General features: G+C 73.0%; 52 protein-coding genes (2 of these 52 running past the window's edge). 22 read left to right on the top strand and 30 right to left on the bottom strand.

From position 1 onward, the window contains the following. The 9 genes from ACZ4E1_RS11795 to ACZ4E1_RS11755 all read left to right on the top strand — a co-directional run. On the top strand, positions 1-525 hold the final stretch of the coding sequence (locus ACZ4E1_RS11795; protein WP_467538212.1) for a heavy metal translocating P-type ATPase. It extends 1,476 nt beyond the left edge of the window; only the last 525 of its 2,001 coding nucleotides appear in the window; its start codon lies beyond the left edge, outside the window; its stop codon occupies positions 523-525. Positions 526-646: 121 nt separating this feature from the next. Beyond that, positions 647-2,242, top strand: a complete 1,596-nt coding sequence (locus ACZ4E1_RS11790; RefSeq protein WP_467538211.1) for an RNA-binding protein — start codon at positions 647-649, stop codon at positions 2,240-2,242. After that, positions 2,239-3,771 (top strand): hypothetical protein, encoded by a 1,533-nt coding sequence (locus tag ACZ4E1_RS11785; RefSeq protein ID WP_467538209.1) that lies wholly within the window; start codon positions 2,239-2,241, stop codon positions 3,769-3,771. Before ACZ4E1_RS11790 ends, ACZ4E1_RS11785 begins: the two co-directional genes overlap by 4 nt. A gap of 264 nt (positions 3,772-4,035) precedes the next feature. Continuing rightward, positions 4,036-4,623, top strand: coding sequence for a TMEM165/GDT1 family protein (locus ACZ4E1_RS11780; protein WP_467538207.1), 588 nt, complete (start codon positions 4,036-4,038; stop codon positions 4,621-4,623). A gap of 101 nt (positions 4,624-4,724) precedes the next feature. After that, a complete protein-coding gene (locus tag ACZ4E1_RS11775; RefSeq protein WP_467538205.1) occupies positions 4,725-5,354 on the top strand; it encodes a TetR/AcrR family transcriptional regulator in 630 nt (209 codons plus the stop codon). After that, a complete protein-coding gene (locus ACZ4E1_RS11770) occupies positions 5,351-7,015 on the top strand; it encodes an FAD-binding dehydrogenase (protein ID WP_467538203.1) in 1,665 nt (554 codons plus the stop codon). Before ACZ4E1_RS11775 ends, ACZ4E1_RS11770 begins: the two co-directional genes overlap by 4 nt. Continuing rightward, positions 7,012-7,821 carry an SDR family oxidoreductase gene (locus tag ACZ4E1_RS11765; protein WP_467538201.1) on the top strand — a complete coding sequence of 270 codons (810 nt, stop codon included), beginning with the start codon at positions 7,012-7,014 and terminating at the stop codon, positions 7,819-7,821. The genes ACZ4E1_RS11770 and ACZ4E1_RS11765 overlap by 4 nt, the downstream gene beginning before the upstream one ends. A 237-nt stretch (positions 7,822-8,058) precedes the next feature. After that, entirely contained in the window at positions 8,059-9,855 is a 1,797-nt protein-coding gene (locus ACZ4E1_RS11760) for a S9 family peptidase (RefSeq protein ID WP_467538199.1), read from the top strand. Between the two features lie 66 nt (positions 9,856-9,921). Continuing rightward, positions 9,922-10,728, top strand: a complete 807-nt coding sequence (locus tag ACZ4E1_RS11755) for an SURF1 family protein (RefSeq protein WP_467538198.1) — start codon at positions 9,922-9,924, stop codon at positions 10,726-10,728. 16 nt (positions 10,729-10,744) lie between these two features. Here the strand turns inward: ACZ4E1_RS11755 and ACZ4E1_RS11750 are convergent, their stop codons facing one another. The 7 genes from ACZ4E1_RS11750 to ACZ4E1_RS11720 all read right to left on the bottom strand — a co-directional run bounded on the left by ACZ4E1_RS11750 (position 10,745) and on the right by ACZ4E1_RS11720 (position 17,296). Then, the gene (locus ACZ4E1_RS11750; protein WP_467538196.1) at positions 10,745-11,839 is read right to left on the bottom strand and encodes a hypothetical protein; all 1,095 of its coding nucleotides are present in this window, start codon (positions 11,837-11,839) and stop codon (positions 10,745-10,747) included. A 131-nt stretch (positions 11,840-11,970) separates the two neighbouring features. Then, entirely contained in the window at positions 11,971-12,648 is a 678-nt protein-coding gene (locus ACZ4E1_RS11745) for a SigE family RNA polymerase sigma factor (protein ID WP_467538195.1), read from the bottom strand. A 400-nt stretch (positions 12,649-13,048) separates the two neighbouring features. Continuing rightward, the gene (locus ACZ4E1_RS11740; RefSeq protein ID WP_467538193.1) at positions 13,049-14,119 is read right to left on the bottom strand and encodes an aspartate-semialdehyde dehydrogenase; all 1,071 of its coding nucleotides are present in this window, start codon (positions 14,117-14,119) and stop codon (positions 13,049-13,051) included. Then, complete coding sequence (locus ACZ4E1_RS11735; RefSeq protein WP_467538191.1) at positions 14,119-15,402, bottom strand: aspartate kinase; 1,284 nt, start codon at positions 15,400-15,402, stop codon at positions 14,119-14,121. Before ACZ4E1_RS11735 ends, ACZ4E1_RS11740 begins: the two co-directional genes overlap by 1 nt. A gap of 211 nt (positions 15,403-15,613) precedes the next feature. After that, positions 15,614-16,279, bottom strand: coding sequence for a DUF5063 domain-containing protein (locus ACZ4E1_RS11730; RefSeq protein WP_467538189.1), 666 nt, complete (start codon positions 16,277-16,279; stop codon positions 15,614-15,616). After that, positions 16,272-16,871 (bottom strand): recombination mediator RecR, encoded by a 600-nt coding sequence (gene recR / locus ACZ4E1_RS11725; protein WP_018529216.1) that lies wholly within the window; start codon positions 16,869-16,871, stop codon positions 16,272-16,274. The genes ACZ4E1_RS11730 and recR overlap by 8 nt, the downstream gene beginning before the upstream one ends. Positions 16,872-16,951: 80 nt before the next feature. Continuing rightward, positions 16,952-17,296 carry a YbaB/EbfC family nucleoid-associated protein gene (locus ACZ4E1_RS11720; RefSeq protein ID WP_188338159.1) on the bottom strand — a complete coding sequence of 115 codons (345 nt, stop codon included), beginning with the start codon at positions 17,294-17,296 and terminating at the stop codon, positions 16,952-16,954. 248 nt (positions 17,297-17,544) lie between these two features. Between ACZ4E1_RS11720 and ACZ4E1_RS11715 the strand changes: the two genes are divergently transcribed. From ACZ4E1_RS11715 to ACZ4E1_RS11705, 3 genes are all read left to right on the top strand, one after another. Beyond that, positions 17,545-18,282: an SLATT domain-containing protein gene (locus ACZ4E1_RS11715; RefSeq protein WP_467538186.1), complete on the top strand. Its 738-nt coding sequence runs from the start codon at positions 17,545-17,547 to the stop codon at positions 18,280-18,282. Between the two features lie 131 nt (positions 18,283-18,413). Next, on the top strand, positions 18,414-19,097 hold the full coding sequence (locus ACZ4E1_RS11710; protein WP_467538184.1) for a GntR family transcriptional regulator: 684 nt from the start codon (positions 18,414-18,416) through the stop codon (positions 19,095-19,097). 125 nt (positions 19,098-19,222) lie between these two features. Next, positions 19,223-19,873 carry a hypothetical protein gene (locus ACZ4E1_RS11705; RefSeq protein WP_467538182.1) on the top strand — a complete coding sequence of 217 codons (651 nt, stop codon included), beginning with the start codon at positions 19,223-19,225 and terminating at the stop codon, positions 19,871-19,873. A gap of 129 nt (positions 19,874-20,002) precedes the next feature. Here ACZ4E1_RS11705 and ACZ4E1_RS11700 read toward each other — a convergent pair whose 3' ends face one another. Then, positions 20,003-21,481, bottom strand: a complete 1,479-nt coding sequence (locus ACZ4E1_RS11700; RefSeq protein WP_467538180.1) for an MFS transporter — start codon at positions 21,479-21,481, stop codon at positions 20,003-20,005. Between the two features lie 177 nt (positions 21,482-21,658). Here ACZ4E1_RS11700 and ACZ4E1_RS11695 point away from each other — a divergent pair, with 177 nt between their 5' ends. Next, entirely contained in the window at positions 21,659-22,102 is a 444-nt protein-coding gene (locus ACZ4E1_RS11695) for a MarR family winged helix-turn-helix transcriptional regulator (RefSeq protein ID WP_467538553.1), read from the top strand. 234 nt (positions 22,103-22,336) lie between these two features. Here ACZ4E1_RS11695 and ACZ4E1_RS11690 read toward each other — a convergent pair whose 3' ends face one another. Beyond that, entirely contained in the window at positions 22,337-23,182 is an 846-nt protein-coding gene (locus tag ACZ4E1_RS11690) for a diacylglycerol kinase (protein WP_467538178.1), read from the bottom strand. Between the two features lie 182 nt (positions 23,183-23,364). Between ACZ4E1_RS11690 and ACZ4E1_RS11685 the strand changes: the two genes are divergently transcribed. After that, a complete protein-coding gene (locus ACZ4E1_RS11685) occupies positions 23,365-24,648 on the top strand; it encodes an adenylosuccinate synthase (protein WP_384619668.1) in 1,284 nt (427 codons plus the stop codon). Positions 24,649-24,718: 70 nt separating this feature from the next. Here the strand turns inward: ACZ4E1_RS11685 and ACZ4E1_RS11680 are convergent, their stop codons facing one another. Continuing rightward, positions 24,719-25,429: a DNA alkylation repair protein gene (locus ACZ4E1_RS11680; protein ID WP_467538176.1), complete on the bottom strand. Its 711-nt coding sequence runs from the start codon at positions 25,427-25,429 to the stop codon at positions 24,719-24,721. Positions 25,430-25,573: 144 nt separating this feature from the next. Between ACZ4E1_RS11680 and ACZ4E1_RS11675 the strand changes: the two genes are divergently transcribed. After that, positions 25,574-28,405 carry a type 1 periplasmic-binding domain-containing protein gene (locus ACZ4E1_RS11675; protein ID WP_467538174.1) on the top strand — a complete coding sequence of 944 codons (2,832 nt, stop codon included), beginning with the start codon at positions 25,574-25,576 and terminating at the stop codon, positions 28,403-28,405. 24 nt (positions 28,406-28,429) lie between these two features. Here ACZ4E1_RS11675 and ACZ4E1_RS11670 read toward each other — a convergent pair whose 3' ends face one another. Next, positions 28,430-30,244 (bottom strand): serine/threonine-protein kinase, encoded by a 1,815-nt coding sequence (locus ACZ4E1_RS11670; RefSeq protein ID WP_467538551.1) that lies wholly within the window; start codon positions 30,242-30,244, stop codon positions 28,430-28,432. A 208-nt stretch (positions 30,245-30,452) separates the two neighbouring features. On the opposite strand from ACZ4E1_RS11670, the gene ACZ4E1_RS11665 reads away from it, so the two are divergent. The 4 genes from ACZ4E1_RS11665 to ACZ4E1_RS11650 all read left to right on the top strand — a co-directional run bounded on the left by ACZ4E1_RS11665 (position 30,453) and on the right by ACZ4E1_RS11650 (position 35,215). Continuing rightward, on the top strand, positions 30,453-31,808 hold the full coding sequence (locus tag ACZ4E1_RS11665; protein ID WP_467538172.1) for an aminotransferase class III-fold pyridoxal phosphate-dependent enzyme: 1,356 nt from the start codon (positions 30,453-30,455) through the stop codon (positions 31,806-31,808). A 165-nt stretch (positions 31,809-31,973) separates the two neighbouring features. Then, positions 31,974-33,290, top strand: a complete 1,317-nt coding sequence (locus tag ACZ4E1_RS11660; RefSeq protein ID WP_467538170.1) for a sensor histidine kinase — start codon at positions 31,974-31,976, stop codon at positions 33,288-33,290. Continuing rightward, complete coding sequence (locus ACZ4E1_RS11655; RefSeq protein ID WP_467538168.1) at positions 33,287-33,940, top strand: response regulator; 654 nt, start codon at positions 33,287-33,289, stop codon at positions 33,938-33,940. The genes ACZ4E1_RS11660 and ACZ4E1_RS11655 overlap by 4 nt, the downstream gene beginning before the upstream one ends. Positions 33,941-34,000: 60 nt before the next feature. Next, positions 34,001-35,215, top strand: a complete 1,215-nt coding sequence (locus tag ACZ4E1_RS11650) for a cytochrome P450 (protein WP_467538166.1) — start codon at positions 34,001-34,003, stop codon at positions 35,213-35,215. A gap of 18 nt (positions 35,216-35,233) precedes the next feature. Here ACZ4E1_RS11650 and ACZ4E1_RS11645 read toward each other — a convergent pair whose 3' ends face one another. Further along, positions 35,234-36,859 carry an ABC transporter permease gene (locus ACZ4E1_RS11645; RefSeq protein WP_467538164.1) on the bottom strand — a complete coding sequence of 542 codons (1,626 nt, stop codon included), beginning with the start codon at positions 36,857-36,859 and terminating at the stop codon, positions 35,234-35,236. Next, positions 36,856-37,779 (bottom strand): ABC transporter ATP-binding protein, encoded by a 924-nt coding sequence (locus tag ACZ4E1_RS11640; RefSeq protein WP_467538163.1) that lies wholly within the window; start codon positions 37,777-37,779, stop codon positions 36,856-36,858. The genes ACZ4E1_RS11645 and ACZ4E1_RS11640 overlap by 4 nt, the downstream gene beginning before the upstream one ends. 102 nt (positions 37,780-37,881) lie before the next feature. On the opposite strand from ACZ4E1_RS11640, the gene ACZ4E1_RS11635 reads away from it, so the two are divergent. Continuing rightward, entirely contained in the window at positions 37,882-38,400 is a 519-nt protein-coding gene (locus tag ACZ4E1_RS11635; RefSeq protein ID WP_467538161.1) for a GbsR/MarR family transcriptional regulator, read from the top strand. Between the two features lie 136 nt (positions 38,401-38,536). Here ACZ4E1_RS11635 and ACZ4E1_RS11630 read toward each other — a convergent pair whose 3' ends face one another. From ACZ4E1_RS11630 to ACZ4E1_RS11555, 16 genes are all read right to left on the bottom strand, one after another. Then, positions 38,537-39,214 carry a response regulator gene (locus ACZ4E1_RS11630; RefSeq protein WP_467538159.1) on the bottom strand — a complete coding sequence of 226 codons (678 nt, stop codon included), beginning with the start codon at positions 39,212-39,214 and terminating at the stop codon, positions 38,537-38,539. Between the two features lies 1 nt (position 39,215). Continuing rightward, a complete protein-coding gene (locus ACZ4E1_RS11625; RefSeq protein WP_467538157.1) occupies positions 39,216-40,640 on the bottom strand; it encodes a sensor histidine kinase in 1,425 nt (474 codons plus the stop codon). Between the two features lie 43 nt (positions 40,641-40,683). Further along, on the bottom strand, positions 40,684-41,865 hold the full coding sequence (locus ACZ4E1_RS11620) for an acyltransferase family protein (RefSeq protein WP_467538155.1): 1,182 nt from the start codon (positions 41,863-41,865) through the stop codon (positions 40,684-40,686). Further along, positions 41,858-42,862 (bottom strand): alpha/beta hydrolase, encoded by a 1,005-nt coding sequence (locus tag ACZ4E1_RS11615; protein ID WP_467538153.1) that lies wholly within the window; start codon positions 42,860-42,862, stop codon positions 41,858-41,860. The genes ACZ4E1_RS11620 and ACZ4E1_RS11615 overlap by 8 nt, the downstream gene beginning before the upstream one ends. Positions 42,863-43,023: 161 nt before the next feature. Beyond that, positions 43,024-43,899, bottom strand: coding sequence for an alpha/beta hydrolase (locus tag ACZ4E1_RS11610; RefSeq protein ID WP_467538151.1), 876 nt, complete (start codon positions 43,897-43,899; stop codon positions 43,024-43,026). A 147-nt stretch (positions 43,900-44,046) separates the two neighbouring features. Further along, positions 44,047-45,246, bottom strand: a complete 1,200-nt coding sequence (gene kynU / locus ACZ4E1_RS11605; protein WP_467538149.1) for a kynureninase — start codon at positions 45,244-45,246, stop codon at positions 44,047-44,049. Next, positions 45,239-46,105, bottom strand: coding sequence for a tryptophan 2,3-dioxygenase family protein (locus ACZ4E1_RS11600; protein WP_467538146.1), 867 nt, complete (start codon positions 46,103-46,105; stop codon positions 45,239-45,241). Before ACZ4E1_RS11600 ends, kynU begins: the two co-directional genes overlap by 8 nt. Positions 46,106-46,249: 144 nt before the next feature. Beyond that, positions 46,250-46,663: a DUF3151 domain-containing protein gene (locus tag ACZ4E1_RS11595; RefSeq protein ID WP_399124618.1), complete on the bottom strand. Its 414-nt coding sequence runs from the start codon at positions 46,661-46,663 to the stop codon at positions 46,250-46,252. Positions 46,664-46,692: 29 nt separating this feature from the next. After that, positions 46,693-47,847, bottom strand: coding sequence for a MalY/PatB family protein (locus ACZ4E1_RS11590; RefSeq protein ID WP_467538144.1), 1,155 nt, complete (start codon positions 47,845-47,847; stop codon positions 46,693-46,695). Between the two features lie 106 nt (positions 47,848-47,953). Then, positions 47,954-48,985: a class II fructose-bisphosphate aldolase gene (gene fbaA / locus ACZ4E1_RS11585; RefSeq protein ID WP_467538142.1), complete on the bottom strand. Its 1,032-nt coding sequence runs from the start codon at positions 48,983-48,985 to the stop codon at positions 47,954-47,956. Between the two features lie 146 nt (positions 48,986-49,131). Then, positions 49,132-49,686, bottom strand: a complete 555-nt coding sequence (pyrE, locus tag ACZ4E1_RS11580) for an orotate phosphoribosyltransferase (protein ID WP_467538140.1) — start codon at positions 49,684-49,686, stop codon at positions 49,132-49,134. A 24-nt stretch (positions 49,687-49,710) separates the two neighbouring features. Continuing rightward, positions 49,711-50,499 carry an aldose epimerase family protein gene (locus ACZ4E1_RS11575; protein WP_467538137.1) on the bottom strand — a complete coding sequence of 263 codons (789 nt, stop codon included), beginning with the start codon at positions 50,497-50,499 and terminating at the stop codon, positions 49,711-49,713. 37 nt (positions 50,500-50,536) lie between these two features. Further along, positions 50,537-51,349: an SRPBCC family protein gene (locus ACZ4E1_RS11570; RefSeq protein WP_467538135.1), complete on the bottom strand. Its 813-nt coding sequence runs from the start codon at positions 51,347-51,349 to the stop codon at positions 50,537-50,539. A 318-nt stretch (positions 51,350-51,667) separates the two neighbouring features. Further along, positions 51,668-53,176, bottom strand: coding sequence for a spermine/spermidine synthase domain-containing protein (locus ACZ4E1_RS11565; RefSeq protein ID WP_467538133.1), 1,509 nt, complete (start codon positions 53,174-53,176; stop codon positions 51,668-51,670). Between the two features lie 92 nt (positions 53,177-53,268). Continuing rightward, a complete protein-coding gene (locus ACZ4E1_RS11560) occupies positions 53,269-53,793 on the bottom strand; it encodes a DUF2617 family protein (protein ID WP_467538131.1) in 525 nt (174 codons plus the stop codon). A 375-nt stretch (positions 53,794-54,168) separates the two neighbouring features. Then, the gene (locus ACZ4E1_RS11555; protein WP_467538129.1) at positions 54,169-54,486 is read right to left on the bottom strand and encodes a hypothetical protein; all 318 of its coding nucleotides are present in this window, start codon (positions 54,484-54,486) and stop codon (positions 54,169-54,171) included. 139 nt (positions 54,487-54,625) lie between these two features. Between ACZ4E1_RS11555 and ACZ4E1_RS11550 the strand changes: the two genes are divergently transcribed. Beyond that, the gene (locus ACZ4E1_RS11550; protein ID WP_467538127.1) at positions 54,626-55,807 is read left to right on the top strand and encodes a pyridoxal phosphate-dependent aminotransferase; all 1,182 of its coding nucleotides are present in this window, start codon (positions 54,626-54,628) and stop codon (positions 55,805-55,807) included. Between the two features lie 139 nt (positions 55,808-55,946). Then, a complete protein-coding gene (locus tag ACZ4E1_RS11545; RefSeq protein ID WP_467538126.1) occupies positions 55,947-57,158 on the top strand; it encodes a hypothetical protein in 1,212 nt (403 codons plus the stop codon). 18 nt (positions 57,159-57,176) lie between these two features. Here the strand turns inward: ACZ4E1_RS11545 and ACZ4E1_RS11540 are convergent, their stop codons facing one another. Further along, positions 57,177-57,509: the 3' portion of a YbjN domain-containing protein gene (locus ACZ4E1_RS11540; protein ID WP_399124606.1), read on the bottom strand. Its footprint extends 204 nt past the window's final position; only the last 333 of its 537 coding nucleotides appear in the window; its start codon lies off the right edge, out of view; it ends in the stop codon at positions 57,177-57,179.

Raw genomic sequence — 57,509 nt, 5'->3', positions numbered from 1 at the left:
ACCGGGAGCGCCCCCGTGCTCCTGACCGGCGACAACCCGCGCGCCGCCGGGCAGTTGGCCGCGGGGCTCGGCATCACGGACGTACGGGCCGGGCTGCTGCCCGAGGACAAGGTGGCGGCCGTGCGGGAGCTGGAGCGGGCCGGGCGGCGGGTGCTCGTCGTGGGCGACGGGGTCAACGACGCCCCGGCCCTGGCCGCCGCGCACACCGGCATCGCCATGGGCCGCGCCGGTTCCGACCTGGCGCTCGACGCCGCCGACGCGGTCGTGGTCCGCGACGAACTCGCCGCCCTCCCCACCGCCGTGGCCCTCTCGCGCCACGCCCGCCGCCTCGTCGTCCAGAACCTGCTGCTCGCGGGGACGTTCATCACGGCGCTGGTCGCCTGGGACCTGTTCGGCACGCTCCCCCTGCCTCTCGGCGTCGCCGGCCACGAGGGCTCCACCGTCCTCGTCGGCCTCAACGGCCTGCGCCTGCTCACCGACCGGGCGTGGCGGCGCGCGGCGGCCCCCGTACGGGCGGCCGACTGAGCGGAGTATCGCGCTCCGTACAACCCTCGGCCGACGCCGCCGGTCTGCGAGTCGTACGCGCGCCCGGCCCGGCCGAGATCCCTTCGGCCGGGCCGGGCCTGTACCTGCCGAAGGAGTGCTCTTGCCCCCGCCCGGATCCGTGCCGGCCTCCGCCCGCGTCCGCCGCCTCGCCGTGTCCTGCGCCGCCCTCGGCCTGCTGAGCGCGAGCCCCGCCGTCGCCGCCGACGACCGGCCGCGGCTGGAGGTCACCCCCGTCGTCGAGGTCGACCCCTTCAAGGCGACGGAAGGGCTCGGCACCTCCGACGAGCAGACGGAAGTGAAGCTGACGGGGGTCGACGCCGGCGACGCCGGACGGTACTCCTTCGTCATCGACGCCTCCGGGGTCGAGAAGCTCATGACCGACAGCGCCTTCCTGCCCTGCGACAAGGACGGCGACTTCGTGGGCGCGTGCACGGGCGACGACGTACGCGGCCCCTTCGGCGGGGGCACGCTGTCCGTGGGGCTGGACCTCAGGACCCCGGCGCGCGCCTCGGCGGCCGGGCGCTCCGGCACCATCGAGGTCACCGCCAAGAAGGACGGCAGGACCGTCGACACGGCGCGGATCACGCTGCGCGTCACCGCGCCGGGCCCCCGCTTCGACCGGGCGCTCCCCGGCATCACCGACGCGCGGCCCGGCTCGAGCGTCGCGCTGCCGAGCGGATTCACCAACTTCAGCCGCCGCACGTACCGTTCGCTCGTCCTGGGCGTGTCGTTCTCCGACGGCCTGGTGCCGGTCGAGCGGTTCCGCAACTGTCGGTACGAGCCGGTCCCCGCCTCCGGGTCGGGCACCACCCCGGGGCACTCGCCCGGGATGCTCTGCACGGTCACCGGCACCGTGAAGCCCGGCGGCTCCTACAACCTGGACCTCGGCGCCGTACGGCTCGGCCCCAACGCGGCGTGGGACACGGTGTACTACGCGAGCGAGATCCACGAGCCGGGGAAGTCGAACGTCCCCCCGGTGCCCGGCAGCCGCGCCGGCACCGGACGCACCCTCACCTTCACCGAGCGGCCCGCGGACGACACCACGTACCTGCGCGACGAGCTGCTCCACCTCCGCACCCGCATCGCTTCGACCAACAAGCCCGACTTCTCCGTCAACCCGGTCACGCTCAAGGGCACGGTCGGCGACGTCGTGAAGGCCGAGTTCTTCTTCACCAACAACGGGCCGGGCACGGCGAGCGCGGTCTTCGACGGGGAGGAGGACAACGAGACCGCCGGCGTCGTCGAACTGACCGTCCCCCGGGGCGTGACCGTCGTCCGAGCCCCCGAGACCTGCCACGCGCAGGAGCGGAAGACGCAGAAGGAACAGGTGCGCTACCGCTGCTCGCAGCACCGGCTCCAGAAGGGCGACCTCATGACGCCCGGTCAGTTCGAGAACTTCCCCTTCGCGTTCCGCCTCGACGAGCCGAGCCGCGGAGTGCGGACAGACGGATGGGTCCGGGTCAGGACGGAGTTCGACCTCACCGAGAACGACGCGCACCCCGAGGACAACCGGGCCCCGGTCAGCGTGGACGTCGAGGGGCGGGCCGAAGGCACCTCCCTCAAGGGCGACATGGGCGCGAGTCCGCCCGTCTGGGGCATCGGCGCCGTGGGCGCGGGCGCCGTCGGCGTCCTCTTCGGCGCCGCCGTCCTGCTGCGGCGCCGCACCACGACCGGGGAGACGGAGCAGCACCAGTGACCCTCACCAGATCCCTGCGCCGCGGTCTGAGCCGAGCTCTCGGCCCGGCCCTGCTGGCCCTGTGCGCCGCCGGCCCCGCCGCCGCGAGCCCGCCCGCCCCCGACCCGGCGCCCGCCCTCGCCCTCGTCGTGGACCACGCCTCCATGGTGATCCCGTCCCGGGGCGGCAGCGGCTTCCAGGCGCCCACCCCCGACACCGGTATCTGGCTGAGCAACACCGGGCCGTACGCGGGCACGAAGACGGACGCCACCGTCACCGTCGACGCCCGCGCGCTCAAGTCCCTGGCCGACGGCGTGAAGGTGCCCTGCGACCCGGACGGCGACCTGCTCGGCGTCTGCGAGAACGTCCGCGGCGTGGTGCGCGGGATTCCCCGCCGCATCGGCACGCTGCACCTCGGCACCGGCCGGGCGAGCGCGGTCGGCTCGTCCGCGAAGGTCCGGATCACGGCGAAGGACGCACAGGGGAATCGCGCCGAGCACCGCGTCGACGTGACGTTCCCCGAGGGGCAGATTCGGGTCGACCGGGCGCCCCGCGCCGTCAAGGGCGTCGCGCCCGGCTCGACCGTCGAGGCACCGGCCGGGTTCACCAACTACTCCCTCAAGCCGGTCCGTTCCGTGCGCTGGACGATGACGCTGTCCCCCGGGCTCACCCCCGCCGCGGCCCCGTACCGCAACTGCACCTCGATCGAGGACGCGGGCGGCGCGGGCACCACACTCACCTGCTACCTGAAGGGCCCGTTCGCCCCGCTGAAGTCCTACGACCTCGACTTCGGCGAGCTGACCGTGGCGGACACCGCCCTGTCGGAGACGATCGGGCAGGACCTCACCCCGTTCAGCAGCCCTCCGAGCGACCGGGCCGGCGAGGGCCCCGTGCTGACCGCGACGGCCCGCACCCACGCGGACGCCGCCGTCCTGAAGGACCTCGGGCGCTCCGGCGACCGGGTCAGCAGCACGGTCGCCACCACCAACACCACGGACTTCGCCGTCACCGGAGCCACCCTGAGGGGCGCGGTCGGCGACGAGGTCACCGCCGAGCTCTCCGTGCGCAACAACGGCCCCGGCACCCGCGCGCCCGACCTGAAGGAGAGCTCGGGCGAGCGGGCGCCGGTCACCCTGCGCGTGCCGGACGGGCTGACCGTGGTGAAGGCGCCCTCGCGCTGCTTCGGGCACAGGGCCCCGCGCCCGACCCGCTCCACCGACTCCGCCCTCGGCCTCGGCAAGCCCGGCGGCCGTCGCTACACCTGCGGCGGCACCGGCGGCGTCCTGATGCCGAAGGGCGAGTCCCTCACGTACACGTTCACGTTCCGCATCGACAGGGCGTCGGTCGACGGCACGGACGCCGTGACCACGATGTACGGGGCCCACGACCCACGCCGGGGGAACAACACGGCCGATCTCACCGTGGACGCGGCGTCCGCACCGGCCGGCCCCAGGCTCTGGCTCACGCTCGGCGGCGCGGCCCTCGTCCTCGCGGCGATCGCGGCGTTCCTGCTGGTCCGGCGCCCCTGGGCGCGAGACGGGAGCGCCTAGCGAGCCGGCATGTACCCTTGACGGAGCAAGCGAAGGGGAGTAGCCCCGCGAACCGGTCGTCGACACACTGGAACCCCCGGGTTCCCGGTGGCCGGGCCCCCGCCGATCGGGCGAGGGCGGGCGAGACCTTCGACCAGGCAGTAGCAGTACGCCACGTCGCGCGATCCCGTGCGCCGTGTGTCCGAACGCTGCCGGGTCGAGTGGTCCTCCCCGCGCAGAGGGTGGGTTCGCGACGATCCGGCCGCCCCACAGAAAGCGCCCCCGATGCATCTCGACCCCCTGGCGATCCTCACCGCCTTCGGGCTGATCTTCCTCGCCGAGCTTCCCGACAAGACCATGTTCGCCTCGCTGGCCATGGGCACGCGGATGAAGCCGCTCTACGTCTGGTTCGGCACCTCCAGCGCGTTCGTCGTGCACGTGGCCATCGCGGTCGGCGCCGGTTCGCTGCTCTCCCTGCTGCCCGGCTGGAGCGTGAAGCTGGTGTCGGCGCTGATGTTCGGCTTCGGCGCGTTCATGCTGCTGCGCGGCGGGGACGACGACGAGGAGGGCGACGAGGCCGGCGGCAAGACGGTCACCGGCTTCTGGCCGGTCTACGGCACCGCGTTCATGGCCGTGTTCATCAGCGAGTGGGGCGACCTGACCCAGATCACCACCGCGAACCTGGCCGCCACGAACGGCACCTGGTCCACCGCCATCGGCTCGGCCGCCGCCCTCATGTCGGTGTCCGCGCTCGCCCTGGTCGCCGGCCGGTTCATCGCCAAGCGGGTGCCGCTGAAGACCGTCCAGCGGGTCGGCGGCGTCTGCATGCTCGGCCTCGCGATCTGGTCCCTGGTCGAGGTCTTCACCGGCTGAGCCACGGCCGTTCACGACCCCGCGCACGACCCCGCGCACGACCCTTGTGGATACATGAACGTATCGAATACATTCATGTATCCGATCGGGAGGCGGCGGCGATGACGGACACGCCCGGCACCACTGGCACCACCATCACCAAGCGGCGCGCCCGCACGCGGCAGCGGCTGCTCGACGCCGCGCTCGACGTGTTCGCCGAGGAGGGCTTCGGCCGCTCCACCGTCGAGCAGGTCTGCGAGCGCGCCGGGTTCACGCGCGGCGCCTTCTACTCGAACTTCTCCTCCCTCGACGAGCTGTTCCTCGCCCTGTGGGAGGAGCGCTCGGCCCGCATGCTCACGGACCTGCGGGCCGCGCTCGCCGGGCTCGACCCGGCCGGCCCCGAGGCCACCGTGCGGGCCGCGATCGACGCGACCCCGCTGGACGAGGCCTGGTACCGGATCACCGCCGAGTTCACCGCGCACGCCCTGCGCACCCCCGGCCTGCGCCGCGTGGTGACCGCCCGCGAGCACGCCATCCGCGAGGCGATCCTGCCCGTCTTCGTGACCGCCCTGGACCGGCTCGGCCGCCGGGTGCCCGACGAGGAGGCGCTCGGCGACGCCCTGATCGCCGTCCACGACGGCACGGCCGTACAGGTCCTCATGCAGCCCGACGACCCGGCCGTACGGGCCCGCCGCCAGGCCCTCTTCATGAACGTACTGAACGCTTACAGCACCCCTAGGGAGACCCCGTGAGTGACACCAGTGCAGACGTCATCGTGGTCGGAGCCGGGCTCGCCGGGCTCGTCGCCACCTATGAACTGACCCGTGCGGGCAAGCGCGTCCTGCTCGTCGACCAGGAGAACGCGGCGAATCTCGGCGGTCAGGCCTTCTGGTCGCTCGGCGGACTCTTCCTCGTGGACAGCCCCGAGCAGCGCCGCATGGGCATCAAGGACTCGTACGAGCTGGCGCTCGCGGACTGGCTGGGCTCGGCCGGCTTCGACCGGGAGCGCGAGGACCACTGGCCGCGCAAGTGGGCCGAGGCGTATGTGCGGTTCGCCGCCGGGGAGAAGCGCGACTACCTGTACGGGCTCGGACTGAAGGTCACGCCGAACGTGGGCTGGGCCGAGCGCGGGGCCGGCACGGCCACCGGGCACGGGAACTCGGTGCCGCGTTTCCACATCACCTGGGGCACCGGGCCCGAGGTCGTCCGCGTCTTCCGGGAACCGGTCATGGAGGCCGCCACGCGCGGGCTCGTCACCTTCAAGTACCGGCATCGCGTGGACGAGTTGATCGTGGAGGACGGGGCCGCGGTCGGCGTGCGCGGCGCGCTCCTCGCGCCCTCGGACGAGCCGCGCGGGGTCGCCTCCTCCCGCGAGACGGTCGGCGACTTCGAACTGCGCGCGCAGGCCGTCGTCGTCACCTCCGGCGGCATCGGCGCCAACCACGAACTGGTGAAGAAGAACTGGCCGGTGGAGCGGATGGGCCCGGCGCCGGAGTCGATGGTCACCGGCGTCCCCGCGTACGTCGACGGGCGCATGCTGGAGATCAGCGAGACCGCGGGCGCGTCCCTGGTCAACCGGGACCGCATGTGGCACTACACGGAGGGCCTCAAGAACTGGGACCCGATCTGGCCCGGCCACGGCATCCGGATCATCCCCGGCCCGTCCTCGCTGTGGCTGGACGCGGAGGGCAAGCGGCTGCCCGCGCCCCTGTTCCCCGGGCACGACACGCTCGCCACGCTCAAACACATCACCGGGACCGGGCATGACCACACCTGGTTCGTCCTGACGCGGGCCATCGTGGAGAAGGAGTTCGCGCTCTCCGGCTCGGAGCAGAACCCCGACATCACCGGCAAGGACCTCAAGCTGGTGCTCCAGCGTGTGAAGAAGGGCGCGCCGGGCCCGGTGCAGGCCTTCCTCGACCACGGCGAGGACTTCGTCGTCCGCGACAACCTGAAGGCCCTGGTCGCGGGCATGAACGAGCTGACGCCCGACGCGCCCGTCTCCTACGAGCAGGTCGAGCGGGAGATCGTGGCCCGCGACCGCGAGGTCGGCAACGGCTACTCCAAGGACCTCCAGCTCATGGCGGTCCGCAACGCCCGCTCGTACCTGCCCGACCGCATCACGCGCGTCGCGAAGCCGCACCGCCTGCTCGACCCGGCGCAGGGCCCGCTGATCGCCGTACGCCTCCACCTGCTGACCCGCAAGACGCTCGGCGGCCTGGAGACGAACCTGGACTCGCAGGTCGTGCGGCCCGACGGCACGGTCTTCGACGGGCTGTACGCGGCCGGGGAGGTCGCCGGGTTCGGCGGGGGCGGCGTGCACGGGTACAACGCGCTGGAGGGCACGTTCCTCGGCGGCTGCGTCTTCTCCGGCCGCGCGGCCGGGCGCGCGCTGGCCCGGAGCCTCGCGTGAGCGCCCGCGGCACGGCGCTCGTCACCGGCGCGTCCTCCGGCATCGGTACGGCGGTCGCCGCCGCGCTGGTGCGGCGCGGGTACCGGGTCTACGGCACCAGCCGCGACCCGGAGAAGGTGGACTCCCCCGTCGAGGGCGTCACCTACCTCGCCCTCGACCTCACCGACGACGCGAGCATCCAGGCGTGCGCGGCTGCCGCCGGACCGGTCGACGTGCTGGTCAACAACGCGGGCGAATCGCAGAGCGGCCCCTTCGAGGAACTCCCCATGGACGCGGTCCGCCGGCTGTTCCAGATCAACGTCCTCGGCGCGGTGCGGCTCAGCCAGCTCGTGCTGCCCGGGATGCGGGAGCGGCGGCGCGGGCGGGTGGTGATGGTCGGCTCGATGCTGGCCAGCTTCCCGCTCGCCTACCGGTCCTCGTACGTGGCGTCGAAGGCGGCGATCAAGGGGTTCGCGAGTGCGGCGCGGCGGGAGTACGCGCCGTACGGGGTCGGCATCGTGACGGTCGAACCCGGGTCCATCTCGACCGGGATCAGTGAGCGGCGGACCCAGTACGTCGGGGAGGCGTCGCCGTTCCGGGCGGCCTACGACACGATGCTCTCCGCGTTGAACCGGAACGAGGCGGCCGGGATTTCCGCGGAGCGGGTCGCGGCGAAGGTATTGGTTGCCGTCGAGGCGCCGCGCCCTCGGTCGTTCTATGCGGTCGGCAGCAATGCGCCGGTGGTGTTCGCGTTGCGGCGGGTCTTGTCGCGGGGGGCCGTGGAGTCGATGGTGGCGCGCAAGCACGGGTTGCGCCGCGGGTTCTGAGGTCTCGTCGCGGGGTGCGGGTCCGGTGGGGCTTCTCGCGCAGTTCCCCGCGCCCCTGGAAGGCTGCGGCTTCGCCGCGCCTTCCGCAGATGAAGGGCGCCCCGCACCTTGATCGGGGAAATGCGCCCGAAGGGCATGCATTTCAGGGGCGCGGGGAACTGCGCGAGAAGCCCCACGCACCCGCGGCCGACGGCGAAGGGGCGGAGTTACGGCGCCCGGCGCGGCACCATAGGACGCATGACTGAGAGCACCCGGGCCGCCATGCCCGACTGGGAGGCCCGGTTCCGCGCCCCCCGCGTATCGCTGCCGGACTGGGCGGAAGACGCCCCGCACCGCTCCCTGTTCGTGTCGAACGCGACGGGGACCTACGAGCTGTACGCCTGGGACCGGGACACGGGCGAGCAGCGCCGCGCGACGGACCGGGCGAACGGGACGACGGACGGCGTGCTCTCCCCGGACGGCGCGTGGATCTGGTGGTTCGACGACACGGACGGGGACGAGTTCGGGATCTGGCGGCGCCAGCCCTTCGCGGGCGGCCCGGACACCGAGGCGGTGCCCGGACTGGCCGCGTCGTACCCGGCGGGCCTGGCGCTCGGCCGCGACGGGCGCACGGCCGTGGTCGGCCGGTCCACGGACGAGGACGGCACGACGATCCACGTGGTGGCCCCGGGCGCGGACGCCCCGGCCGAGATCTACCGGCACCGGGAGTCCGCGGGCGTCGGCGACCTGAGCCACGACGGCACGCTCATCGCGATCGAGCACACCGAGCACGGCGACGCGATGCACGCGGCGCTGCGCGTGGTCCGGCTCGACGGCACGCCGGTCGCGGAGCTCGACGACACGAAGGGCGGCACCGAGGAGCTGGGCCTGGAGGTGCTGGGCTTCGCCCCGGTCACGGGTGACACCCGGCTGCTCGTGGGGCACCAGCGGCGCGGTCGCTGGGAGCCGATGGTGTGGGACGTGGCGTCCGGCACCGAGACCGATCTGACGCTCGACCTTCCGGGCGACGTGTCGGCGGAGTGGTACCCGGACGGTTCGGCGCTGCTGATCGCGCACAGCTTCGAGGCCCGCGGCGACCTGTGGCGCTACGAGTTCGCGACGGGCGCCCTGACCCGGGTGGACACCCCGCGCGGCACGGTCTCGGGCGCCTCGGCGCGGCCCGACGGCAGCGTCGAGTACCTGTGGTCCTCGGCCGCCGAGCCGCCGGTCGTGCGCTCCACGTCGGGCGAGGTCGTGCTGGACCCGCCGGGCTTCACGGCCCCGCTGTCGGTGCCGGTCGAGGACGTGTGGGTGGAGGGCCCGGGCGGCCGTGTCCACGCCCTCGTGCAGCGTCCGGCCGGCACGAGCGGCCCGCTGCCGACGGTCTTCGAGATCCACGGCGGCCCGACCTGGCACGACTCGGACGCGTTCGCCGCGGGCCCGGCGGCCTGGCTGGACCACGGGTACGCGGTGGTCCGGGTCAACTACCGCGGCTCGACGGGCTACGGCCGGGAGTGGACCGACGCGCTCAAGCACCGGGTCGGCCTGATCGAGCTGGAGGACATCGCGGCGGTCCGCGAGTGGGCCGTCTCCTCCGGCCTCGCGGACCCCGAGCGGCTGGTCCTTGCGGGCGGTTCCTGGGGCGGCTTCCTGACCCTGCTCGGCCTCGGCACCCAGCCGGGCGCCTGGGCGGTGGGCCTGGCCGCGGTCCCGGTGGCCGACTACCCGGCGGCGTACGAGGACGAGATGGAGGCCCTGAAGGCGCTGGACCGGACCCTGTTCGGCGGCTCGCCCGAGGAGGTCCCGGACCGGTACGCGGCCTCGTCGCCGCTGACGTACGTCGACGACGTGAAGGCGCCGGTGCACATCTCGGCGGGGCTCAACGACCCGCGCTGCCCGATCCGTCAGATCGACAACTACGTGGACCGGCTGAAGGCCCGGGACGCCGTGCACGAGGTGTACCGCTACGACGCGGGGCACGGCTCGCTCGTCGTCGAGGAGCGCATCAAGCAGGTCGCCCTGGAGCTGGACTTCGTACGGCGCCACCTCCCGTAGGCGCGGGCGCGGACGTAGGCGGGGCCGCGGTACGGGTCCTTATATCGGACCCGTACCGTGGAAGGCGTGTACCGGTTCCTGCTGACGCCCCGCTGGTGGGGGATCAACGTCTTCGTCCTGCTGGCGATCCCGTTCTGCATCTTCATGGGTTCCTGGCAGCTCAGCCGTTTCGAGGACCGGGTGCAGGACCACCGGTCCGTGACCGAGCGGACGGCGGCGAACGAGAAGTCGAAGCCGGCGCCGCTGGCGTCGCTGCTGCCGGTGGACAAGGTGACCTCGGGCAAGCGGGCCACCGCGACCGGGCGTTACGACCGTCAGTTCCTGGTCCCCGACCGCGACCTCGACGGCCGCACCGGCTTCTACGTGGTGACGCTGCTGCGCCCCGAGGGCGCCGACGGCTCGGGCGGGGCGCTCCCGGTGGTCCGCGGCTGGCTGCCCGGCACGGCGTCGGCCGCGAAGGCGCCCGCCCCGCCGAAGGGCGAGGTCACCGTGGTCGGCGCGGTGCAGGCCGCGGAGTCGGCGGGGGCCAACGGGGTGTCGAACACGGGCGGTCTCCCGGCCGGTCAGGTCGGAGTGATCAGCGCGGCGTCGCTGGTGAACCTGGTGCCGTACGCCGTCCAGGACGCCTGGGTCACGCTCGACACGGCGGACGGCGGTATGACGGCCGTGCCCGCCACCACCCCGCAGGGCAGCGGCCTGGACCTCAAGGCGTTCCAGAACCTGGGCTACACCGGTGAGTGGTTCGTCTTCGCGGGCTTCGTCGTCTTCATGTGGTTCCGGCTCGTGCGCCGCGAGGCCGAGGCCGTGCGCGACGCCGAGCTGGGCCTGGTCGAGGCCGAGGAGCCCTCCCAGGCTCCTCAGCCGACCGGCTGACCTGCTGCTTTCTCCCTCAGGAGGCGGGCAGCACGCCCGTCTTGTACACCGTGCCCTGGCACGCCCCCGGAATGGTGGCGTCCGCACTGGGCGCCCCCGGCTCCGCGGTGTGCTCCACCAGGACACTGCCCTGCGCCGGGTCGTCCGAGCCGAGCTGCGTGGAGAGCCCCGAGTCGGTGCTGTCCCCGGCGCCGGTGGTCTGCTCGGTGGGCGTCGGGGACGGGGACGCGGTGCCGCCGTCGCCGCCGCCGGAACCGCCGTCGGTGCCGCCGCTGGAGGGCCCGCCGGTCGCCGGGCACTGCCCGGACGGCACCCAGGCGAAGCGCACCTCGTACGACATCCCGGGCTCCAGGATGAGCTGGCTGGGCTCCGTGGACGGGTCGGGCAGGCCGGTCGCCGCGTCGCCCGAGGTGTGGTCGACGACCGCGACCTTGGCCGGGTCCGCCGCGCCCTGCGCGGTCGCCCCGACGACACCCGAGCCGTCGATCGTGCAGTTGCCCGACGAGACGTTCGTGACGCGGAAGGAGCCGTAGACCGTCCCGTTCGCGTCCGCCACGCCCACGTTCGACACCGGGGCACCGAGCTCGCTCGCGTCGCAGACCGGCGCGCTGGCCGCGGCGGCGGTGCTGCCGCCGCCCGGCCGGTCGGTGGACGTCCCGCCGGTGTCGCGGCCCTTGCCGCCCCCGCGGTCCTTCTTGCCGTGCCCGGCCTTGTCCTTGGACCGGCCCGGTCCCGTGCCCTTCTCCTTGCCCGAGCCGCCGCCCGAGGCCTTGCCGGCGTCGACGCCGCCGTGCGTGGCCTCGCTGTTGCCGGCGATCGAGGGGCGGTCGTTCGACGCGTTCGTGTTCGTCACGTGGAGCACCGCGGGCACCGCCATCGCGACGAAGACACCGGCGGCGATCGCGCCGACCGCCGCCTGCCGCTTGCGGGCCCGGCGCGCGGGCACCGCCTTGCGCAGCTGGTCGAGCGCCGCGTCGGAGGGGGCGATGTCGGACACGGCCTGCCGCATCAGGCGCCGCAGCGCCAGTTCGTCCTCGCCGGGTCCGGGAGCGGCCCCGGGATCTTCGTCGGGGTCCGCCGCGCCGGCCGGGCGGCCGGATCCGTCGCTCACTGTCGCGTCCCCTGCGTGGTCTGCGTGTCCTGCATGTCCTGCGCGTCCTACGTGTTCTGTCCGTACGTCCGGGGTGTCGTCCCGCTCCTGGGCGCCGAACCGTTCCTCCGGGCCCTCACGGCCTGCGTGGCTCATACCGGCGCCTCCTGCATGGCGACGCGCAGCGCCGCTATGCCACGCGACCCGTACGCCTTCACCGAACCCAGGGAGATCCCCAGCGACTCGGCGACCTGCGCCTCCGTCATGTCCGCGAAGTAGCGCAGCACCAGCACCTCGCGCTGACGCCGCTGGAGACCGCGCAGCGCCTTCTTGAGCGCGTCCCGCTCCAGCAGGTCGTACGCGCCCTCCTCGGCACTCGCCATGTCCGGCATCGGCTTGGTGAGCAGCTTCAGGCCGAGGATGCGGCGGCGCAGCGTGGAGCGCGACAGGTTCACCACCGTCTGGCGCAGGTAGGCGAGCGTCTTCTCCGGGTCGCGCACCCGCTTGCGGGCGGAGTGCACGCGGATGAACGCCTCCTGGACCACGTCCTCGCACGAGGCCGTGTCGTCCAGGAGCAGCGCCGCGAGACCCAGGAGGGAGCGGTAGTGGGCGCGGTACGTCTCGGTGAGGTGATCGACAGTCGTGCCGGCCGCCATCGAGTCGTCAGCGCCCTGCGCCTGTGCCGGGATGCTGGCCGGCCGTGTCGCGGGCATGGGGGCGATCACCGGCATTCCGCCGGCCGCGCCCACCCGGGGCCGGCGCACACCGAGGGGAGGCCGCAGGGCCGCGCCCCGTGCCTGAACCGCTGTGAAGTCGAGTACCTCTGCCACGCCTGTTGGACACGCTTCCCCCCGTCAGGGTTGTACGCGTCCGGCATCCGATGTGCGACAGAATCCGCCATCGCCGCGATTGACGCCGTGCCCCATGCCGACATGCGTACCTGCTCTTCCCCTATGCCCCGATATACCTCGTCCGCCCGAGGCCACCGAAAGGCGACCGCAAAGACGCTCCCCGCCCTGCGCGCGGTTGCAGGACGGGGAGGGAAATCTCGGACGCACGACGACACCGGCGCAGGATCCGCACCGGCACCCCTCTCACAGAACTTACACAGATCCTACGTTTGGATCTTCGGAAGGGAAGGGGGGTGCCCGTAATACGAACAACTGCACCATGTGAACGGACGCCGGAGCCGGTTCAGCAGGGGGTTCAGGAGCCGGTTCAGGAGCCGGTTCAGGGAGTGGTGCACTCCGCGGCGATCAGCTCCGCGATCTGCGCCGTGTTCAGGGCCGCGCCCTTGCGCAGGTTGTCCCCGCACACGAACAGCTCCAGGCCGCTCGGATCGTCCAGCGAGCGCCGTACCCGCCCCACCCACGTCGGATCCGTACCGACGACGTCGGCGGGGGTGGGGAACTCGCCCGCGGCCGGATCGTCGAAGAGCACGACACCGGGCGCCGTCGCGAGGATCTCGCGGGCCCGGCCCACGGTGACCTCGCTCTGGAAACGGGCGTGGACGGTCAAAGAGTGCGCGGTGACGACCGGGACCCGGACGCAGGTGACGGCCACCGGCAGCTCGGGCAGACCGAGGATCTTGCGGGACTCGTCCCGCACCTTCATCTCCTCCGAGGACCAGCCGTCCTCGCGCAGCGACCCGGCCCACGGCACCACGTTGAGCGCCACCGGTTCGAGGAAGGGACCCGTCGCGTCGCCCACGGCCCGGCGCAGATCGCCGGGGCTGGTCCCCAGCTCCGTACCGGCGACGAGGGCCAGCTGGGCGCGCAGCGTCTCGACGCCGGCCCGTCCGGCGCCACTGACCGCCTGGTACGAGGAGACGACCAGCTCACGCAGGCCGAACTCGGCGTGCAGCGCGCCGATCGCCACGATCATCGAAAGAGTCGTGCAGTTCGGGTTCGCGACGATCCCGCGCGGACGCACGCGCGCCGCGTGCGGATTGATCTCGGGGACGACCAGCGGGACGTCGTCGTCGAGGCGGAAGGCGGCCGAGTTGTCGACGACGACGGCACCCTTGGACGCCGCGATCGGCGCCCACTGGGCCGCCACCTCGTCGGGTACGTCGAACATGGCGACGTCGACCCCGTCGAAGACCGACTCGGTCAGCGCGACGACCTCGGTCTCCTCGCCGCGCACGGTGAGCTTGCGGCCCGCCGAGCGCGGCGAGGCCACCAGCCGGATCTCACCCCAGATGTCCGCGTGCTGGGACAGGATCTGGAGCAGCACGCCGCCGACGCTCCCGGTCGCTCCCACGACCGCGAGCGTCGGACGCCGCTCTGATCTCACGGCCATCAGCGGCCGGTGCCTCCGTAGACCACGGCCTCGTCGGACTCGGAGTCCAGGCCGAAGGCGGTGTGCACGGCCCGGACCGCCTCGATGACGTCCTCGGCGCGGGTGACGACCGAGATGCGGATCTCGGAGGTCGAGATGAGCTCGATGTTGACGCCCGCGTCGCTGAGCGCCTCGAAGAACCCGGCCGTGACACCCGGGTTCGTCTTCATACCGGCGCCCACGAGGGAGATCTTGGCGATCTGGTCGTCGTAGCGCAGCGAGGCGAAGCCGACGGCGGCCTTCTGCTTCTCCAGGGCGTCGATGGCCTTGCGGCCCTCGGTCTTGGGGAGCGTGAAGGAAATGTCGGTGAGACCCGTCGACGCGGCCGACACGTTCTGCACGACCATGTCGATGTTGATCTCGGAGTCCGCGATGGCGCGGAAGATCTTCGCGGCCTCGCCCGGCTTGTCGGGGACGCCGACGACGGTGACCTTCGCCTCGGAGGTGTCGTGCGCGACACCGGAGATGATCGCCTGCTCCACGGGCTCTTCCCCTTGCTGCTTCTTGATCGGCTCGTTGCTGACCCAGGTGCCCTGCAGTCCGCTGAACGAGGACCGCACGTGGATCGGGATGTTGTACCGGCGCGCGTACTCCACACAGCGGTGGAGGAGCACCTTGGACCCGGAGCTGGCGAGCTCCAGCATGTCCTCGAAGGAGATCCAGTCGATCTTCCGCGCCTTCTTCACGACTCGCGGGTCGGCGGTGAACACACCGTCGACGTCCGTGTAGATCTCACAGACCTCCGCGTCGAGCGCGGCGGCGAGGGCGACGGCCGTCGTGTCCGAACCACCACGCCCGAGGGTCGTGATGTTCTTGCCCTCCTGGCTGACGCCCTGGAACCCCGCGACGATGGCGATGTTGCCCTCTTCGATGGAGGTCCGGATGCGTCCCGGCGTGACGTCGATGATCCGGGCTTTGTTGTGGACGGAGTCGGTGATGACGCCTGCCTGGCTGCCCGTGAACGACTGGGCCTCGTGGCCCAGGTTTTTGATCGCCATGGCCAGCAGGGCCATGGAGATCCGCTCTCCGGCGGTCAGCAGCATGTCGAATTCGCGCCCGGCAGGGATCGGGGATACCTGCTCGGCGAGATCGATCAACTCATCCGTCGTGTCACCCATGGCCGACACCACGACAACCACCTGGTTGCCGTTCTTCTTGGCGTCGACGATGCGCTTGGCGACCCGCTTGATGCCTTCGGCATCTGCAACGGAGGAGCCTCCGTACTTCTGCACGACAAGGCCCACGTGCGCTCCTCGCTCAGTCCGTCTGTCACCGCTCGTACGTATGCGTACCGCGGTCGGCTCAGTCTAACGAGCGGCCGAAATCCGCCCCAGCTTTACCGCATCGTGAGATGTCCCGCTCACGAAGTGATCGCTGGGTTTCCTGGTGCCGACCGGCCGCTCCGCACGAGCGCATGCCCAGCCGCATCCGCGGCAACCGGGAAAGTGGGCCAGGTCACTTGACCGGACGAAGCCCGAGCGGACCCGCGATCTCCTGCGCCATGACCTGTCCGGCCTCTTCCTCCAGCGTGCCCTCGGCCCGGCTCAGCGCCTCGTCCGTGTCCAGGCCGTCCAGATCGTCCAGCGGCTGGTTCAGCCGCACGTGCGCGACCAGCGACTGCAGGGCGCGCAGCGTCGCCGAGGCCGTGGAGCCCCAGTTCGAGAAGTACGAGAACTGCCACCACCACAGGGCCTCGGTGACCCGGCCCGCGCGGTAGTGCGCCATGCCGTGCCGCAGATCCGCGATGACGTCCGCGAGGTCGTCCGAGATCCGGGCGGCGACCGGCGCCTTGCGCGGCTCGTACGGGTCGAAGACCTCCGAGTAGACGTCGACCGGCTCCAGCATCCGGGCGAGCCGCTCGCGCAGCTCGTCCACGTCGCCCTCCGGGCCCAGGTCGGGCTCGTAGCGCTCGTCCGGGACGATGTCCTCGTGCGCGCCGAGCCGGCCGCCCGCGAGCAGCAGCTGCGAGACCTCGAGCAGGAGGAACGGCACCGCCGAGTCCGGCTCGTCGCCCTTGGCGACCTCGGTCACCGCGACGAGGAACGACTCGATCTGGTCGGAGATCTGGACGGCGAAGTCGCCCGGATCCCGGTTGGTGGCGTGCAGCGTGGCGTCAGACATCTAGCAGTCGTCTCCCCTCGAAGGCACGGCCGAGGGTCACCTCGTCCGCGTACTCCAGGTCGCCCCCGACGGGGAGGCCGCTGGCCAGGCGGGTGACCTTCAGGCCCATGGGCTTGATCATCCTGGCGAGGTACGTGGCCGTGGCCTCGCCCTCCAGGTTCGGGTCGGTGGCCAGGATCAGCTCCGTGACCGTCCCGTCGGCCAACCGCGCGAGAAGTTCCCGTATACGCAGGTCGTCGGGTCCCACCCCCTCGATGGGGCTGATGGCGCCGCCGAGCACGTGGTACTTGCCCCGGAACTCACGGGTGCGCTCGATCGCCACGACGTCCTTGGGCTCCTCGACCACGCAGATGACGCTCAGGTCGCGGCGCGGGTCGCGGCAGATGTTGCACAGCTCCTCCTGCGCGACGTTCCCGCACGTCGCGCAGAAGCGGACCTTGGCCTTGACCTCCATCAGCGCCTGCGCGAGGCGCCGCACGTCGGTCGGCTCCGCCTGAAGGATGTGGAAGGCGATCCGCTGCGCGCTCTTGGGACCGACGCCGGGCAGCCTGCCCAGCTCGTCGATGAGGTCCTGGACCACGCCTTCGTACACGGAGTGCCTTCGCCTTCAGGTCGTGTGCGGTGTCTGGATACGCACCGCTGTCTTGATACGTACGGTAGTCGGATCCGGGGCTAGAAGGGGAGGCCCGGGATCCCGCTGCCGCCGCCGAGGCCCTGGGCCAGCGGGCCGAGCTTCTGCTGCTGGAGCGACTGCGCGTTCTCGTTCGCCGCCTGGACCGCCGCGACCACCAGGTCGGCGAGGGTCTCGGTGTCCTCCGGGTCGACCGCCTTCGGGTCGATGACCAGGCCGCGCAGCTCGCCCGAGCCGGTCACCGTCGCCTTGACCAGGCCGCCGCCCGCCTGCCCCTCGACCTCGGTGCGCGCCAGCTCCTCCTGCGCCTTCGCGAGGTCCTGCTGCATCTTCTGGGCCTGCTGGAGCAGCTGCTGCATGTTGGGCTGGCCACCACCGGGGATCACGATGAGCTCCTTGGTCTGTATGGACGGTCTGTACGGACTGTCTGTCCGAACGAGCCTACGTGGTCCCGGGGGCGCACGCCCCGGCATGTCGCGCTGCACTCTTTCGAGTGAGTCGGCCGGGGTCCCTATACCTGATCAACGGCCACTTCTGAGCGGATACCCCTCGAAAACGGGAACATGGCCACCCATTGGGCGGTAGGAAGATGCTGCACATTCAGCCCCATCCGTACCAGCCCAGGGAGTGCCGGGTGAGTCAGCCGGAGATGCAGCCCGAGGGTCCGTCGCAGGCGGACCCCGGCGGGGGCGGCGCGCGCACCGGTGACCTCTCGGGGCGCGCGTTCCCGCTCGGCGACTGGGGCGAGCCCGCCGAGCGCCTCGACGAGCTGTACCGCTGGGTCGAGGAGGGCGCCCTGCGCACCGCCTCCTGGTACCTCGCCGACCGGGTCCGCAAGCGGCGCGCCGCCCGGACCCTGCGCGCCGGCGCGGCGCTCGGCGCGGTCTGCGGAGCGGTGCTGCCGCTGCTCGACCTGACGCGGGTGATCCGCGGCGGGGCTCCCTGGGGCTATCTGGCGCTGCTGCTCGCGGTCGCGTGCGTGGTCGGAGACCGGTACTTCGGGCTGACCTCAGGGTGGATAAGGGACGTCGCCACGGCGCAGGCCGTGCAGCGACGGCTCCAGGTGCTGCAGTTCGACTGGGCCTCGGAGAGCGTGCGCGAGGTGCTCGGCCCCGCCGAGGGCACGGCCGGCGAGGCCGCCGAGCGCTGCCTGTCCGTCCTGCGGCGCTTCTCCGAGGACGTCACCGAGCTGGTCCGCGCCGAGACCGCGGACTGGATGGTCGAATTCCGCTCGGGCCCGGCCCCGCTCGGCATGCAGTCCTCCGTGCCCGGCCCTCCGCGGCCGGCCGAGGTCCCGCCGCCGGGCCGCTTCCCGCTCCCTCCGGGCACCCGCCCGAACATGCCCCGCCAGCGACCGCCGGAGCCGCGCTGAGCGGTGGGGCTAGGCTGGCGATTTCGTACGGTCGTTTCCGCATCAGTAACGAACCGACCACGACCCACTGACGTCATCAGCATCGACAGCGGCGACGAAGCCGCAGCCGGCCGACCCGAGGGATCCCATCCGTGCCAGTCTCCGACGGCCTCGCCGTCACCCGCAGCACCCTGCGCCAGCAGATCGCGGACGCGCTGCGCGACGAGATCCTCGGCGGGCGGCTCGCTCCGGGGCAGGAGTTCACGGTCAAGGAGATCGCCGAGGGGTACGGGGTGTCGGCGACGCCGGTCCGTGAGGCGCTGGTCGACCTGAGCGCGCAGGGGCTGCTCGACTCGGCCCAGCACCGCGGCTTCCGGGTCCACGAGTTCTCGCTGGGCGACTACCGCTCGATGATCGAGGCCCGCAGCCTCGTCGCCGACGGCATCTTCCGGGGCCTGTCCGAGAACCCGCCGGACGATCCGCGCCACCCCGCCGCGCTGGCCGGGGTCCGGCGCCGCGGCGAGGAGGCCGCCCGCGCCGCGGGGGCCGGCGACCTGAACGTGCTGATCGGCTACGACCTGCGCTTCTGGCGCGAGCTCTCCGCGCTCTTCGGCAACCCGTACCTCTCCGACTTCTTCCACCGGCTGCGCGTCCAGTCCTGGATGTGCGCGGTGCCGCACCTGCGCCGGGCCGGCGATCTGCGCGGGCGGCTCTGGTCGGGGCACTGCGATCTCGTCGACGCGCTCGTCGCCCGGGACGCGCACGCGGCGCACGCGATCGTCGCCGCGTACAACGAGGACGCGCTGGTCCTCATCGAGTCGCTCTCCAAGAGCTGACCGTTCCCGGGCTGATTCCCGGCCCCCGATGGGTACCTGCAAGGCAGGGCGGCACCGCCGTGTCGCCCATTACGCTGGCGTACGCCGGGAACCCCCGGTGCGAACGGAGCCTCGAAGGAGCCCCCTTGGCCTGTGACCTGTGGCTGGTCCCCCTGGTCGACGTGCTGTGCCACAGCCCCGACAATCCCTTCGCCGAGGAACTCGCGCTCTACGACAGGGCCCTGCACGACGCGGGGCTCCCGCCGGTGCCGGTCCACGCGTACATGCCGGGACTCTCCGGTGACGTGGCCCCGGTCGCGGGGTTCGACTACGACGCGCTGCACTTCCTGCGCCGCGCCTATCTGCTCCAGCTGTGCGGGCTCGAAGTGACGCCGGTCGACGAACTCGGCGGGGACTACGAGCAGTTGCTGGAGATGTTCGAGTCGGCGGCCCAGGGCTCGCACCTGGTCTGGCACTACGACCACGCGGGCGCGTACGTGCCCGTGGACTTCGCGGCCCCGCTGTCCGACGACGAACTGCTCGCCGGGGGCGGTCCGCTGGGCTCCTCGCACGCGCTGTTGCGGGAGCTGGAGTTCGTGGCGCCGGCCATCGGGATCGACCCGGCGAACCCTCCGCTGCCGCCCGTGCCTCCGGCGGCGCCCACGTCCCTCGAGGAGCCGGCCGCGTCCGTCCCCCTGGACGACAGCCCGTTCGCCCGCGAGCGCCACGTCTGGCTGGGCCTGCACCAGGCAGCGACCCGCAGCCTGGCCCAGAGCTCGATGATCATCTTCAGCTGACCCCGGCAGTCCCGAGCGGCCGGCCCCTGAAGGCGCACGAAGTGCGCCTTCAGGGGCGCGGGGAACTGCGCGAGCAACCACGACGGCGCAGCACCCGGCGACGGCGACCGGCCGCACGGCGCGATCCGTTCAGGGACGCGCCACCCCCGACCGGGCCGCCTCCGCCGACACACCCGCCTCGCCCCCGGCAGGGACCGGCTCGGCGGGGCGGTACGGGATGGCCAGAGTGATCAGCGCCCCGATCACCGCCACTCCGCACCCGATCAGCATGCCCGTACGGAACGCGTCCTCCGACGGAAGCGTGACCCCGCCCGCCGACACGGTCATCTGCGCCAGCACGACCCCGATCACGGCGGCGGAGGCCGACGTACCGATCGACCGCATCAGCGTGTTGAAACTGTTCGCGGCCGCCGTCTCGGACTGCGGCACCCCACTCATGATCAGGGCCGGCATCGCACCGTAGGCGAGCCCCACCCCCGCCGTGATCACACACATCACCAGCGTCAGCTGCCACGCACTGCTCATCAGGAACCCGGAGATCCCGTACCCGAGGGCGATCACGACGCTGCCGAGCAGCAGCGTGACCTTCGGCCCGTGCTTGCCGGACAGCTTCCCGCCCAGCGGCGCGACCGCCATCATCATCAGGCCGCCCGGCATCATCCACAGCCCCATCGCCATCATCGACTGCCCGAGCCCGTACCCGGTCTCCTTCGGCAGCTGCAGCAGCTGCGGCACGATCAGCGACGAGGCGTACATCGCGAAGCCGACCACGACCGACGCCGCGTTCGTCATCAGGACCTGGGGGCGGGCCGTGGTGCGCAGGTCCACCATGGGCTGCCGTACCCGCAGCTCCCACAGCCCCCAGCCGAGCAGCACGACGACGGCGACGGCGAACAGGCCGAGCGTCGTCCCGCTCCCCCAGCCCCAGTCCGCGCCCTTCGACACGGCGAGCAGCAGCGCGACGAGGCCGACGCCGAGCGCCACGGCCCCGACGTAGTCGAACCCGCCCGTGACCGGCGCCCGCCGCTCCGTGTCCGGCACGGCGAACTTCAGCAGCGCGGCGATGGTCACGCTCAGGCCCGCGGACACCCAGAAGAGCACGCGCCAGCTGCCGTAGTCCGCGATCGCCGAGGCGAACGGCAGGCCGAGCGCGCCGCCGATGCCGAGCGAGGCGCTCATCAGGGCGATGGACGTGCCGAGCTTCTCCGGCGGCACCAGGTCGCGGAGCAGGCTGATGCCGAGCGGTACGAGACCGACGCCGAGGCCCTGGAGGCCCCGACCGACGACCATCGTGGTCAGGTCGGAGGCCAGCGCGGCGACGACCGAACCGGCGATCAGCGGCACGGTCGAGACGAGCAGCATCCGCCGCTTGCCGTACAGGTCGCCGAGCCGGCCCATGATCGGCGTGGCGACGGCGCCCGCGAGCAGGGTGACGGTGACGACCCAGGTCGCGTTCGACGGGGAGGTGCCCAGGATGCGCGGCAGCTCGCCGAGCAGGGGTACGACCAGGGTCTGCATGACCGAGGCCACGATGCCGCCGAACGCGAGTACGGCGACGATGCGCCCGGGGTGACCGGTGGGCGTGGCCCCGGGCTTGCTGGCTTCCACGGCGGTTGGGCTCCTTCGTCCTTGGGATGTGCACCGTACAATTCATATGCACGATGCACAACACATGTACGGTGCATATCGCCGTGATATACCTGCCGGTAAGCGGAGGAAGGACGGGTCGAGGTGGCTGAGGTGGCTGACGCGAGCGAGGGCTCCGGTGGCGACAAGGACGCCACGATGCGGCAGCTCGAGTTCGAGACGATGCTGTTCAACCGGCACGCGTATCTCTTCGCGCACCGCGCCAGAGCGTCGATCTGGAACCTCGACCGCAGCGCCTACATCCTGCTCACCCGGATCCAGCTGGTCGGCCCGATGTCGATCGGCCAGCTGAGCGAGGCGACCGGGCTCGACGCGTCGACGCTGAACCGGCAGACCGCCGCGATGACCCGGCAGGGGCTCGTCGAGCGCATCCCCGACCCCGACGGCGGGATCGCCCGCAAGTTCCGGATCACGGAGGAGGGCGAGCGCGCGCTGGACGGCGACCGCGCCCGCAACCTCGGCATCCTGGAGGACCTGATGGACGACTGGTCCCCCGCCGAGGCCGCGACCTTCACCGCCTCCCTCCACCGCCTCAACCGAGCGATAGAACGCCTCGACGGCCGCCCCTGGCCCCGCCCCTGACCGCCCCGGCGCCCCGCAGACGCGCCCCGTCAGGGGCACGGGGCTGTATGCACGTGCGGCTCCGCCGCGCGGGCGCGAGCAACCACGACGACGTCGCAGACAGCAGCCGCGCCGACAGCAGGCAAACGCGCCCCGTCAGGGGCGCGGGGAACTGCGCGAGCAACCACGACGATGGCGCACCCGGCGACGACGCCCAACCTCAGCGGCGCCCCCACCCCGATCCCCCGCAGCGCGCTACGGCAACGCCAGCGCCCACGCCCCCGCCCGGACCGCCCAGGTCCGTCTGCGCACCGGCCCCCCGATCACCGCATCGGCCCGGTACCGGAAGTCGGCCCCCGAGACGGTCACGCTCCGGGCGGCTACCCGGACCGCCCCACCGGCGGCGCCGACCCGCACCTCGACCTGCGCGAACCCCGCCCCCGCCGCCACGCACACCCCGTCGACCGGCTGGTCCAGATCCACCAGCGTCACGCCGTCCGCCTCCACCCGGAGCCGCGCCGCCGCCCCCGGGGCCGAGGCCGCGCCACCCGCCGACCGCGCCCCCCCGAACCCCCGCACCAGCGACCGGCACGTCCGCAGGAACGGCAGCCCGTGCCCCGCGGAGCTCTCCCCGGAACCGGACGGCCCGACCGGCGGGATCCGGAGCTCGCCGAGCACCACCCCGTCGCTGTCGTCGACCAGCAGGTCGAGCCGCCGCTCCACCCCGTCGAGCGCCGCCCGCGCCGCCGCGACCGGCCCCACCGGCACGCCCAGGGAGTGCGCGAGCCCCACCGAGGCCCCCACGGGCACCATCGACACTACGGCGTCACCCAGCTCCCGGTCCCGGTGCAGCAACGACACGGCCCGCAGCAGCGCCCGGTCGTCGCCCACGACCACGGGCCGTCTCCCGCCCCGCCGCGCCAGGGCCCGCGCGAACTCCGCGGGCCCCTCCGGCAGGCACACCTTCGCGGTCGCGGCCGCGCACAGAACGTCCTTCGCGATCCGTACGGACTCCCCGTCCGCACGCCGCGCCGACGGGTCCACGATCACCAGGAGCTGCCGCGACAGCGCCTCGCCCACGCGGTCCGACGGATGGTCCAAAGCCGCCACCTCGGCTCCGCCTCGCTTCCTCGGGTAGCATCTTTGTGCAAGAGCCCCTTGCGCTATTGCGCCAGGGGCTTCGTCTATTCCGGGGTACCCCAAGGTTCACGAAGGCTGTGACGCACATCAGCGGCTGCGGCCCCTGACCTTGGACATGCCCCGCCCGGAAGGGGTGTACGCCTGTGCCCGCACTTGTGCTGCTCGGTGCTCAGTGGGGTGACGAAGGCAAGGGAAAGGCCACCGACCTGCTCGGTGGGTCCGTGGACTACGTAGTGCGCTATCAGGGCGGCAACAACGCCGGCCACACGGTTGTCGTAGGCGACCAGAAGTACGCGCTGCACCTCCTCCCTTCCGGAATCCTCTCCCCGGACTGCACGCCGGTCATCGGAAACGGTGTCGTCGTCGACCCGTCGGTCCTGCTCTCCGAGCTGAGCGGTCTGAACGAGCGCGGCGTCGACACGTCCAAGCTCCTGATCAGCGGAAACGCTCACATCATCACGCCGTACAACGTCACGGTCGACAAGGTGACGGAGCGCTTCCTCGGCAAGCGCAAGATCGGCACGACCGGGCGCGGCATCGGCCCGACCTACGCGGACAAGATCAACCGCGTCGGTATCCGTGTGCAGGACCTCTACGACGAGTCGATCCTCACCCAGAAGGTCGAAGCCGCCCTCGAGGTCAAGAACCAGCTCCTGACCAAGCTGTACAACCGCCGCGCGATCGAGTCGCAGCAGGTGGTGGAGGAGCTCCTCGGCTACGCGGACCAGATCAAGGGCTACGTGGCCGACACGACCCTGATCCTGAACAACGCGCTCGAGGAGAACAAGGTCGTCCTCTTCGAAGGCGGCCAGGGCACGCTCCTGGACATCGACCACGGCACGTACCCCTTCGTCACCTCGTCGAACCCGACTGCGGGCGGCGCCTGCACCGGCGCCGGCGTCGGCCCGACGAAGATCAGCCGCGTCATCGGCATCCTGAAGGCGTACACCACGCGCGTCGGCGCGGGCCCGTTCCCGACCGAGCTCTTCGACCAGGACGGCGAGGACCTGCGCCGCATCGGTGGCGAGCGCGGTGTCACCACCGGCCGTGACCGTCGCTGCGGCTGGTTCGACGCGGTCATCGCCCGCTACGCCACCCGCGTCAACGGCCTGACCGACTTCTTCCTCACCAAGCTCGACGTCCTCACCGGCTGGGAGCAGATCCCGGTCTGCGTGGCCTACGAGATCGACGGCAAGCGCGTCGAGGAGCTTCCGTACTCCCAGACCGACTTCCACCACGCGAAGCCGATCTACGAGAACCTGCCCGGCTGGTCCGAGGACATCACGAAGGCCAAGACCTTCGCCGACCTCCCCAAGAACGCGCAGGCCTACGTGAAGGCCCTGGAAGACATGTCCGGCGCCCCCATCTCGGCCATCGGCGTCGGCCCCGGCCGCGACGAGACGATCGAGATCAACTCGTTCCTGTAACCCAGGACGCGTCCGCACCGACGCCCCGGTCCGCCATCCCGGCGGACCGGGGCGTCGGCCTTTCTCCGGGTCAGCCCTTCGCGTTCTGTCTGCGGACGATCTCCGTGATCCAGGTCGGGGCGTAGGGGGAGGTGCAGCCGGGTGGGGTCGGGTGGTCCTTGAGGACTTCGAGGCGTTCGCCGATCGCCAGGGCGCGGGGGCGGAGGGGCTCGTGGGAGATGCCGATCTGGGCCAGGCAGTGGTTCATCGCCCACTGGAGGCGGTCGGGGGCCTGCTTCATGCCGGACTCGATCGTGTCGAGGAGGGCCGGGAGGTCCAGGCCAGCCGGTTTTTTTGCCACGCGGTCCGTGGTGAGGGCCCATCCGGCGCTCGCGACGGTCGGGTCGGGGTCCGTCAGCCAGGCCCGGCGGAGGTCCTCCGCGTGCGGGCTCTTCTTCACGACGTAGGAGACGAGCCAGTCGTGGACCTTCGGGGTGCGGGCCGTGCGGAGCATGGTGTCCAGCTCGTCGCGGGGGAAGGCCTTGGGGCGGGCGACGAGGAGGGCCAGGAGTTTCGCCGCCGTGTCGTCCGTGGACCAGAGGGAGCGGGCCAGGTCCTGGTCGGGGCCGATGCGTTTGGCGAGGGCGCGGAGCTTGGTGAGGTTCACGCCGTGGTCGTCGCCGTGCCGCTCGTTGACGGCGCGCGCCTTGGGGTCCTCCAGGGCGGCCAGTTCGGCCTGGGCCTGCGCGAGCGTCGTCGGCGGCGTACGGGTCACCGTTCTGTCCTCTCGCTTCTCGGTCATTCCGTTCAGTCCGGTTCAGTTCACACGGTAGCCCCCCTCGGCCCGATGTCAGCGGTCCGCCATTTTCGGTGTCTCCGGTCCCAACTCTGCTGTTCTGCCCCATACTTGACGCCCCCATGACGTCAAGGCCAAGGGATCGCGAAGATGGGATTCCCGAACGACGAGGGCGCGACGGAGTTTCTGCGAGCGTTCCGAGCCGCCGTCTACCCCCAACGGTGGCAGGTGCTGAAGCCGGAGAGCACGCCGCTGCCCCCGGTCCTGCTGGACACGGGCGGGTCCGGCGACGAGCGGTGCCGGCGCCGGCAGCGCGTCCTCGAAGCGCTGGAGCGCGCGCTGCGGACCGAGGACGGGCGGGCCGTGGCCTACTCGCGCCCCCAGCAGCTGCCCGCCGACCGGCCCGGCGAGGAACTCCTCACGCTGCGCGTCGGCCGCGATCTGCGCAGCCAGCCGCCCCACCATGTCGGCGAACTGCGGCTGCGGGACTTCGAGTTCGTCGCCCGGATGGTCACGTACGCGATCGAGCTGGCCCGGATGCCCGCGGAGGGCGACGGGGCTCTCACCGGCAACGAGCTGAGCGACCGGCTCCAGTCCCGGGCCCTGCGCGACGCCCTGTACGAGCTGCGGGTCGCGGAGCCGAGCGGGCTCGCGCACCATCTGGCGAAGCTGGCGCCCGCGCCCGACGGTGGAAACCTCGTCCTCGCCTACCTGTCGCGCCTGCTGTCCCACCCCCTCTTCCACAGCCTCCCGCGCAAACTGTGGGACCGGCGCTGGGGCCACCGCCTGCTGCGCTCGCGCCGCTACCGCTGGTACCGCGACTGGCTGCGTCTGGCGCACCCCGCCCGCTCGGTCTTCGACCAGGTCGGCGATTCCCTCGTCGCCCAGGGCCTCGCGCTGCGCGGGCCGGAGCACGAGCGGCAGAACGCCCTGTTCGAACTGGAGAAGCTGCTGCTGCGGGCGCTCCTGTCGGATCTGCACCGCGCGCACCCGGCACGCTTCGCCGGGCCGTGGAAGCGCCGCCGCCGCACCCGGCGCGTGGTCCTGCTCGAACTGCCCGCCGGGGACAGCGCGCAGGGCCGCGACGCCGTGCGGTTCCTGCAGGCGTACCGCAGCGCCTACCGGGCTCCCGGCTCCGCCTCCCTGTTCGTGGTCGGCGCGGGCGAACCGGACGGATACCCGGAGGCCGCCGGGCAGACCTGGCACCGGCGGGACGTGGAGAGCCTGGCCGTCGTGGGCCAGCACCTGACCGACCCGCCCGCCGAGCACGCGGACGCGGAGGCGGCGCCCTGGCTCCTCGGCCGCCGCTTCGCGGACCCGGCGTTCGCGGGCGAGGGCCTGCCGGTCGCCCGCCTGCGTCCGCCCGCGCCGGTGTGCGGGCCGCGCCTGGAGGCCACCGCGATCGGCGTCGTGCTGGCCGCGCTGGTCGCGACCGGTGCGGTCCTGGGGCCCCTGGGCGGGCAGGGGGAGGAGACGTACGCGCGCTGTCTGGACGGGAGCGCCGTCTCGCGGAAGGCGGGGCCGCCCGAGGAGATACGTGACGTCGACGCGGCCCCGAACCTGCTGAGCGACGACGATCCGATGGCGGCCTACCGCACGGTGCGCGCCCAGATCGACGCGAACAACGAGCGGGCCGTCGCCGACGAGCGGGCCACCGCCTCGGCCCCGGCCGACGACCAGTACGTCGTCCGCACCGTCGTGTACATCGCGCCCTCCCCCAGCGAGGGCGCGTACAAGGCACTGTCGGAGCTGCGCGGCATCTGGCTCGCGCAGGCCCGCATCAACGCCCAGGCGCACCGGGACGAGACCCGCGGCGGCGTCGAACTCCGCGTGGACGTACGGGACGCGGGACCGCACTTCGAGCGGGCCGAGAAGGTCGCGGACGGCATCGTGCGCGAGGTGCGGCGCACCCGGCAGGCCGGCGACCACACGACGGTCGTGGGGGTCGTCGGGTTCGCGGAGAGCAGGGCCGAGACGAGGGCGGCGGCCGGCATCCTCAGCGACCACCAGGTGCCGGTGGTCAGCACGACGGCCTCCGCGGACGCGATGGCGCAGGCGGGCCCGTACTACCGGCCCATGGCACCCAACGACGACCGGGAGAGCACGCTCGCCGTACAACTGGCCCACGAGGGCGCCGTGATCGCGACGGACGGCCCCGCGCACGGGGCGCGACGCTGCGAGTCGGCGACCCAGGCCGTCGTGGTGAGCACCCCCACCGACCTCTACAGCAACGAGATCGGCCGCGAATTCGTGAGGAAGTTCGGCAAGGCGGAGCCCGGCGGCGCCAAGCTGCTCCCGTACACCGGCGAGGCGGGCGCCCCGGCGGAGATCGGCCGGCAGATCTGCGCGTACCTCAAGGGGAACCCGCGCACCGTCGTCTACTGGTCGTCCCGCGTGGCCAGCCTCAGCACCTTCGTGGACAACTACCGCGACACCGCCTGCGCGGGCCGGAACCTGACGGTCATCGCCGGGAACGACGTCACGAACGCGGAGCTCAACGGCGACTTCAAGTACGTGCCCTGGCTGCGGCTCTACCACACGGCACACGTGCTGCCCGTGGGCCACGAGCTGGCGAACAGCGAGGCGACCGGGTACGCGGCCAACTACGCCTACTACGTGGGCGCGGACGACAAGTGGCGCAACGACGGGCACGGGCCGATCGCCTTCGACGCCTTCCGGGTGCTGAGCCAGGCGGCGAACGGCGCCAACCGCAGCAACCGGCAGGAGGTGACCACCGCCGCGGTGAAGTCCGCGCTCGACAGCGGCGTCGAACTGCTGGGCAGCAGCGGCGCCATCCGCTATCCGCAGAGCAACCCCGGCTCGAAGCCGCCGCGCGACAAGGCGATCGTCATCGAGGTGGCCACCGAGGGCGAGCCGCGGCTCGTGGCGTACTGCGGCGCGTTCGGCCTGGACGAGCCCCAGACGGTCACCGAGTGGGGGCCGAGCGGCAGCCGGCTGCCCTGCCCGACCGACTCGCGCTGAGACCCCCGCCCGCTCAGGCCGCCGTCAGCCCTCCTTGCCGTAGGTGAGGACCTGGCGGTGGCCGGTCGAGTCGATCAGGATGCGGCGCAGCTCGCCCGAGGACAGGATCGTCACCGTGCTCGGGGTGCCGGGGCGGCAGGCGACCGGCGGTTCGGCGACGACCGCCTCCGTGCCCTGGACGTTCAGCGTGGAATCGTCGGCGGAGGCGAGCGCGCCCTCGAACTCGCAGTGGTACGGGGAGCCGCTGTCGAGCGTGCCGTCCTGGGTCAGCTTGAGCACGGTGTCGCCGGGCTCGCCCTGCTCGATGACGAGGGTGCGGGTGATGGGCCCGTAGTCGTTGGTCTGCTCGTTCGTCCACGTGCCCAGGAACTTGGTGGGGATGTCGCCCGCCCCGGCCTGCGCGGAGTCGGACTCCGACGGGGAGTCGGGCGGCTCGGTGGACTGCTGCCCCGGGGTCGTCTCGCCGCCCTGCTGCGAGGGCGCGGCCGAGGACTGGCCGGACGGCGTCGGGTCGTCGCCGCCCTTGCCCTCGGACGAGCCGTCGCTCTTCATCAGCGCGTACACCGAGCCGCCCGCGCCGAGCGCCACGATCAGCGCGACCGCGACGAGCGCCGCCGTGGAGCGGCCCCGGCGCGGGGGCTCCTGCGGCGGGATGCCTACGGGGGCGACGCCGGGGCCGTAGGGCGGCGTCTGGTTCCACACGGGCTGCGGCTGGGGGTGCGGTTGGGGGTAGCCGTACGCGGGCGGTGCCGGGGGTGTCGGCGCCGGGGTGTCCTGGCCGACGATCATCGTCGGGAGATGGTCGAGCTGCGCCCCGCCCGGCGCACCCGGGGGCGGCGGTGTGTCCGGATCGGCGGCCTGCGCCGGGGCGGGCGGCAGCGCGGGCCGGGACGGGGCCGCCGGCAGGGAGGCCTGCTCCGGGTCCTCCGAGTCGAGCAGCTGCACGGCGTGCCGGCCCAGCTGCGCCACGAGCGCGCCCGGCAGCCACGGGTCACGCGTGCGCCCGCCGTCCCCGAGCGTGTCCTCCGCGCCCGTCCGCTCCAGGATGTCCTCCAGCGTCGGCCGGTCGGCGGGCCGCTTGCGCAGACAGTCCCGTACGAGCTCCTGGAGGCCCTCCGGAAGCCCGTCGAGGTCCGGCTCCTCCTGCGCGATACGGAACATCAGGGCGTGCACCCCGCTGTTCGACGTGCCGAACGGCAGGGCGCCGGAGGCCGCGTAGGCGAGCACCGAGCCGAGGCAGAAGACATCGCAGGCCGGGGTGATCCGGTCCCCGCGCACCTGCTCCGGCGCCATGAAACCCGGGGAGCCGACGAGCGCGCCGGTCCGCGTCAGACCGCCGTCCGTGACCGTCTCCATGGCGCGCGCGATGCCGAAGTCGATGACGCGCGGGCCGTCGATCGTCACCAGCACGTTCGACGGCTTCAGGTCGCGGTGGATCAGGCCCGCCGCGTGGATGTCCTGCAGCGCGTGCGCGAGGCCCGCCGCCAGGATCCGTACCGAACGCTCCGGCAGCGCGCCGTGATCGTGCGACACGACTTGCTGGAGCGAGGGGCCCGCCACATAGCCGGTGGCCAGCCACGGCACCGCGGCCTCCGTGTCCGCGTCGAGCACCGGCGCCGTCCACGCGCCGCCGACCCGCTGCGCCGCCTGCACCTCCTGCCGGAAACGGCTGCGGAACTCCTCCTGCTCGGCGAGCTCCTCGCGCACCAGCTTCACGGCGACCGTGCGACCGCGCTCGGAGCGCGCCAGATAGACCTGCCCCATCCCACCGGCCCCGAGCCGCCCCAGCAGCCGGTACGCGCCGATGTGCTGCGGGTCGCCCGGCCCCAGCCGGTCCAGTCTGTCCATGTCGCGCCACCCTCCCCCGAATCGTGACCAACAGCACGAGAATAGTGCGGGCCTACGACACAGAGGACCGATGCGCCTTCTACGGTTCCGTAACGCCGGGGAACGGCCGGGGAACCCCGACAAACTGTCGCGTTCGGCGGCGGCGGGCGTACAGGACGCCGATGGTGCGCCCACACTGCGGACATCTACCCTCGGGCTCATGACCCCTCAGCCGAATCCCCAGGTCGGCGCCGCCGTCAAGGCCGCGGACCGCAAGCACGTGTTCCACTCCTGGTCCGCGCAGGAACTCATCGACCCGCTCGCCGTCGCCGGCGCAGAAGGCTCCTGCTTCTGGGACTACGAGGGCAACCGGTACCTCGACTTCACGTCCGGGCTCGTCTACACGAACATCGGGTACCAGCACCCGAAGGTCGTCGCGGCGATCCAGGAGCAGGCCGCCACGATGACGACGTTCGCGCCCGCGTTCGCCGTCGAGTCCCGCTCGGAGGCCGCCCGCCTCATCGCCGAGCGCACGCCCGGCGACCTCGACAAGATCTTCTTCACCAACGGCGGCGCCGACGCCGTCGAGCACGCCCTGCGCATGGCCCGTCTGCACACGGGCCGCCCGAAGGTGCTCGCCGCGTACCGCTCGTACCACGGCGGCACCCAGCAGGCGATCAACGTGACGGGTGACCCGCGCCGCTGGGCCAGCGACACGGGCTCCGCGGGCGTCGTCCGGTTCTGGGCGCCGTTCCTGTACCGGTCCCGCTTCTTCGCCGAGACAGAGGAGCAGGAGTGCGCCCGCGCGCTGGAGCACCTGGAGACGACGATCCAGTTCGAGGGTCCGGCGACGATCGCCGCGATCATCCTGGAGACCGTGCCGGGCACCGCGGGCATCATGCTGCCGCCCGCGGGATACCTGGCCGGGGTGCGCGAGCTGTGCGACAAGTACGGCATCGTCTTCGTCCTCGACGAGGTCATGGCGGGCTTCGGGCGCACCGGTGAGTGGTTCGCCGCCGACCTGTACGACGTGACGCCGGACCTGCTGACCTTCGCCAAGGGCGTCAACTCGGGCTACGTCCCGCTGGGCGGTGTCGCGATCTCCGGCGCCATCGCGGAGACCTTCGCCAAGCGGCCCTACCCGGGCGGTCTCACGTACTCCGGGCACCCGCTGGCCTGCGCCGCGGCCGTCGCCACCATCAACGTGATGGAGGAGGAGGGCATCGTCGCGCACGCCGCGAAGCTCGGCGCCGAGGTCGTGGAGCCGGCGCTGCGGGAGCTCGCCGAGCGGCACCCGTCGGTGGGCGAGGTGCGCGGCGTCGGCATGTTCTGGGCGCTCGAACTCGTACGGGACCGGGAGACGCGGGAGCCGCTCGTGCCGTACGCGGCCGCGGGCGAGGCCAACGCCCCGATGGCGGCCTTCACGGGCGCCGCCAAGGCGAACGGTCTGTGGCCCTTCGTCAACATGAACCGCACGCACGTCGTGCCGGCCCTCAACATCACCGAGGCCGAACTGAAGGAGGGCCTCGCCGCGCTGGACGCCGCGCTGGCCGTCGCGGACGAGCACGTGGCCTGAGCGCCCGCTCCCGGAGCCCGCGGCCGTCTTCCCGGCCGCGGGCTCCGTCCGGCCTCGGCGCCCCCGCCGCAGGGGCCGAGGCCGGCGTAGTACTTGAGGGGGACGGGCAGGGACCCTTCCTGGTGGGGACGACCCGGGGTGGTGGGGGAACCTACCGTGAGGTGCATGACCGAGACGACCACCTCCGCCGGCCCCGAGCTCAGCCTGGTCAAGGCGGCCCTGAGCGGACTGCGCGCGGACCTGTTCCGGGACGTACGCGCCTACCGCCCCCTGCCCCGCGCCGCGTCCGACAGCACGTGGCTGCGGCTGTTCCCGCTGCCGATGCGGGACCAGATGCGGGTGCTGCCGCACGTCGGCGTGCTGGGCCTCGCCCTGCTCACGTTCGCCGTCGGCGCGGAGAGCGTCAGCTTCGGCGCCGACGCGTACGTCGCGGTGCTGTGCGGCCTCCTCGTCGGGGCACCGGTGGCGCTCACGCTGCTGCGGCCGGTCCTCGCGTGGTGGGTGTCGCTCGGCGCGGCCGCCGTCCTCGTCTTCGTCACCGGCGGCTCCCCGACCCCGTGGCCCGCGGGCAGCCTCGTCGGGCACACCCTGGTGATGATGATCGTCGCGGCCCGCACCGGGCCCCGCACGGCGGCCGGCATGTGGGCGCTGAGCACGCTCTACGGGATCGTCGTCACGCCGCTGACCGGCGGCGACTGGTACTACAGCGACGCCCTCCCGATGCTGGTCGCCTCCGGCCTCGCGGTCGCCCTGGTGACCCTGGTCCAGGTCAACCGCTCGGCCCGCCGCGAGGTCGCCCAGGAGCGCACGGCCGGCGCCGTCGAACGGGACCGCCGCACCCTCCTGGAGGAGCGCACGAACATCGCCCGTGAGCTGCACGACGTCGTCGCCCACCACATGTCCGTCGTCGCCATCCAGGCCGAGGCCGCCCCGTACCGCGTCGAGAACCCGCCGCCCGAGCTGGAGCAGGCGTTCGTCACGATCCGGGAGAACGCGGTGGCGGCCCTCACCGAACTGCGCCGGGTCCTGGGCGTCGTACGGGCCGAGGACTACGAGGCGCCCGACGCCCCGCAGCCGACCCTCGCCGACCTCGACCGCCTCCTGGAGAACGTGCGCGAGGCCGGGACAACCGTCGACAAGAGCGTGACCGGAGCCGTCCGCGCCCTGCCGCCCGGCGTCGAACTGTCCGCGTACCGCATCGTCCAGGAGGCCCTCAGCAACGTCCTGCGGCACGCCCCCGGCGCCCCGGCCCGCGTCGAGGTCGCGTACGTGCTCGGCGGGCTCGGCCTGCGGATCGTGAACGGGCCGCCCGGCGCCCTGGTGAAGCCCAGCCCCGGCGCGGGGCACGGGGTCACCGGCATGCGGGAGCGGGTCGCGATGCTCGACGGCGAGATGACCGCGGGGGCGACGGAGGACGGCGGCTACGAGGTCGCGGTGTTCGTGCCGGTCGCCGCCGCGTCGGCCGCGGAGGACGACGCATGATCAGGGTGCTGATCGCCGACGACCAGATGATGGTCCGCGAGGGCTTCTCGGTGCTGCTGGGCGCCATGCCGGACATCGAGGTCGTCGGCGAGGCGGTCAACGGGGCGGAGGCCGTCGCCCGGGTCCGCGAACTGCGCCCCGACGTCGTCCTCATGGACATCCGCATGCCGGAACTGAACGGCATCGACGCCACCCGCGAGATCGTCGCCGCGGACGAGGGCGCCAAGGTCCTCGTCCTCACCACCTTCGACCTCGACGAGTACGTGTACCAGGCGCTCCGCGCGGGCGCCTCGGGCTTCCTCCTCAAGGACGCCTCCGCCCGCCAACTCGCCGACGGGGTCCGGGTGGTGGCCTCCGGCGAGGCGCTGCTCGCGCCCACGGTGACCCGCCGCCTGATCACGGAGTTCTCCAAGCTCGCCGAGACCCCCCGGGTCCGCGCCGAGGCCTACGGCGAGCTGACGGAACGCGAGACGGAGGTCCTCGTCCTCATCGCCCAGGGCCTGTCGAACGCGGAGATCGCCACGCGGCTCGTCGTCGCCGAGTCGACCATCAAGACCCATGTGAGCCGGGTCCTGGTGAAGCTGGGCCTCCGCGACCGGACCCAGGCGGCGGTCTTCGCGTACGAGGCCCGCCTCGTCACCCCGGGCTGATCCGGCCGTCCGGGCGCACGGGCCTACCCCCGCCCCGGACGGCCGGACTAACGTCCGCTCATGAACGACACCGTCACCGCCTTCGACCCCTGGTCCCCGGAGTTCCTGGCCGACCCGTACCCCGCGTACCGCGCCCTGCGCGCGGCCGGCCGGGTCCACCACTACGAGCCCACCCACCAGTACCTGATCCCGCACCACCGGGACGTCTCCGCCCTGCTCCGGGACCGCCGTCTGGGCCGCACCTACCAACACCGCCACACCCACGAGGAGTTCGGCCGGACCGCGCCGCCGCCGGAGCACGAGCCGTTCCACACCCTCAACGACCACGGCATGCTCGACCTGGAACCGCCGGACCACACCCGCATCCGCCGCCTCGTCTCCAAGGCGTTCACCCCGCGCACGGTCGACCGCCTGCGCCCCTACGTGGAGAAGCTGGCCGGCGACCTCGTCGGGGACCTCGTCGCGGCCGGCGGCGGCGACCTCCTGACGGCCGTCGCGGAGCCCCTCCCGGTCGCCGTCATCGCGGAGATGCTCGGCATCCCGGAGTCCGACCGCCCGCTGCTGCGCCCCTGGTCGGCGGCGATCTGCGGCATGTACGAGCTGAATCCGCCGGAGGAGACGGCGCGGGCCGCGGTGCGGGCGTCCGTCGAGTTCACGGCGTACCTGCGCGAGCTGATCGCCGCCCGCCGCACCGACCCCGGCGACGACCTGGTCTCCGGCCTGATCGCCGCCTACGACGAGGGCGACCGGCTGACCGAGCAGGAGATGATCTCCACCTGCGTACTGCTCCTGAACGCGGGCCACGAGGCCACGGTCAACTCCACGGTGAACGGCTGGGCGGCGCTGTTCCGCCACCCCGGACAGCTGGCCGCCCTGCGCGCGGACCACTCCCTGGTCCCGTCCGCGATCGAGGAGCTGATGCGCTACGACACCCCGCTCCAGCTCTTCGAACGCTGGGTCCTGGAGGACATCGAACTCGACGGGACGGTCATCCCCCGGGGCTCGGAGGTGGCGCTCCTCTTCGGCTCCGCGAACCACGACCCGGAGGTCTTCCACGACCCCGAGCGCCTGGACCTGACCCGCGCCGAGAACCCGCACATCTCCTTCAGTGCGGGCATCCACTACTGCATCGGCGCCCCGCTCGCCCGGATCGAACTCGCCGCGTCCATGCGGGCGTTGCTGACGCAGGCCCCGACGCTGCGGGCGACGTCGGAGCCGGTGCGCAAGCCGAACTTCGTGATCCGGGGCCTGGAGGGACTGCCCGTCGCACTCTGAGTCCGGTGCGGTGACCGGCTAGTTCGACAGGTCGCGGCGGCGCAGGGCCGCGAGCCCCGCGGCGACGAGCACCGCCGCCAGACCGGTCAGGACGAGCACCGGGGGCCAGGACATCTCCCCGCCGGGCAGCTTCGGGAGGTGACCGAAGGGGGAGAGGTCCATGACCGCCTGCGGGAGCTTCAGGGCCGGGCCGAGCCAGCCGAGGAGCAGGGCCGCCCCGGCCACGGCCCAGCCGGCCGGTGCGGCCTGCGGGGCGAGCCCGTACAGGAGCACGGCGACCGCGCCGAGCACCCACACCGCGGGGAGCTGGACCAGGCACGCGGCGAGGATCGGGCCCAGGTCGTGGCCGTATCCGGCGGCCAGGCCGAGCCCGCCGAACAGCATGATCAGCACGGCCCCGCCGAAGGCGATGACCAGGTGACCGGCCGCCCAGCGCAGCCGGCCCACCGCTCCGCTCAGAACGGGTTCGGCCCGCTGTCCGGTCTCCTCGGCGTGCAGGCGCAGCACGGCCTGGACGACGTAGAGCGAGGCGACCATGCCGAGCATGCCGACCATCGCGGCGAGGAACGCGTCGGTGAGCCCGGACTGGCCGCCCATCCGCTCGATGATCTCGCGGGTGTCCGCGCTGCCGCCGACGAGATCGGTGGCCCCGTTGGTGACGCCGCCGAGTGCGGCGCCGGACGCGAGGAAGGCGAGGGACCAGCCGAGGACGCTGCCGCGCTGGAGCCGCCGGGCGAGGGCGCCCGCCGAACCGAGACGGCCGCGCGCCGGTCCCGGGCGGCTCGGCAGGAAGCTCATGCCGAGGTCGCGCCGCCCGGCGAGGACGTACGCGGCTGCGCCCTGGGCGAGCACGGCCGCGGCGAACAGGAGCAGCACCCACCAGCGTTCACCGGCGTAGGCGCGGGTGTTCTCCAGCCAGCCGATCGGGGAGAGCCAGGTCAGCACGGACGATCCGTCGACGCTTCCGGCGTCACCGGCGGCGCGCAGCACGAAGGCCACGCCGAGCAGGCCCGCGGTCACGCCGCGGGCGAGCCGGGCGCTCTCGGTGAACTGGGCGACGATCGCCGCCATCGTCGCGAAGACCATGCCCGCGCCGCCCGTCGCGAGGCCGAGCGCGAGCGCGCCCGCAAGCCCGTCGCCGGCCGTGACGGCCATGCCGACGGTGATGAACACGGCGATCGTCGCGTTGGCGATCAGGGCCGTCAGCAGGGCAGCGGTCAGCGGGGCGCGCCGCCCGACCATCGCGGCGGACACCATCTCCTGGCGTCCGCTCTCCTCCTCGTCGCGGGTGTGCCGGACGACGATCAGCAGGCTCATCGCCGCCGCGAACACAGCCGCGTACGCGCCGACCCGCCACACGGTGAGCCCGCCGAGGGAGTCGTCGAGGGCCGGTCCGTACAGGGCGCGCAGGGAGCTGTTGGTGCGCATGGTGTCGAGCACGCCGGCCCGCTCGGCGTCGGTCCCGTAGAGGCCCTTGAGGGTCTTCGGCATGGTGACGACGGTGAGCGCGACGACGTAGATCCAGACGGGCATCATGATCCGGTCGCGGCGCAGGGCGAGCCGCAACAGCGTCCCGGTACCGGCGAGTTGGCGGCTGCCGCCGGTGCGCGGGGCGTAGCCGGTGGCGATGACGGCGGCGTTCATCGGGCCACCCCTGAACCGGCGGCCCCGGCGAGGTCCTCCTGGTAGTGGCGCAGGAAGAGCTCTTCGAGGGTGGGCGGCGTGCTGGTCAGGGACCGTACGCCGGAGGCGGTGAGGGAGCGCAGTACGGCGTCGAGGTGGTCGGTGTCGACCTGGAGCCGGACGCGGTGGCCCTGGATGTCGAGGCCGTGCACGCCGGGCAGGTCCGCCAACCCGTTCGGCGGGCCCGCGAGTTCGGCGGTGACGCTGGTGCGGGTGAGGTGGCGCAGCTGGGCGAGGGAGCCGCTCTCGACGGTGCGGCCCTTGCGGATGATGCTGACGCGGTCGCACAGCTCCTCGACCTCGCTGAGGATGTGGGACGACAGCAGGACGGTCTGTCCGCGTTCGCGGGCGGCCTCCTCCACGTACGCCTGGAAGACCTCCTCCATCAGCGGGTCGAGCCCCGAGGTGGGCTCGTCGAGGATGAGCAGGTCGACGTCGGCCGCGGCGAAGGCGGCGACGAGCGCGACCTTCTGCCGGTTGCCCTTGGAGTACGTGCGGCCCTTCTTGGTCGGGTCCAGCTCGAAGCGCTCGACGAGTTCGGCGCGGCGCCGCTCGTCGAGGCCGCTGCGCAGCCGCCCGTACAGGTCGATGACCTCGCCGCCGCTGAGGTTGCGCCACAGGGTGACGTCGCCGGGGACGTACGCGACCTTACGGTGCAGGTCCACGGCGTCGGCCCAGGGGTCGCGGCCGAGCATCTGCACGGCGCCCGAGTCGGCGCGCAGCAGTCCGAGGAGCACGCGGATGGTGGTCGACTTGCCGGCGCCGTTCGGCCCGAGGAAGCCGTGCACCTCGCCGGCCTCGACGTCCAGGTCGAGGCCGTCCAGGGCGTGGGTCCTGCCGAACGACTTGTGCAGTCCGGAGACCGTGATTGCCTTCGTCATGATTCTGAAGCTACGCGGACTTCACAAATTTGTGAAGTTAAGGAAGCGTATAAACTCGATGGCTCAGGCAGCGACGGCACGGGCAGGGGAGATGATCAGGACATGAGCGGCGCCGGTGACGAGACGAGGGATGTCGACACCCCGGACCCGCGCGCCCGCTTCGTCGAACGCTTCGCGGGCCAGCTGGTCGAGGCCGGCATGCCACGGATGCCCGCCCGGATCTTCGCCGCGCTGCTCGCCTCCGACTCCGGGGCGCTGACCTCGGCGGAGCTCGGCGAGCGGCTCACCGTCAGCCCGGCCGCCGTCTCCGGCGCGGTGCGGTACCTCACGCAGCAGCACATGGTCACGCGCGAGCGCGAGCCCGGCACACGGCGCGACCTCTTCCGGGTCCACAGCAACCAGTGGTACGAGGCGCTGGGCAACCGGGACAGTGTGCTCAAGCGCTGGGAGGACGCCCTGCGCGAGGGCGTCGACAACCTGGGCGCGGACACACCCGCGGGCCGCCGCATCGGCGAGACCCTGGCCTTCTTCGAGTTCATGCAGCTCGAACTGGCCGGAATGATGAACCGCTGGCGAGCCCACCGCAAAACCCTGGGCCTGGACGACCCCCAGCCCCACTGAGCGCCTCCGTCGCGGGGCGCGAGCAACCTGCCCCTGGGGGCGCACGAAGTGTGCCCTTCAGGGGCGCGGGGAACTGCGCGACCAGCCACGACGGCGCGGCACCCGGCGACGACGAGCGACCCCCACGGCGCCGCCGTCAGCGCCCCATCCGCGGCGTCACCAACCCGGACTCATAGGCGAAGACCGCCGCCTGGGTGCGGTCGCGCAGGCCCAGCTTGACGAGGATGCGGCCGACATGGGTCTTCACCGTCTGCTCGGCGACGACGAGACTCGCCGCGATCTCCGCGTTCGACAGCCCCTGCGCGATCAACACGAGGACCTCCGCCTCGCGTTCGGTCAGCTCGGCGGGCCGCCGCCCCGGCACGGACGCCGCCCGCGAGGCCCCGTCGGACAGCCGCGCGTACTCGGCGATCAGCCGCCGCGTGACGGTCGGGGCGAGCAGCGCCTCGCCGGAGGCGACGACGCGGACCGCCTCCGCGAGCTGCTCCGCGGAGGCGTCCTTGAGCAGGAACCCGGAGGCCCCCGCGCGGAGCGCCTCGTACACGTACTCGTCCAGGTCGAAGGTGGTGAGGACGAGGACCCGGACGGCCGGGTGCGAAGCGGTGACCCGGCGGGTCGCCTCGATGCCGCTGAGCTCGGGCATCCGGATGTCCATGAGGACGACGTCCGGGTCGAGCTCGGCGACCTGCGCGAGCGCGTCGAGCCCGTCCACCGCCTGCCCGACGACCTCCAGGTCGGGCTGGGTGTTCAGGAGCACGGTGAACCCCTGCCGGACCATCATCTGGTCGTCGGCGATCAGGACCCGGATCGGCATGTCAGGCGTCTCCCCCAGTACGTGAACCCGTACGCGAACCCGTACGAGAGCCCGTACGTGAGCCCGTGCGGGAATCGCCGGGCGCGGGCAGGAAGGCCCGCACCTCGTAGCCGCCGGTGACGGCGACGGGCCCGGCGTCGAGCGTGCCGCCCAGCATCGCGGCGCGCTCCCGCATGCCGAGCAGCCCGTGCCCCGCGCCGGGCGAGGGCGCCGCGGGCCGCTCGGGCGCGGTGTTGGTGACCCGGACCCCGAGGCCGTCGGCGCGGTGGTCGAGCGCCACCTCCACCGTCGAACCGGGCGCGTGCCGCAGCGCGTTGCTCAGCGCCTCCTGCACGATCCGGTACGCCGACAGTTCGACGCCGGGCGGCAGTGGGCGCCGCTCCCCGGTGGCGAGGACGGTCACGGCGAGCCCCGCGGCCCGGGTCCCGGCGACGAGCGCGTCGAGCCGGTCGAGGGTGGGCTGCGGGCGCTGCGGCGCGGCGGCCGTACCGGGATCGTCCGACCCGGCGACCTGCTCCGCGGCGTCGCCGGCGTCCTCGGCGTGCTCGGCACGCAACACCCCGAGCACCCGGCGCAGTTCGGCCAGCGCCTCCAGGGCGCTGGCGCGGATGCCGTCGAGGTTCTCCTTCAGGGCGTCCGGCGGGTTCTCGACCAGGTGCGGGGCGACCTGCGCCTGGATGGAGATGACGGACATGTGGTGGGCGACGACGTCGTGCAGCTCGCGGGCGATGTTCGCGCGCTCCTCCAGGACCGTCCGGCGGGCCCGCTCCTCCGCCGTCAACTCCTCCTGCACGACGAGCCGGTTGCGCGCCTCGCTGCGGCCGCGCAGCGCGACGCCGAGCAGCGAGACCACCGCGAACACGACGACCGAGAGCAGCGTCGTCGACGAGTACCGGGCGATGTCGGCGCCGGTGCTCTGCACCAGCGGCCCGGCCAGCGCGCTCAGCGCGAACGCGACCGCGGTCGCCCGCGTCGGCACCCGCAGCGCGAGCAGCAGCAGCACGGCCCCGTGGGCGATGACCGAGGGCGCGGCCCACGGCCACGCGTCCTCACCGGACGCGGCCTGCCCGGACAGCCAGGGCAGCGCGAGCCGTGCGACGAGCACGCCGGCGAGCAGGGACACCCAGAACGCGAGCGCGGGCCGCCACAGCGCGAGCAGCATCGCGCCGCCCTGCACCCCCATGAGCGCGACGGCGGCCGGCGTCCCCAGGTGGTAGCCGGCGCCGATCTGGTCGATGCCGGAGAGGGTCGTGCCGAGGGCGATCCAGGCGAGCAGCAGATGCGGCGCCCAGCGCAGGAAGCGCGGCCGGGTCAGCGGCGGCAGCGGCCCGCGCTCGAAGGTGAGCAGATCGCGCCGCAGGGAACGCAGCAGCGCCCCGAGTTCGTCCCCCTCGGCTCCCCCGCGCTGTGTCCGGCCTCCCGCCATGGCCCCCACCTTAGAGGGCGGCACCGGCACCCGCCGGTTCCGCTCAGCCATGCCGGACCACGGTCCGGGGGCGCCGGGCGCGCCCCGCCCGCACCACCCGGGAGCGGCCCCGGCCGCCCTGCTCGTACGTACGGAACGCCGCCCAGCACACGGCCAGGGCGAGCGCGAGGACCGGCAGCCACGCCGCCCGCGCCGCGACCCAGCCGAGCGAGTCGGGCACGGTGTGCAGGCCGGGCAGCCGGCCCGCGAGCAGGCCCGTCGCGGTGACCGCCATCAGGGCCGTCTGGTGCCACAGGAAGATCGTCATCGCGAACAGGTTGACCACCGCGACCGCCGCCCAGGCCGCAGGCCGCCGCAGCCAGGACCGCAGCCGGTCCAAAAGCAGCAGCGCGAGTCCGCACTGGGCGAGCCCGAAAGTGACGGCGGCGAGCGTCGGCGGGTTCAGGTTCGAGACGGGGGCGCCGGGCACGCCGACCATCGACGCCGGGTACCCGGCCCACAGGACGAGCCCGGCGGTCGCGGCGGCGCCGCCGACGAGGAGCACCGCCCCGGCCCGCCGGCCGAGTGCCTCCCGCGTCCAGGCCGCGCCGAGCGTGTACGGCACGAGCCAGCCGGCCGCCAGGTTGATCCAGCCGAGCCAGGCGGGGCCGCCGAGGCCGAACCGTACGAGGTCCACGTGGAGGACGACGGCCAGCGGCCACAGCGGGTTGAGCCGGGCCACGAGCGGGGTCGCCGCCGTCAGCGCGGCGAACACCAGCAGGAACCACAGCGGGGACAGCGCGAGCTTCCCCAGGGTGTGGACGGTGGCGTACGGCACCCCGGACAGGAGCATGCCGAGCGCCGCCGCCGTCCACACCACGAGCACCGCGGCGACCGGCCGGAACAGCCGCCCGAGCCGGGCCGTCAGCCACGCCCCGTACGTCTCGCCGCGGGCCCGCGCCGACGCGTACCCCTTGGTCGCCATGTGCCCGCCGACCAGGAAGAACACGGCGAGGGTCTGGAACAGCCAGGAGACGGGGGCGAGCCAGGGCAGGTGCTGGAGCGGGCTCGCGGTGTGCAGGGCGCCATCGCCGCCGGGCACCAGGGCCGTGACGAACCAGTGCCCGAGGACGACCCCGCAGATCGCGAGGGCGCGCAGCGCGTCGACCGCGCGGTCCCGGTGGGCGGGGGTCGCCGCGTCGATCCGGCGGACGAACGACCGTGCGGGGAGCAGGAGTTCACGCATGAGGAGCCTCCGTCACATCGGACACGTCTGCGGGCAGGTGGTCGGTGCCGGGCTCCGCGCCCAGGACGATGCGGGCCATCGCCGCGAGGGAGGGGGTGCCGGGCCGGAAGTAGTCGCTGTGGCCGCCGTCGCCCGCGGCGAAGACCCGTGCGCCGAAGCCGGGCGAGACCGGGTCGGCACCGAAGCCGACCGTCGTGCCGAAGAACCCGGCGCTCACGTGCGGCACATGGGCGATCCAGTCGCCGCCGCCCCGCGCCGCCCACACCCGGGCCCGCGTGCCCAGCTCCGCGGCACGGTCGGCGCCGGTGCCCGGGCTGCCGACCAGGACGAGGTCGGACACCGCCGCCGGGCCGCGCAGCGCGCCGGCAGCGCGCCCGCACACCACGGACCCGTACGAATGGCAGAGGAGGCTGACCGAGGGGCGGGGTCCGCCGACGGCGAGCGACCTCAACTCCCGCACGGATGCGACGAGTCGGGGCGCCGCCTCTTCGGCGCGGCCCGTGGTCGTGACGGCCGGGCTGACCGTGTCCGGTGTCTCGTAGCCGAGCCAGGCGACGATCGCGGCCCGCTCGCCGAGCCGGTCGCGCAGGGCGAGGGCGCCCGCGCGGAACCGGTCGTAGGTGTCGAGGGACGTGTCGGAGCCGGGCACCAGGACGGCGATCCGGCGGGCGTGGGCCAGATCGCCGAACACCTCGACGGCCCGGCCGGAGCCGCGCGCGTCGAAGTGCAGGAACGTCCGGCCGGTGGAGGCCATCTCCCGCAGCTCACGGGCGCGGCCCGTCGCGCCGTACTCCGTGGCCGTCCGGGCGGCCTCGCGGGCCACGGCCCGGTTCGCCGCGTACGTCGCGTCCAGCGAGCCCGCGGTGACGGGGCCGGTGCGGGCCGGCGGCGGGGCGGGGATGTCGGGGTGCGCCGCCGCCGAGACCGGCACCGCCACGGCGCCCGTCACCAGCGCCGCGAGCAGCGCCCGGCGGATCCGTCCCGGCCAGCGGCCCATGGCGTCACTCCCCCTCCGGGCACCGCCGTCCGGCGCCTCTGGAAAGGAAGTTATGAATCACGGGCCGTAACCGGCATCACGCCACGGAGCCAACCCCGCGCGTAGCTCCCAGGTATCACACGTCATACCCGGGTAGGGGTACTCCTTCTCAACCAGGCGCTCTACCAGGCGAGTTGGGCGATCTCCTCGGCGACGACCGCGCACGCGTCGGCGGCCGGGTCGATCAGCGGGAAGTGGCCGACCTCCTCCAGGTACGTGACGCCCACGACCTCGCCCGCCTGCGCCGCCGCGTCCGCGTACGCCTCGGTCACCGCGAACGGGACGGTCGTGTCGGTGCGGCCCTGCACGATCGTCGTGGCGATCCCGGTCGGCAGCAGCAGCGACGGATCCGCCCACGGGCGCCGCCGCTCGAACAACTCCGGGCTGCCGCCCAGGAGTTGCCCGCTCGCTCCGCCGCACACGCCCAGCTCCTCCGAGAGCGCCAGATCGGCGATCGGGGCGAGCGCGACGACGCCGCGCAGCGCGGGCGCGGCCGGGGTGAACCAGGGGGCGTCCGCGGGCAGTACGTGCCGGGCCGCGGCCCACAGCGCGAGGTGGCCGCCCGCCGAGTGCCCGGTGACGACCGTGCGGCGCACGTCCGCGGCGGGCAGGTGCGCGGCGACGAGCGCGGGCAGCGCGTCGAAGGCAGCGGCCACGTCGTCGAAGGTCTCCGGCCAGCGCCCGGCGACGGGACCCTCCGCCCCCTGGTGCGGCACGGCACTCCCGCGCCGGTACTCGACGTTGGCGACGGCGAAGCCGCGCCGGGCCAGGTAGTCGCAGAAGGGACTCAGATGCTTCCGGTCGTAGGGCGCCCGCCAGGCGCCGCCGTGCAGGGCCACGACCAGCGGGGCCGTGGCCACCGCCGTCCTCGGCGCATGGAAATCGATCACCTGGTCCGGGTGATCTCCGTACGCGGCGCTGACGTCCGGCTCGACGACGGGGTGCGAGAAGGCCGACGCCTCCTCGGCCGCGTCGCGGGCGGCGGCTTCGTCCGGCATGCTCCAACCTCTCGGCTGTCATGGTCGACGGTGCCGGTCCATGTCCGGGGCACCGCGGGGTACGCGGACGCTACCAGGCCCGTGACGTGCGCCGACGCCCCGCCCGATGAGGACGGGGCGCCGACGGACGGTCCCGTGTTGATCAGGTCACCCGAGCGTGTCGGCGAGGACCCGCGCCGCGCGCTCCACCTCCGCGAAGGACAGGTACAGCGGGGTGAATCCGAACCGCAGCACGTCGGGCGCCCGGAAGTCGCCGACGACTCCGGCCGCGATCAGCCGCTCCATGATTTCGCCCGCGTCCTCGCAGGCCAGCGCCACCTGGCTGCCCCGCTCGGCGTGCGCGTCCGGGGTGACCGTGACGACCCGCCCCTCGGGCACGTACGCGGCGACGCACTCCAGGAAGAAGTCCGTCAGGGCCAGCGACTTGGCCCGCACCGCGTCCACGCTCACGTCCGGCCGCGACCAGACGTCGAGCGCCGCCTCGAGCGCCAGCATCGACAGGATGTCCGGCGTCCCGACCCGGCCGCGCACCGCGCCGTCGGCGGGCGCGTACTCGGGCCGCATGCCGAACGGCTCGGCGTGCGAGTTCCACCCCGGCAGCGGCGAGTCGAACCGGTCCTGGAGCCCCGCCCGCACGTACAGGTACGCGGGCGAACCCGGGCCGCCGTTCAGGAACTTGTAGGTGCAGCCGACCGCCAGGTCGACCCCGTGCGCGTCGAGCCCGACCGGCAGCGCGCCCGCGCTGTGGCACAGGTCCCACACGCTCACGGCGCCCGCCGCGCGGATCGCGGCGGTCAGCGCGGGCAGGTCGTGCAGCCGGCCCGTGCGGTAGTCGACGTGGTTGAGCAGCACCGCCGCCGTCCGCTCGCCGAGCGCGTCCGGCACCTCGCCGGGGGCCAGCGGGCGGACCGTGCAGCCGGTCATCCGCGCGGCCGACGCGGCGATGTAGCCGTCCGTCGGGAACGTGGAGGCGTCGACCAGGATCTCGTCCCGGCCCGCGTCAGGGCCGCCCGACAGCCGCACCGCACCCACAAGTGCCTTGAACACATTGACACTTGTGGAGTCGCCGACGACGATCTGCCCGGCCGCGGCGCCCACCAGCGGCGCGATCAGGTCGCCGATCCGCTCGGGCGCCGTCCACCAGCCGGACTCCGTCCAGGACCGGATCCGCAGCTCGCCCCACTGCCGCCGCACGACGTCCTCGACGGCGCCCGGCACGCTCGCGGGCAGCGCGCCCAGCGAGTTCCCGTCGAGGTAGACCACCTCGTCCAGGACGAAGTCGCCGCGCACCGCCGCCAGCGGGTCGGTGGAGTCCAGTTCGCGCGCCCGCTCGATCAGGTCAGACATGGGACCTCGCCGTCCACAGCTCGGGGAACACGTTCTTCTGCGCGCGCTTCTCCAGCCACGCGACACCGGCGCTGCCGCCCGTGCCGGTCTTGGCGCCCATCGCGCGCCGCGTCGCGACCAGGTGGTCGTTGCGCCAGCGCCAGATCAGCTCGGCGACATCGGTGAGCGCCTCGCCGAGCCGCGCCAGCTCGCCGCTCTCGTCACCGGCGTACAGCTCGGTCCACACCGCCTCGACCTCGGGCGAGGGCTCGTAGCGCTGCGACACGTCCCGGTCCAGGACGGCCCGCGGCACACCGTGGCCGCGCCGGGCGAGCAGCCGCAGCACCTCGTCGTACAGGCTCGGCTGGTGCAGGGCCTTCTCCAGCTCCGCGTACACGCGCGGGGCGCCCCGGTGCGGCACCAGCATCGACGCCGACTTCTCACCGAGCAGGAACTCCATGCGCCGGTACATGGCCGACTGGAACCCGGAGCCCTCGCCGAGCGCGCTGCGGTACGAGTTGAACTGGGCCGGGGTGAGCTGTGCGAGCGGGCGCCACGAGTCGTTCAGCGCCTGCAGTTCGCGCACCGAGCGCTTGAGGGCCGCCACGGCGGTGGGCACGTCGTCCTCCGCGAGCGCCCGGCCCGCGGTCTCCCACTCGTGCACGATGACGGTGAACCACAGCTCCATGACCTGGGTGGTGACCAGGAAGACCATCTCGCCCGGGTCGTCCGAGCGCAGGTGCTGGAGGTGGGTGAGCACATCGGCCTGGACGTAGTCCTCGTACGGCGTCGTGCCCGCGAAGTCGAGATGCGGGGTGGCGGGTGCTTCCGCGTCCTGGGGGGTCGCGTCTTCCGCTACGTGATCCGCGTCGTGGGACATCGCTGTCTCCTGAATGTGTATCCGGGTAGCGGTCCGCCCTGCCGTTACCGGCACGGGGCCCCGGTCCCCACCTGCATCCTCCGCAATCCTCCCCCGAAACGGCAAGGCCCGCCTGATCACAGGCGGGCCTCGACTCGGTCCTGCTTATCCGAGGGTCTGCGCGGCGGTCTCCGAGGAATCCTTCAGGAACTGCGTGCAGCGCTCGTACTCGGCCTGCTCCCCGATGTCACCGGCGGCCCGCGCCAGCGCGTGCAGGGCCCGCAGGAAGCCGCGGTTCGGCTCGTGCTCCCACGGCACCGGGCCGTGGCCCTTCCAGCCGTTGCGCCGCAGCGCGTCGAGCCCGCGGTGGTAGCCGGTGCGCGCGTAGGCGTACGACTCGACGACACTGCCCCGCTCGTACGCGGCGTCCGCGAGCTGCGCCCAGGCGAGCGAGGACGTCGGGTACTTCGCGGCGACGTCCGCCGGGTCGGTGCCGCCCGCGAGCAGCTCCCGCGGCTCCGGCTCGTCCGGCAGGTGGGTCGGGGGCGGTCCCCCGAGGAGGTTCTCGTGAAGGCTCATGGGTCCAGTGTGCCGCGTGCGCCCGGCGCTCAGCCCGCCACCCTGCGCACCGCCCTGACGAGGGCGTCCACCCCGGCCTCCGCCTTGCCGCGCGGGCAGCCCACGTTCAGCCGTACGAAGCCGGGCGCCCCGTACACGGAGCCGGGCATGATCGCGACCTTCTCCTCCTCGACGAGCACCCGCTGCAGTGCGGCGTCCTCGGTGATCCCGAGGGGTCGCAGATCGATCCAGGCCAGGTAGCCGGCCTCGGGCACCCGCCAGCCGAGCTCGGGGAACGCGGCACCGAGCCGCTCCTCGACGAGCCGCAGATTGCCGTACGTGTACGCGCGCAGGGCGTCCAGCCAGGGGCCGCCCTCGCGGTAGGCGGCGATGTGCGCGGTCAGCGCGAGCACCGGCGGCGACTCCAGGCCCTCGTCGTGCCCCATCCTGCGGACGAACTCGGCGTGATCGTCCGGGTCCCCCACGAAGCCGTAACTGCCGCTCAGCGCCGGGAAGTTGAAGGACTTGCTGCCGGAGGTGACCAGCGCCCAGCGCAGCCCGTCCCCGTACCGGGTCCACGGCAGGTGGCGCCGGCCCGCGTGGACGAGGTCGGAGTGGATCTCGTCGCTGATCACGGCGACGTCGTGGGCCCGGGCGAGGTCCGCGATCCGGCGCAGCTCGGCGTCGGTCCACACGTGCCCGGTGGGGTTGTGCGGGGAGCACAGGACGAGGACGCGGCTGTCGGGGCGGGCCAGTTCCCGCTCCAGGCCCGCCCAGTCGTCGACGCCGACGGCGCGCAGGTCGCGGCGGGCGCCGAGCACCGCCTTGCGGAAGCCGTCGTAGGTGGGGGTGTGCAGGACGACGCCGTCGCCCTCGCGGGTCCACATGCGCAGGAGCTGGGCGATCTGGTTGAGCACGGAGGGCCCGAACACGAGCCGCTCGACGTCCACCTCGGTCGCGTACCGGTCCCGGTACCAGTCGCGGATCGCGCCCTTGAAGTCGTCGTTGCGCCAGTCGGTGTAGCCGAACACGCCGTGCGCGAGCCGTGCGCCGAGCGCCGTGAGCACCTCGGGCGGGCACGCGAAGTCCATGTCGGAGATGGTGAACGGCAGCAGGTCCGGGTCCGGGAAGCGGTCGGTGATGCCGTCCCACTGGACGCACCAGGTACCGCGCCGGTCGACGGGGGTGTCGAAGTCGTACGTCACTGAGGGGCCCTCCGGGCAGCGGGGAGAACGGCCAAGGGAACGGGACGGGCCCGGCGCCCCCTCGCAGTGCCGAGGGAGGGCCGGGCCCGTGGGAACACCGGTCGGGCTACTTGATGCGGGTGCCCGAGGAACGCAGGTTGGCGCAGGCCTCGACGACACGGGCCGTCATGCCGGTCTCGCCCTTCTTGCCCCACACGCGCGGGTCGTACGTCTTCTTGTTGCCGACCTCGCCGTCGACCTTCAGGACGCCGTCGTAGTTCTCGAACATGTGCCCGGCGATGGGGCGCGAGAAGGCGTACTGGGTGTCGGTGTCGAGGTTCATCTTCACGACGCCGTTCTCCAGCGCGGTGTGGATCTCCTCGATCGTGGAGCCCGAGCCGCCGTGGAAGACGAAGTCGAACGGCTGCGAGCCGGCCGGCCTGCCGTACTTCGCGGCCACGCCCTCGTTCAGCTCCTTGAGCAGGTCGGGGCGGAGCACCACGTTGCCCGGCTTGTACACGCCGTGCACGTTGCCGAACGAGGCGGCCAGCAGGTAGCGGCCGTTCTCGCCGAGGCCGAGGGCCTCGACCGTGCGGATCGCGTCGTCGACCGAGGTGTAGAGGTTGTCGTTGATCTCGTGCGAGACGCCGTCCTCCTCACCGCCGGTCGGGGTGATCTCGATCTCCAGGATGATGTTCGCCGCCTTGGCCTTGGCGAGCAGCTCCTGGGCGATGTCGAGGTTGTCGGCGAGGGTCTCGGCCGAGCCGTCCCACATGTGCGACTGGAACAGCGGCAGACCGCCGTCGGTGACCCGCTTCGCGGAGATCTCGATGAGCGGGCGCACATAGCCGTCCAGCTTGCCCTTGGGGCAGTGGTCGGTGTGCAGCGCGATCTTGTTCGGGTACTTCGCGGCGACGACGTGCGCGAACTCGGCGAGAGCCTGCGCGCCCGTCACCATGTCCTTCACGCCCTGGCCCGAGAGGTACTCGGCGCCACCGGTCGAGATCTGGATGATGCCGTCGCTCTCGGCCTCGGCGAAGCCCTGGAGCGCCGCGTTCAGGGTCTGCGTCGACGAGACGTTGATGGCCGGGTAGGCGAACTTGCCCGCCTTGGCCCGGTCGAGCATCTCGTTGTACTGGTCCGGAGTTGCGATGGGCATCTGCCGTCTCCTCGTCAAGCGCGCATTGCGGGGGTTTGGGTTGTTCTGGTGTCTTTGACCGGTGGTCCGACCCTCACCAAGCACCATGGGGTGACATCATCGTCGCCGCCATCTTTCCAGACTTGTGGGGTTACCGGCCGGTCACGTCAGTCCAGGCCGAGCTCGTCCTTCGAGAACGCGAAGAGGTACGGGACCCCGGCGCCCTCGGTGATCTTCTCGGCGGCACCCGTGGCCCGGTCGACGATCGTCGCGACGCCGACGACCTCGGCCCCGGCCTCCCGCACGGCCTGCACGGCCTCCAGCGGCGAGCCGCCGGTCGTGGAGGTGTCCTCGACGACGAGCACGCGACGGCCCTTGATGTCCGGGCCCTCGACGCGGCGCTGCATGCCGTGCGCCTTCGCGGCCTTGCGGACCACGAACGCGTCGAGGCGCTGCCCGCGCGCGGCGGAGGCGTGCAGCATCGCGCCGGCGACCGGGTCGGCGCCCATCGTCAGACCGCCGACGGCGTCGAAGTCGAGCTCGGCCGTCAGGTCGAGCAGCACCTGCCCGACCAGCGGGGCGGCCTCGCCGTCGAGGGTGACCCGGCGCAGGTCGACGTAGTAGTCGGCCTCCAGACCGGAGGAGAGCGTCACCTTGCCGTGCACCACGGCCTTGTCCTTGATCTGCTGGAGCAGCGCGTCGCGCACGTCGTTCGAAGTCATGCCTACGAGCTTAAGGGCCGCGTTTTACAGCCGTCGCCAGGTCCAGGTGGTGCTCGCCTCCAGCGGATCGACGGGGGTCAGGAGCCGGGGCTGCGTGTTGAGGCCGTTCGGGGGGCCGGTCTGCGGTTCGACGCAGACGGCGGCGTCCTGCTCGTCGTAGACGACGACCCACGCCTCGCGGCTCTTCACGTTCAGCTCCAGCTGCCCCGGCCAGGTGAGCGTGACGTCGACGCCGTCCGGCATGCCGAAGCAGTCGTCCCACGGGCCGGGCTTCGGGTCGATCCGGTGGCCGGTGGGCAGGTGGTCGTCGCCGCGCTCCTCCTGCCAGGCGGCGTCGAAGTCGATCCGCACGTCCTCGCCGCCCAGGTTCCGGTTGAACCAGGGGTGCCAGCCGGCCTGCGCCGGGAACGAGTCGCCGTACGTCTCGATCCCGAGGGTCAGCGTCAGGCTGTCCTCGGTGAGCGCGACGATCTGCGTGACCCGCCCGGGGTGCGGCCAGGGCTCGGCCAGGTCGTACGTGAACACGGCCTCGGCCGCGCTCGTACGGGCCGTCTTCCACTCGGCGTCGCGGGCGAAGCCGTGGATGGCGTGCGGCGGCGAGTTCAGCGGCATCTGGCGGACGTGCCCGCCGTCCAGGAACCGGCCGTCCCTGATCCGGCCGCACCACGGCACCATCGGGAAGCAGCCGTACTTCTGCCCCTGCCGCAGCAGCTCGGTCCCGGCGATCTTCAAGCTGCTCACCCGGCAGCCGTTGCCCGGCGCCACGGTCACTTCCGCGTCGCCCGCGGTCAGCGTCGTCTCCTGAGTCGTCACGAGCCTTGAGCCTAGGCGGTGTCGGGGCGGCGCACCGTCAGCGGCGCCTGCGCAGGGCGCGGCCGACGACGATCACGGAGGCGACGACGAGGGCGGCGGCGGGGGCCGCCCAGCGCAGGGTGGCGCTCGCGGCGGCGCCCTCCGGGCCGGGGACCGGGGCGTAGCGGCCGCGCGGCGGGGCGTGGTCCACCTCCTCGGCGCTGCGGCCGATCATCGTGCGGCGGGCGTGCGCGGCGGCGGGCTCCGCCGGGAGCTCGCCGTTCTCGAAGTCGCCCTCGTAGTCGCCCTGGAAGTCGGTCTCGGGGCCGAGCGAGGAGGGCGGCACCTCGGTGTCGTACACGGACACGACCTCCGGCTCGACCGAGCCGTCCCGCCCTTCCGCGCCCTCGCCGTCCTCGTCGTCCTCGTCCTCCGGTTCCTCCGCGCCCAGGTCCTGGCTCTCCGCGCCGAGGTTCTCCGCGAAGCGGCCGAGCAGCCGGCGGGCGGCGGAGGTCACGGCGTCCTCGTCCAGCTCGGCCACGCGGCCGTCGCCGGTGGCGGTGCCGGTGAACGTGACGCGGGAGCCGCCGTCCGACGCGGCGACCCGGGCCGTCAGCTCGAAGGCGACGGTGCCGGTGCCGCGGGCCTCCGTGCCGTCGCCGGTCAGCGTGAACGAGCCGTCCGGGGTCTCGGTGACCTGGACGCCGCCGCGGTACGTGATGGCGGTCCCGCCGATGCGCACCTTGAGCCGGCCTCCGTCGCCAGAGGCGTCGCGCTGGAACCCGGGCAGGGCCCGGGCCACGCGGAGGGGGTCGCAGAGCACCGCCCTCAGGGACTCCGCCGGGACCGGAACGAACACCTCATGCTCCATGCCGCCCGAGCCTAGCGACGCCGCCGCGAACGTGTCTCCCTCTTCGCCGGGGCGACCCCGGTTTCGTACGGGTCCGCGGCCCGGTGGGGGCTTGTCGCGCAGTTCCCCGCGCCCCTGAAAGGCTTGCGGCTTCGCCGCTCAGCCTTTCATCGAGGAGGTGCGCCCGAAGGGCATGCACCTCAGGGGCGCGGGGAACTGCGCGACAAGCCACGACGGCGCGGCAGACGAACGGCGGCCGCGGGTGGCACTCACCCGGGCGCGACCAGCCCCACCGGACCCGCACCCGCGACCCCACCCCGGGCGGCTAGCCCATGCGCGTCAATAACGCGGATGCACGAGCGTCGACGGGGCGCGGTCGGGATCGATCGCCGCCGCGCCGGCCCCCCGCAGCCGAGGCGTGACCCCCTTCCCCCCGACGACATAGCCGGGGCCGTACCCCACCACCCGGAAACCGGCCCCCCGCACGGTCGAGGCGACCGTTCCTCCACCTCGCACCACCACCCGCCCCCCGTCCCCGAGGACCCGCCCCACCAGCCCGTAGAACTCCTCGGAGTACAGCTTCGCGCTGTCCACCGAGAGCGCCGGGTCCGGCAGGTCCGAGACCACGAGGTCATACCGCTCACCCCGCGCGGCAGCGCCCCGTACGCGCGCGAACACGTCCCCCGTGACCACCCGCACCCGGGAATCGGAGAACGCCCGCCCGTTCAGCGCCACGAGCCCCGGATCCGTCCGGGCCAGCCGCACCACCGCGGGGTCCGTGTCGACCAGGTCCACCCGCCGCACCCCGCTCCCGCCCGCGCGGAGCACCTCCCCGGCCGCCACCCCGTCCCCGCCCCCGAGCACGAGGACCCGCTCGTGCGGCCCGCCCCCGAGCGCGGGCCGTACGAGCCGGGCGACGCGGCGCCGGGCGCCGGGGCCGCCCGCCCGCAGCCGCCCGTCGAGGTAGAGCCCCGGCGGCCGGCCGGAGTCTCCGGTGAGGACGATCTCCTGCTCGGCGCTCTGCTCGGCGACCCGCACGGGCGCCCCGAACAGCGCCTCCCGCGCCGCCCGCTCGAACGCGTCGACCTGGAGCCACGCGAAGGCCAGGACGGCGAGGACCGTCGCGTTGGCCACGAGGAGGAGCCGCCGGCCGCGCGGGCTCAGGTCGCGCCGGAAGAGGCCGAGGACGAGGGCGCCGCCCGCCACCGCGTTGACCACCCCGGTGAGCAGGGCGCCGGTGAGCTGGCCGAGCATCGGCAGGAGCAGGAACGGGAAGGCGAGCCCGCCGACGAGCGCGCCCACGTAGTCGGCGGCGAACAGGTCGGCGACGGCGCCGCCGGGGTCCTGTCTGCGGATCCGCTGGATGAGGACCATGAGCAGCGGCACCTCGGCGCCGATCAGCACGCCGATCGCCAGGGAGAACCCGACGAGCAGGAAACGCGGGCCGTCCCGCCAGGCTCCGCCCCAGTCGCCGGTCCAGGCGAAGACCGCGTACAGGGCCATCGCGCTGCACCCGCCGACGAGCGCGAGGACGGCCTCGACCATGCCGAAGCCGGCGGCCGCCCGGTAGCGCAGCCGTTTGGCGGCGAGCGAGCCGATGCCCATGGCGAAGACCATGACGGACAGCACCACGGAGGCCTGGGTGACCGAGTCGCCCATCAAGTACGAGGCGAGCGCCACCAGTTCCAGCTCGTAGACGAGGCCGCAGGCCGCGCACACGAAGACACCGGCGAGCACCAGGAACCGGCCCGTGCCGGGCTTCACCGGCAGCGGGGCACGCTCCGGCGCGCCCAGGGGCCGGGGCGTCCCGGCGCCCCCGGGCGGGGCGGGCGCGTGCGGTTCGATCACCCCTGGAACGCTACGTCACCGCATGACCGCACCCTGTCACCCACACGTGTGGAACAGGGGCCGGGGCGCATACCCCGCACCGGGCCGCTGACCTAAGCCATCGCGACGGCGGGGACGCGGACACCGACCCGGCTCCGGGTGGCGACGAGTTGACCGTCCTGCGGGTAGGCGTGCCAGGTGCGCCAGTGCACCTGGCCCTCGTGGCGGTGGGCGAGCATCGCCGTGAAGGCGTGCGGGCTGCCCGGGAAGACGCCCGCGAGCCCGTTCGGATGGTCGGCGACGAGGGCGAGCAGTTCCTGGGCGCGGCCCGCGAACTGTCCTTCCGTCAGATGTTCGACCCGGGCGGCGAATTCGTACTCCCAGTCGCCCACCCGCTTGGCGACGCCGAGCGGGAGCGGGGTGCTGCTGCCGGGCATACAGGCGACGGTCTCCGAGCAGGCGCCGCTCTCCTCCTCGAGGAGCACCTGGTGAGAGGCGCCGAGAAGACGCAACTGCATCTTCGCGCCCGCGAGTTCGATGTCGAGTGTGGCGAGCGCGGGAAGCGGCTCGCGCCCGAGTGTCCAGGCCAGGTCGGCCGCACTGGTGTCGGAGTAGGCGGTGTTCAGGGTCGTGAGCATGGGTCGGCTCCGCTAGCACGCAAAGGGAGATGGGGCCGGCTACGTCAAAGGGACCGGCTCGTGCCCACGCGAACGCGATGAGTACGTAGTACGAGGGCTGAGTTGACGCTTAAAGGGAATCATGGGCGGCCCCGACCTCACAGCGTTTTTACCCAACTTTCGGAGGGTTTCCATCCCCTCGGGCGCCGTGCAGCTCAACTGTTCAACTTTCCGTGCGACCTTTCGCGCCCGGCGCACCACCTGCGGGTACCTGACCGGACACGTGTCCGAGTCCCCCGTGGGTGCACACGTACGCCCGCACACGCGTGCGGCCCACCCGGACACCACTGCCCCGTGTCAGTGGTCCCCGCGTGGGCCGCACCCACCGGGCCGGCGTCAGCTGCCGCCGCCGCACCCGCCCCCACCGCCGCACGACGAGCCTCCGCCGCACGACGAGCCGCCGCCGCAGGAGGAGCCGCTGCCGCACGAGTGGCCGTGGTGCCCGGACGAACCGGAGGACGACGAGGAGCAGGAGCTCCCCACGGACGAGCTCCCGCCACCCGCCCACCAGCTGTTGCTGCTGCCGCTCCGCGAGCCGCGGGCGCCGCTCTTCTTCAACGACGTGCGCCGCGACTTGCTGCCGCCCGCACGCGCCGTTCCGATCACGATGGCGACGACCATCGCGACGAAGACCACGATGACGACTGCTTCCATCACCGGTCCCCCTTCCGTTCCCCCGAACCCTCGGAATCCCCGTGATCCCCGAGGGCCGCCGCTACCGGCGTGGAGTGGGGATTCCCGCACCGGATCGAAGCCAAAGCAGAGTTGAGGAAGTCCAGAGGTTCGGCGGAGGATGGCCCGCATGACCTCCAGCGCGCGTCCTCTGCTGAACCGCCGTCTCGCCGAGTTCGGGACCACGATCTTCGCGGAGATGTCCGCGCTGGCCGTGCGCACCGGCGCCATCAACCTCGGGCAGGGCTTCCCCGACACCGACGGGCCCGAGCAGATCCGCGAGGCCGCGGTGCGGGCGCTGCGCGACGGCCGGGGCAACCAGTACCCGCCGGGCCCCGGAATCCCCGAGCTGCGCACCGCGATCGCGGACCACCAGCGGCGCCGCTACGGCCTGGAGTTCGACCCGGACACCGAGGTGCTCGTCACCGCCGGCGCGACCGAGGCCATCGCGGCCTCACTGCTCGCCCTGGTCGAGCCCGGCGACGAGGTCGTCGCCCTGGAGCCGTACTACGACTCGTACGCGGCGAGCATCGCGCTCGCGGGCGGCACCCGGGTCCCGGTGACCCTGCGCCCGCACGAGGGATCGTTCCGCCTCGACCTCGACGAGCTGCGCGCCGCGATCACGCCCCGCACCCGGCTCCTGCTGATCAACACCCCGCACAATCCGACCGGCACCGTCCTGACCCGCGCCGAGCTGACCGCCGTCGCCGAGCTCGCCGTGGAGCGGGACCTGCTCGTCGTCACGGACGAGGTGTACGAGCACCTGACCTACGACGACGCCGAGCACGTGCCGCTCGCGACGCTGCCCGGGATGCGCGGGCGGACCGTGACGATCGGGTCGAGCGGCAAGACGTTCTCGTTCACGGGCTGGAAGGTCGGCTGGGTGACCGCCGCGCCGGAGCTGGTCACCGCGGTCCGCTCGGCCAAGCAGTTCCTCACCTACGTCTCCGCGGGCCCCTTCCAATACGCGATCGCCGAGGCGCTGGCCCTGCCGGACTCCTACTTCGAGGAGTTCCGCGCCTCGATGACCGCCAAGCGGGACCTGCTCGCGGCCGGTCTCACGGACGCGGGCTTCACCGTCTTCCGCCCCCAGGGCACCTACTTCGTCACCACCGACATCCGCCCCCTGGGCTTCGACGACGGCTTCGCGTTCTGCCGCGCCCTGCCCGAGCGCTGCGGCGTCGTCGCCATCCCGAACGCCGTCTTCTACGACGACCGCACGGCCGGCGCCCCCTTCGTCCGCTTCGCCTTCTGCAAGCGCGACGAGGTCCTGAGCGACGCGGTGACCCGCCTCAAGGCGTAGCCCGGGAGGGCCCGTCCGGGCGGGTTGTCACGCCGCCGCGCCGCGTCACCCGCGCGGCCCACCCGATCCGGGCCGAGCTGGGGCCGGGCGGAGGCGTTCGGGTGGCGCGGGGCCCGCGCGCCGCTCAAGGTGCGGTGATGTGACCCAGCAGCAGTTCGCGCCGGTGGCCGGGGAGCGGGACCGGGCGCCCGTCCCCGTGCCGCGCCGCCTCCGTCCCTCGCGGCGCCCCTCCTCCGCCCTGATCGCGCTCGGTCTGTTCGCCGCGGCCCGGCTCACCGGGGCCGCGGCCGTCGCGGTCGCGGCCGGGCTCGACGGGCAGCGGCCGTTCGCCGTGCTCGGCCGTACCTGGGACTCGCTCTGGTACCTGGGGATCGCGGCGCACGGCTACGGCGCCCGCACCCTGCGCTTCGGACCCGACATCGTCCAGAGCGACCTCGCGTTCTTCCCGCTCTACCCCGCGCTGATCAGGGCCCTGCGCACCCTGCTGCCGTTCCTGTCCGGCGGCGCCTGCGGCCTCCTGGTCGCCTGGGCCGCCGCGCTCGCCGCCGCCCTCGGCATCCACCGCGTCGCCGCCCGCCTGTACGGCCCGGCCACCGCGACCCTGCTCGTCGTCCTCTGGGGCCTGCTGCCGCACGCGGTCGTGCTCTCCCTCGGCTACACGGAACCGCTGCTCACCGCGCTCGCCGCCTGGGCGCTGTACGCGGTACTGAACCGGAACTGGCTGTGGGCCGGCTCCCTCGCCGCCCTCGCCGGGCTGGCCCGCCCCAACGGCTGCGCGGTCGCCGCCGCCGTCCTCGCCGCGGCCCTGCTCGAAGTCTTCCGCCGCCGCGGGCGCGTCGTCCCCAGGCTGTGGACGGGCGCGCTGCTCGCACCGGTGGGCTGGTTCGCGTACGTGCTGTGGGTGGGGGTGCGCACCGGGGATCCGCTCGGCGGCTACTTCACCGTGCAGCGGCGCTGGGGCTCGTCCTTCGATCTCGGGGCCGGCGCGGCCCGCACGGTGCAGGGGCTGCTGCTGCACGGGGACCGGTTCGCCGTGCCCAGGACGCTGACCCTGCTGATCGTCGCGGTCGCCGTCCTGCTCTACGCGCTCCTGCTCCTGGACCGCGCCCCGCTCCCGCTGCTCGTCTACAGCGGGGTCCTGCTGCTCGTCGCGGTCGGCGGCTCCGGCTTCTTCGAGTCCAAGCCGCGCTTCCTGCTGCCCGCGTTCCCGCTGCTGCTGCCGGTCGCGGCCGCCCTGGCCCGGACATGGAGAACCCGGCCCGCGCAGGCCCTGACGGTCCTTGGCGCACTGGCCGGGTTCTCGACGGCGTACGGGGCGTATCTCGTCGTCCACGCGCACACCCCGCTGTAGCCGGGTCCTGCCTCGGTACTACTCCGAGTCGTCCTCGGGCTTCTCGTCCTCGGCCGAGTCGACCTCGGCCTCCAGGCCGAGCTGCTCCACGAGCCAGCGGTCGAACTCGATCGCGGCGCGGACCCAGCTGACGGTCGACGACACGAAGTGCTCCAGGGAGACACCGGTGCCGATCAGCATCTGGGCCTCGCCGATGAGGCGGACCTGACCGTCGTCGTGGGTGTGGCTGTAGACCTTCGGCCACAGCGTCCGGCGGTTCCAGTCGTCGATGGACTCCAGGAGCTGCGGCTTGGACTCGATGCTGTGGGGGCGGTCGTAGAACGTCCGCACCGAGAAGACCTGCTGGTCGTC

Source organism: Streptomyces sp. NPDC025806 (genome assembly GCF_055558275.1).
The sequence above is the reverse complement of the archived record's forward strand: the minus strand, read 5'-3'. Positions and strand labels throughout refer to the sequence as shown.

Coding starts and splice junctions, on each gene's coding strand:
- pyrE (WP_467538140.1), bottom strand. CDS start 49,686: ATGACTTCGAACGACGTGCGCGACGCGCTGCTCCAGCAGATCAAGGAC.
- ACZ4E1_RS11640 (WP_467538163.1), bottom strand. CDS start 37,779: ATGACGAAGGCAATCACGGTCTCCGGACTGCACAAGTCGTTCGGCAGG.
- ACZ4E1_RS11665 (WP_467538172.1), top strand. CDS start 30,453: ATGACCCCTCAGCCGAATCCCCAGGTCGGCGCCGCCGTCAAGGCCGCG.
- ACZ4E1_RS11675 (WP_467538174.1), top strand. CDS start 25,574: ATGGGATTCCCGAACGACGAGGGCGCGACGGAGTTTCTGCGAGCGTTC.
- ACZ4E1_RS11780 (WP_467538207.1), top strand. CDS start 4,036: ATGCATCTCGACCCCCTGGCGATCCTCACCGCCTTCGGGCTGATCTTC.
- kynU (WP_467538149.1), bottom strand. CDS start 45,246: ATGTCTGACCTGATCGAGCGGGCGCGCGAACTGGACTCCACCGACCCG.
- ACZ4E1_RS11635 (WP_467538161.1), top strand. CDS start 37,882: ATGAGCGGCGCCGGTGACGAGACGAGGGATGTCGACACCCCGGACCCG.
- fbaA (WP_467538142.1), bottom strand. CDS start 48,985: ATGCCCATCGCAACTCCGGACCAGTACAACGAGATGCTCGACCGGGCC.
- ACZ4E1_RS11625 (WP_467538157.1), bottom strand. CDS start 40,640: ATGGCGGGAGGCCGGACACAGCGCGGGGGAGCCGAGGGGGACGAACTC.
- ACZ4E1_RS11620 (WP_467538155.1), bottom strand. CDS start 41,865: ATGCGTGAACTCCTGCTCCCCGCACGGTCGTTCGTCCGCCGGATCGAC.
- ACZ4E1_RS11660 (WP_467538170.1), top strand. CDS start 31,974: ATGACCGAGACGACCACCTCCGCCGGCCCCGAGCTCAGCCTGGTCAAG.
- ACZ4E1_RS11630 (WP_467538159.1), bottom strand. CDS start 39,214: ATGCCGATCCGGGTCCTGATCGCCGACGACCAGATGATGGTCCGGCAG.
- ACZ4E1_RS11615 (WP_467538153.1), bottom strand. CDS start 42,862: ATGGGCCGCTGGCCGGGACGGATCCGCCGGGCGCTGCTCGCGGCGCTG.
- ACZ4E1_RS11680 (WP_467538176.1), bottom strand. CDS start 25,429: ATGACCGAGAAGCGAGAGGACAGAACGGTGACCCGTACGCCGCCGACG.
- ACZ4E1_RS11740 (WP_467538193.1), bottom strand. CDS start 14,119: ATGGCCGTGAGATCAGAGCGGCGTCCGACGCTCGCGGTCGTGGGAGCG.
- ACZ4E1_RS11760 (WP_467538199.1), top strand. CDS start 8,059: ATGACTGAGAGCACCCGGGCCGCCATGCCCGACTGGGAGGCCCGGTTC.
- ACZ4E1_RS11560 (WP_467538131.1), bottom strand. CDS start 53,793: ATGCTCACGACCCTGAACACCGCCTACTCCGACACCAGTGCGGCCGAC.
- ACZ4E1_RS11775 (WP_467538205.1), top strand. CDS start 4,725: ATGACGGACACGCCCGGCACCACTGGCACCACCATCACCAAGCGGCGC.
- ACZ4E1_RS11555 (WP_467538129.1), bottom strand. CDS start 54,486: ATGGAAGCAGTCGTCATCGTGGTCTTCGTCGCGATGGTCGTCGCCATC.
- ACZ4E1_RS11645 (WP_467538164.1), bottom strand. CDS start 36,859: ATGAACGCCGCCGTCATCGCCACCGGCTACGCCCCGCGCACCGGCGGC.
- ACZ4E1_RS11610 (WP_467538151.1), bottom strand. CDS start 43,899: ATGCCGGACGAAGCCGCCGCCCGCGACGCGGCCGAGGAGGCGTCGGCC.
- ACZ4E1_RS11695 (WP_467538553.1), top strand. CDS start 21,659: ATGCGGCAGCTCGAGTTCGAGACGATGCTGTTCAACCGGCACGCGTAT.
- ACZ4E1_RS11655 (WP_467538168.1), top strand. CDS start 33,287: ATGATCAGGGTGCTGATCGCCGACGACCAGATGATGGTCCGCGAGGGC.
- ACZ4E1_RS11550 (WP_467538127.1), top strand. CDS start 54,626: ATGGCCCGCATGACCTCCAGCGCGCGTCCTCTGCTGAACCGCCGTCTC.
- ACZ4E1_RS11570 (WP_467538135.1), bottom strand. CDS start 51,349: ATGGAGCATGAGGTGTTCGTTCCGGTCCCGGCGGAGTCCCTGAGGGCG.
- ACZ4E1_RS11650 (WP_467538166.1), top strand. CDS start 34,001: ATGAACGACACCGTCACCGCCTTCGACCCCTGGTCCCCGGAGTTCCTG.
- ACZ4E1_RS11730 (WP_467538189.1), bottom strand. CDS start 16,279: ATGTCTGACGCCACGCTGCACGCCACCAACCGGGATCCGGGCGACTTC.
- ACZ4E1_RS11595 (WP_399124618.1), bottom strand. CDS start 46,663: ATGAGCCTTCACGAGAACCTCCTCGGGGGACCGCCCCCGACCCACCTG.
- ACZ4E1_RS11600 (WP_467538146.1), bottom strand. CDS start 46,105: ATGTCCCACGACGCGGATCACGTAGCGGAAGACGCGACCCCCCAGGAC.